Here is a 56,441-nt window from a genome sequence, read left to right as displayed (position 1 = left end):
AACTTGCGCGGATTGACCACGCGCCCGTCCTCCCAGACCTCGAAATGCACGTGGGCCCCGGTGGAACGCCCCGTGGAACCGGCCTTGGCCACCATCTGCCCGGCGCGGACCAGGTCGCCGGCCTTCACCACCAGGCGGGAGTTGTGCGCGTAGCGGGTGACATAGCCGTTGCCGTGGTCGACCTCGACCACGTTGCCATAGCCGCTGCGGACCCCGGCGTAGCTCACCACGCCGTCGGCCACGGCCAGGACCGGGTCGCCCACATTGGCCTTGAAGTCGATGCCCTTGTGGTACTGGCCACCGCCGCCGAACGGATCGGCACGCCCCCCGAAGGGCGAGGTGATGTAGGTATGCGCCAGTGGCATCCGCGAGGGCGTCGCGTTGCGGTCCAGCTGGCGATTGAACAGCAGCGACTCCAGCACCGAGAGCTGCTGGCCGGAGGTGTCGAACTTGTTCTTCAGCGCATCCAGTCCCTGGGACAGTTCACGCGGGGGCATGTCGCTGGAGGCCTCGGCGCCGCCAACGCCGACCGGCTCATCGAAGTTGAACTCGCCGTCGGCGAGCTTGCCCATCTGGGTCAGTCGCTCGCCCAGCGCGTTGAGCCGGTTGGCCTGGGCCTGCAGTTCGCCCAATCGGGCGGACATGGCGTTGATTTCCTGCTGCGCGCCGCGCTTGACCTGGTCCAATTCGGCGGCCTGGCGCTGCGCCTTGGCCTCCAGGTACGACACGCGGGCCATGCCGAAGGCGCTGTGACCGACCACACCGACCAACAGCCCACTGGCCAGCAGGAGGCCCGCGCTCAGCAGCGGACGGGTGTGACTGAAACGACGCGCCTGGACGGTACGGATGGCCAGCTGATGGCGGGCCCAGGAGCGCGTATTGTGGAGAACGTTGTTCAAGCTCATGGATCTGTGATGTCTCGTTCTAAGTCCCAGTCGCGTCAACCGGCGGCTCCGCGTCCGGCCCTGGAGGCCGCGATGGCGTCACCTGCCGCTGACCCGCTGCGTCGTGCCATGCAGCTGGACGCGCTGGAACAGCAACTACACCCCTATCTTCCGCCTGGACTGGCCGACCATTGCCGGTTGGCCAATGTCGCGGGCGGACGCTTGGTTTTTGTGGTCGATGCGCCCGTCTGGCAGGCCAGGCTGCGCCTAGCCTCCAACGAACTCATCGAAGCTGCCCGATCCATCGGGCTGACAGTCACCGCAGTCACTGCCAGAACGACCCTGCAACCGCTGTTCCCAAATGCGGCGGACGAGCCGCCGAAACCAGGCTTGACCCCGACGGCGCGCGCGGCGCTTCGGGAAGCCCTGTCGATGCTCGAAGACTCCCCAGACTCCGAGGCATCCGATTCGCGAACCGGCCGACACCCCATTCAGCAACGTTAAGGCGAAGTGCAGGACCGGCAGGCATCGTACCGGCCCGTGGCGGACCAGTCGTTAGGCAGAAATTAAAAAATAGTTAAATTCGCCGCGTGCGGGCGACGCGGTTCACGCTTTGGCAGTCGGCCGCGCCCTGGGGCCGAGCGGCACCGCTAGTAAGCGGGGACAGGCGTGCCGTAGAGACGGGGAGCCGTCGCCGTGGTCTCCGGACCAAAGAAGACTTCTTCCCAGGCATCGGTCTGGGCCATCAGGGCCCTGACCAGGGTGTTGTTCAACGCATGGCCGGACTTGTAGCCCTCGTAGGCGCCGAGGATCGGGCCGCCAGCCAGATACAGGTCGCCGATGGCGTCCAGGATCTTGTGACGGACGAACTCATCGGCATAGCGCAGGCCGTCGTCGTTGAGCACACGGAACTCGTCGAGCACGATGGCGTTGTCCATCGATCCGCCCAGGCCCAGGTTGCGCTCGCGCATGTACTCCAGGTCGCGCATGAAGCCGAAGGTGCGCGCGCGCGCGACTTCCTTCACATAGCCACCGGTGGAGAAATCGACCTCAGCGCGCGATTGCGAAGCCGGGATCATGGGGTGGTCGAACTTGACCGTGAAGCCGAGCTTGAAGCCTTCGTACGGTTCGAAGCGGGCGATCTTGTCGCCGTCACGCACCTCGACAGTCTTCATCACCCGGATGAAGCGCTTGGGCACGTTCTGCTCGACGATGCCCGCGGACTGGAGCAGGAACACGAACGGACTGGCAGAGCCATCCATGATCGGCAGTTCGGCCGAGGACAGCTCGACATAGACATTGTCCACGCCCAGGCCCGCCAGCGCCGACATCAGGTGCTCGACGGTCTGCACCTTGGCCGGCCCGCAGCTCAGCCCGGTGCACAGCGTGGTTTCGGTGACCAGGGCGGCATCGGCGGGAATTTCCACGACCGGGTCCAGATCGACCCGGCGGAAGACCACGCCGGTGTTCGGCGCAGCTGGGCGCAGGGTCATGAAGACCTTTTCGCCGCTATGCAGGCCGACGCCGGTGGCGCGGATCACGTTCTTGAGGGTGCGCTGGGGGATCATGGATCGCGATGCTTGGGGAGGACGACGCGCGTCAAAGCTGCGTGAGAATATCACGCGTCCATCTGAATCTGTACGGAAGAGGACAGTAACTCAGCCCGTCCTCCGCGGTCACGTGAGCGCTGCCTGCCGGAAAAATCCGCCGGGCCAGATGAAGTGGCCCGGCGGAAAGGCATGGACATGTCACGGTGTTGCGATGGGAGGCGGCGACCGTGAGGGGACGGCCGGCCACGCTCCCCGGTTCGATCAGCCAGTCTGGCGGCCAGCGGCGAGCGGCCCGCCCGCGAGGTGATGCCTCGCAGGCCGACGAGCGGCCGGCCGCGGAAGCCCCGGTCGCGTCGTCTTGGCGTCCACCTGTTCCGCCATGGACGGCATCAGTCTGCCTGGCGGCGCAGGAACGCCGGGATGTCCAGGTAGTTGTCCGGCAGCTCGGCCACCGCGGCACCGCCATTGCCACTGGCCGGGGCCGAGGATTCGCTGGCGTTGCGGCGCAGCCCCAGACCCTGGGTGGCACCGGCCACCGGATCGGCCTTGGCCTGGGTGGTGTTGGGCATGGCGACCGCATCGACCGGCAGGCCGGTGGTGGCATCGCGCACCAGCTTGATCGGCGCACGCACCGGCTCGCGCTGGTAGCTGCCGCCCAGGTCGGCACCGCCACGCACCGGCTGGCGCACGGTCGCACGGTTCAGGCCGGTGGCCACCACGGTCACGCGCACTTCGTCCTGCATGTTCGGATCGAGCACGGTCCCGACCACCACGGTGGCGTCTTCGGAAGCGAAGCCTTCCACGGTGCGGCCGACCTCGTCGAACTCGGCCATGGTGAAGTCCGGGCCAGCGGTGATGTTGACCAGGATGCCGTTGGCACCGGCCAGGTTCACGTCGTCCAGCAGCGGGTTCTGGATGGCGGCCTCGGCGGCGGCCTGGGCGCGATCGTCGCCGCGGGCGGCGCCAGTGCCCATCATGGCCAGGCCCATTTCGCTCATCACGGTGCGCACGTCGGCGAAGTCGACGTTGATCAGGCCCGGACGCACGATCAGGTCGGCAATGCCCTGCACCGCGCCCAGCAGCACGTCGTTGGCCGCACGGAACGCCTGGATCATGGTGGCGTTACGGCCCAGCACGGTGATCAGCTTCTCGTTGGGGATGGTGATCAGCGAGTCGCAGTGGGCGGAGAGCTCCTCGATGCCCTTCAGCGCGACCTGCATGCGGCGACGCCCCTCGAACGGGAACGGCTTGGTGACCACGGCCACGGTCAGGATGCCCATCTCCTTGGCCAGCTGTGCCACCACCGGGGCTGCGCCCGTACCGGTGCCACCGCCCATGCCGGCGGTGATGAACACCATGTCGGCGCCCTCGAGCACCTCGATGATGCGATCGCGGTCTTCCAGGGCGGCCTGACGACCGACCTCCGGGTTGGCGCCGGCGCCCAGCCCCTTGGTGACGTTGCCGCCCAGCTGCAGCTGCTGCTTGGCGCCGCAGTTCTTGATCGCCTGCGAGTCGGTGTTGGCGGTGATGAATTCCACGCCATCCACGCTGGAGCTGACCATGTGCGCCACGGCGTTGCCGCCGCCGCCGCCCACGCCGATGACCTTGATCACCGCGTTGGGAGCCATCGTTTCAACCAGTTCGAAATGTGCCATGTCCGTTGTCCTCATTCTTATGTGGGTAAGTCTTGGTGGTGTTGCTGGGTGACGCTCAAATCCCGTGGTTTCTCTCCTGCCTCACGCACAGCGCGCCCTCACGCTGGCGTCGTGCCTCATGACCGCGCTAGAACTCGCCGCGGTACCAGTTCTTCAACTTCTTGAAGAGGCTGCCGGCCTTGCCCGTGGGCAGGCTCGGACGCCTCGGATGTTCGATCTGGCTGCCCATCAGCAGCAGGCCCACGCCGGTGGCGTGGACCGGATTACCGACCACCTCGCCCAGCCCGGTGACGTGCTGGGGGATGCCGATGCGCACCGGCATCTGCAGCATTTCCTCGGCCAGCTCGACCACGCCTTCCATCTTGGAAGCGCCGCCGGTCAGGACCATGCCCGCGCGCACCAGCTCTTCGAAACCTGAGCGGCGCAGCTCGGCCTGGACCATCTCGAAGATCTCCTCGTACCGCCCCTGCACGGCCTGGGCCAGCGAGTGGCGCGGCATGCGACGCGGCGGACGATCGCCGACCGATGGCACCTGGATGCTTTCCTCGGCGGTGGCCAACTGGGCCAGCGCGCAGGCGTAGCGGACCTTGATCTGCTCGGCTTCGGGTGTCGGGGTGCGCAGCATGTGCGCGATGTCATTGGTGACGTGATCACCGGCGATCGGCAGCGAGGCGGTGTGGCAGATCGCGCCCTGCACGAACACCGCCAGGTCGGTCGTGCCCGCGCCCATGTCGACCAGGACCACGCCCAGTTCGCGCTCGTCGGCGGTCAGCACCGCCACCGAGGAACCCAGCGAGGACAGGATCAGGTCGTCGATCTGCAGCCCGCAGCGCTGCACACACTTGGAGATGTTGGCCGCGGCCGACTGCGCGCACACCACCAGGTGCGCGTGCACCTCCAGGCGCACGCCGGTCATGCCGACGGGATTGCGGATACCTTCCTGCGAATCATCCAGCACGTACTCGCGCGGGATGGCGTGCAGGATCCTCTGGTCGGCCGGGATGGCCACGGCCTTGGCCGCCTCCAGCACGCGGTCCAGGTCGTTCCAGGTCACCTCGCCATCGCGGATCGGGACGATGCCGGGCGAGTTCTTGCATTGCACATGCGCGCCGGAGATCGACGCGTAAACGCTGCGGATCTCGCAGCCGGCCATCAGCTCGGCCTCTTCCACCGCGCGCTGGATCGACTGCACGGTGGACTCGATGTCCACCACCACGCCGCGCTTGAGGCCGCGCGATTCATGGCTGCCGATGCCGATCACCTCGATCGGGTTGCCTGGCGAATATTCGCCGACCAGCGCGGTCACCTTGGAGGTGCCGATGTCCAGTCCGACGATCAGGGATTTGTCGCCCTTGCGATTCATGCGTGGATTGCCTGCTGTGATGCGCGCCGGGCCGTGGCGAGCTGACGGCGCGGCGCGGCGATGCTGTAAGAAATGGGGGTACTGGCCGCATCGGCGGCCGGCTTGGCATCGCCCCAGGTCAGGGCGAAGCCATTGGTGTAGCGCAGGTCCGCACGCTGCAGGACGCGGGGGTCGCCCAGCAGGCGCGGCAGCAGGCGGGCAAAGCGTTCCAGGCGCGGGCGCGCGTCGGTGCGACCGATCACCACGTCCAGCCCGTTATCGAAGCGCAGCGACCAGCTCCCGCGCGCGTCCATCACCAGCGCCTCGACCTTCAGGCCCATGGGCGCGAACAGCTGCCCGGATTCGTTGTAGAGCGAGACGACCTCGGTGACCTGCCCGTCCGGCCCGCCCAGCTGCGGCAGCGCGCTGGCATCGACGTTGCGCGGAACCAAGAACAGCGCGCCGTCGGTGGACAGCAGCCGATCGCTGTCCCAGCGGGCGAAGGGGGTGTGCTCGACCACGCTGACTTCCAGCACATCGGGCCAGCGCTTGCGCACCTGCGCGCTCTCCACCCACGGCAGGCGCTCGACCGCATCCTGCGCGCTGCGCAGGTTCACCGCGAAGAAGCCCTCGTGCGCATAGGGCAGCAGCACGGTACGCAGCAACTTCGGATCCACGCGATGCAGCTCACCGGTCACCCGCAGGCGCTTGAGCGGCCAGCGGTCGGCACCGATCCAGCCGTTGAACACGGCCACGACCGGCAACGCCACCAGGGCCAGCGCCAGGATCCAGGTCAGCATGCGCAGCGCGTTGCTCATGCGGCGTCGCGCTCCAGGGTCGATTCCAGGATGCGCCAGCACAGGTCTTCGAAGCCGATGCCGGCCTGGCGCGCGGCCTTGGGCACCAGCGAATGACTGGTCATGCCCGGCGCGGTGTTGACTTCCAGCAGGAAGAAGGCACCGCTGGTGGCGTCGCGCATCACATCCACGCGCCCCCAACCGCGGCAGCCCGCCGCATCGAAGGCAGCCAACGCGATGCGGCGGATCTCGTCCTCGGCAGCGCCCTCCAGCCCCGGGCACAGGTACTGGGTGTCCTCGGCGATGTACTTGGCGTCGTAGTCGTACCACGCGCCCTTGGGCACGATGCGGATGGAGGGCAGCGCCACACCATCGAGGATGCCGACGGTGAGCTCGTCGCCCACCACCAGCTGCTCCATGAGCAGCTCGCCGTCATAGCGCGCGGCAAGCGCCACGGCCTGGTCCAGCTGCGCGTCTTCGAACACACGGGTCACCCCGACGCTGGAGCCTTCGTTGGCCGGCTTGACGATCACCGGCAGACCCAGCTGCGCGGCGGCGGCATGCACATCGGCCGCGCGCGCGGTCGAGGCCAGGCGCACATAGCGCGGGGTCGGCAGGCCCAGCGACAGCCAGACCTGCTTGGTGCGGACCTTGTCCATGCTCAGCGCCGAGCCCAGCACGTCCGAGCCGGTGTAAGGCACGCCGAAGGCGGCCATCAGGCCCTGCACGATGCCGTCCTCGCCCCCGCCGTTGTGGCCGTGGAGGATGTTGAACACGCGGTCGCAACCGCCACCGGCCAGCAACTGCGCCAGCGCTGGGATGCCATCCACGGGAAAGGCGTCCACGCCGCGCGAACGCAGGGCTTCGAGCACATTCGCGCCCGAATTCAGCGACACCTCGCGCTCGCTGGAGGTGCCCCCCATCAGCACGGCCACGCGGCCGAAGGTGGCCGGATCGGTGCAGCGCGACGGCGGAAAGGCCGGCTGCGTCATGCGCCCTCACCTTCGGCGGCAAAGCCCTGCGCGGCGATCTGCTGGGCCATGTGGCCGATATCGCCCGCGCCCATCATCAGCAGCAGGTCACCATCCTGCAGCACGTCGGGCAGCACGCGCGGCAGGTCGGCCACCTGGCCGACCACGACCGGCTCATTGCGGCCGCGCGCACGGATGGCGCGGGCCAGCGACTTGGCATCGGCACCGGCGATCGGCGCCTCGCCGGCCGGATAGACCTCGCTCAACACCAGCGCGTCGACTTCGCTCAGGACCGCGGCGAAGGCATCGAACTGATCGCGCGTGCGGCTGTAGCGGTGCGGTTGGAAGGCCACGACCAGGCGCTTGTCCGGCCAGCCGCCACGCGCGGCGGCAAAGACGGCGGCCAGCTCCTTGGGATGGTGGCCGTAGTCGTCGATCAGCTGCACGGTCGCGCCCTTGCCGGTCTCGATCGCGCCCAGGTCGTTGAAGCGGCGGCCGATGCCGGAGAAATTGCGCAGCGCCGTGGCGATCGTGCCCGGCTGCACGCCAAGCTGCCAGCCCACCGCCGCGGCGGCCAGCGCATTGAGCACGTTGTGGTGGCCGGGCAACGCCAGGGTCACGCCGACCGACACGTCCTCGGGCAGGCACAGGGTGAAGCGCATGCGCCCGCCCTCCTGGGCCACGTTCTCGGCGCGGATATCGGCGTTGTCCGACAGGCCGTAGGTCATGACATGGCGCGGCGTCTCGGCGGCCAGCGCGGCCACTTCCGGGTCATCGATGCACAGCACGGCCAGACCGTAGAACGGCAGGCGCTGCAGGAACTCGGCGAACGCCGCCTGCACCCGGGCAAAGTCGTTGCCGTAGTTCTCCAGGTGGTCGGCATCGATGTTGGTGATGACCGCGATCAGCGGATTCAGACGCAGGAAGCTGCCATCGCTCTCGTCGGCCTCGGCCACCAGCCACTGACCATCGCCCAGCTTGGCATTGGCACCGGCCGAGAGCAGCTGGCCGCCGATCACGTAGGTCGGATCCAGGCCGCCTTCGCTCAGGATCGCGGCGGTCAGGCTGGTGGTGGTGGTCTTGCCATGGGTGCCGGCCACGGCGATGCCGCGGCGGAAGCGCATCAGCTCGGCCAGCATCATCGCGCGCGGCACGATCGGGATGCGCTGGCTGCGCGCTTCCATCAGCTCGGGGTTGTCGGCCTTGATCGCGCTGGAGACCACCACGCAGTCGGTGCCCAGCACGTTGGAGGCGTTGTGGCCGCGCATCACGCGCGCGCCCAGTGAGGCCAGGCGCTTGGTGGCGGCATTCTCCGAGGCGTCCGAGCCGGAGACCTCATAGCCCAGCGTGCACAGCACTTCGGCGATACCGCTCATGCCCGAGCCGCCGATGCCGACGAAGTGCACGCGGCGGAAGGCCTGTGCCAAGTTGCCGGTGTTCTGCAACCGGCGTTCACGCGCCGCGGAAATCATGCGGCTTCCTCCAGGATGATGTCTGCGATGCGTTCGGCCGCATCGATGCGGGCCAGGCCGCGTGCGGCGATGGCCATGTCCATGCAACGCTGCGGATCGGCCGAAAGCTGGGCCAGCACGCGCTGCAGGTGGACGTTCAAGGTGTCGTCCTGCTTGAGCAGGACGGCGGCGCCATGCTCGACCAGGTACTGGGCGTTCTTGGTCTGGTGGTCGTCCACCGCCGCGGCGAAGGGCACCAGCACGCTGCCCACGCCCACGGCGCACAGCTCGGCCAGGGTCGAGGCGCCGGCGCGGCACACCACCAGGTCGGCCCAGGCATAGGCCTGGGCCATGTCGGCGATGAAGCTTTCCACGCTCGCCGGCACGCCGGCCTGCGCGTAGGCGGCGTCGGCCTCGGCGCGCAGCTTCTCGCCGCACTGGTGGCGCACCTCGGCCGGCAGCTTGAGCGCGGCCAGGGCCTGGGGCACGGCGATGTTCAGCGCACGCGCGCCCTGGCTGCCGCCCAGCACCAGCAGGCGCAGCGGCCCTTCGCGTCCGGCCAGGCGCTCGGCCGGCGGCGCGATGGCGGCGATCTCCGCGCGCACCGGGTTGCCGACGGCTTCCTCGCGCGTGGCGAAGCTGCCCGGAAAACCTGTCAGCACCCGACGGGCGAACCTCGACAGGGCCTTGTTGGTCATGCCCGGCGCGCGGTTCTGTTCGTGCACCAGCAGCGGCCGGCCCTGCAGCCTGGCGGCCAGCCCCCCCGGACCGGCGGCATAGCCACCAAAGCTGATCACCGCGCGTGGGGCGCGCTGGCGCAGGACGCGGGCGGCGGCGTTCACCGCCGACAGGATGCGCAGCGGTGCGCCCAGCAGGGCGGCCGCGCCCTTCCCGCGCAGGCCCTTGACCGCAATGGTGTCCAGCGGGATGTCGTACTGCGGCACCAGGCGCGTTTCCATCTGCCCGTCGGCGCCCAGCCAGGTGACCGCCACGCCGCGCGCGCGCAGCACCTTGGCCACCGCCAGTGCGGGGAAGATATGGCCGCCGGTGCCGCCGGCCAGGATCATCACGGGATGCTCCTGTTGAGTCCCCGCACAGGGATGTGCGGGCTCTTGCGCGGGATTCGCATGAACGTTCACCCGATCCTCTCGAAGGTGGGTTCGATCCGCGAGTTCAGACGGCTGGTGCCGCGCGAGGTCGGCTTCACCGTGGCCGCGGACGGCGTGGGCTCGCTGGCGGTCTGCGCCGGAGCACTCTCATCGCGCTGTTCGCGCGGCTCCATGCCACGGACCAGTGCGACCTGTTTCTCGGCACGACTCAGTTCATAGGACACGCGCAGCAGCAGGCCCATGGCCGCACAGGTCATCAGCACCGACGAGCCGCCGGAAGAAATCAGTGGCAGGGTCAGGCCCTTGGTCGGCAGCATGCCCAGGTTGACGCCCACCGACACGAAGGCCTGCATGCCGATCCACAGCGCGATGCCGAAGGCGATGTAGCCGGCGAAATGGCGGCGCATCTCCACGCAGCGATAGCCGATGTACAGGGCGCGACCGACCAGCAGCGCGTACAGCCCGATGATGGCGCACACGCCGACGAAGCCCAGTTCCTCGCCGATCACCGAAAAGATGAAGTCGGTATGGGCCTCGGGCAGATAGTTGAGCTTCTGCACCGAGCTGCCCAGGCCCACGCCGGTCCACTGGCCACGGCCGATCGCCATCAGCGCGTTGGACAGCTGGTAGCCGGAGCCCAGCTGGTCCTTCCAGGGGTCCAGGAACGAAGTCACCCGGCGCATGCGATAGGGCTCGAACACCACCAGCGCCACCAGCGCCGGCAGCAGCGCCAACACCGGCATGGTCATGCGCGGCAGGTTGGCGCCGCCCAGGATCAGCATGCCGGCGGTGATGCCCAGCAGCAGCGTGGACGAACCGAAATCCGGCTGCAGCAGCAGCAGCGTGATCAGCACCAGCACCACGCCGATCGCCTTGATCAGCGCCGCCCAGGTCGCATTGACCTCGTCACGGAAGCGCACCAAGTAGCTCGCCAGCCACACGATGTAGAGCACTTTGACCGCCTCGACAGTCTGGAAGCGGGTCACCACCAGGTTGACCCAGCGCCGCGCGCCATTGACCGTGCTGCCCAGGCCGGGAACGAACACCACCACCAGCAGCGCGAAGCAGCCGAGCAGCAGCAGGCGGTTGTATTTCTCGATGGTCTTGAGCTCCATCCGCATCGCCGCGTACGCCAGCCCCAGCCCCAGTCCGAGGAACAGCACGTGGCGGCTCAGGTAGTAATAGGGCGTGCTGGCCATGGCGATGGACGCCGAGGCCACCATCACCACGCCGACCGCCGCCAGCGCCGCCGCGGCGGTCGCCAACCAGAAGTCGTACTGCCCATCGATCGATTCCAGGCGCATGGCCTGTTTGCGGAAGTCGTTCATCAGCGCACCTTCAACGTGGCCAAACCGACAAGGACCAGGATCACGGAGATGATCCAGAACCGCACGATCACGCGCGGCTCGGGCCATCCCTTGAGTTCGAAGTGGTGGTGGATCGGCGCCATGCGGAACACGCGCTTGCCGGTCAGCTTGAAGCTGGCCACCTGGATCATCACCGAGAGCGTCTCGATCACGAACACGCCACCCATGATCACCAGCACCAGCTCCTGGCGCACGATCACCGCGATCGTGCCCAGCACCGCACCGAGCGCCAGCGCGCCGATGTCGCCCATGAACACCATGGCCGGATAGGTGTTGAACCACAGAAAGCCCAGCCCGGCGCCGGCGATGGCCGCGCAGATGATCACTAGTTCACCGGCGCCCGGCACCTGCGGAATCTGCAGATAGTTGGAGAACACCGCGTTGCCCGAGGCATAGGCGAACACCGCTAGCGCGCAGGCCACCAGCACGGTGGGCATGATCGCCAGCCCATCCAGGCCGTCGGTCAGGTTGACCGCATTGGAGAAGCCGACGATCCAGAAATAGGCGATGGCGATGAAGCCGAAACCGGCCAGCGGCAGCGCCACGGCCTTGAACAGCGGGATGTAGAACGTGGTCGCCGCGGCCACATCGGCGGTGTGCCACAGGAAGATGCCCGCAGCCAGGCCGAAGATCGACTGCAGCAGGTACTTCCAGCGTGACTTGAGCCCGTTGGGATCGCGCTTGACGATCTTGATCCAGTCGTCGTACCAGCCGATCACCCCGAAGGCCACCATCACCGCCAGCACCAGCCACACGTAGCGGTTGCGCAGGTCGCCCCACAGCAACGTGGCCATCAGCACCGTCATCAGGATCAGCGCCCCGCCCATGGTCGGCGTGCCGGCCTTGGAGAAGTGGCTCTGCGGGCCATCGGTGCGGATCGGCTGGCCGCCCTTGAACTGCGCCAGCTTGCGGATCACCGCCGGACCCAGCCACAGCGACAGGAACAGCGCGGTCAGCGCCGCCAGGATCGCGCGCAGGGTCAGGTAGTTGAAGACCGCAAAGACCGAGTCCAGTTGCCGCAGCCAGCGGGCCAGTTCAAGCAGCATGCGCGGTGCCTCCCGTGGATTGCGCGGGCGCGGCGGGCAGCAGCGCGGAAACGATGCGGTCCATGGCACTGCCACGGGATCCCTTGACCAGCACGCGCACCTGCGCGGCCGGATCGATGGACGCCAGATCCCTGGCCAGTGCCTGGGCCAGCGCGGCGTGGGTGTCGAACGTTCGCGCGCCTTCGCCGTAAGCCTGCGCGGCGTGCGCACTCAGTTCGCCCAACGCGTATAGGCGGGCGATGCCGGCCTGCCTGGCACGCAGGCCGGCGGCGGCGTGCAGCGCGGGGCCTTCAGGTCCCAGCTCGCGCATGTCGCCCAGCACTAGCCAGCCCTGCCGCGTGGTGGCCGCCAGGGTGTCGATGGCCGCGGCCAGCGAGCCGGGATTGGCGTTGTAGCTGTCATCCACCAGCACCGCACCGGACGGCAGCGTCTGCGCCACCTGACGGCCGGCGACCGGACGCGCGGCGGCCAGCCCCTCGACGATGGTGGCCAGCGCCACGCCGCAGCCCAGCGCCAGGCCCGTCGCGGCCAGCGCGTTGCGCACGTTATGGCGGCCAGGCAGAGCCAGGGTGACTTCGGCCTCGCCCTCCGGCGTGACCAGCACGAAGCGCGAGCCCTCTGCGCCGGTGACGACGTTGCGCGCGCGGATGTCGGCGCTGCACTCCAGGCCGAAGCGCAGCACGCGACGCCCCGGCACCAGCCCGGCGAACACTTCAACGAAGGCGTCATCGGCATTGATCACCGCCACACCGTCGGCGGGCAGCGCGCTGTAGATGGCGCCTTTGGTCCGGGCCACGCCCAGCAGGCTGCCCATGCGCTCCAGGTGCGCGGCGGCGATGTTGTTGACCAGCGCCACGTCCGGGCGCGCGACGTCGGTGAGGTAGGCGATATCGCCCGGCTTGCCGGCGCCCATCTCGTAGACGGCGTATTCGGCCGTGTCCGGCGCCTCGATCACCGCCAGCGGCAGGCCGATCTCATTGTTGCGATTACCTGGCGTGGAATAGGTTTCGCCGGCGCGCTGCAGGATGGACAGCACTAGGGACTTGACGCTGGTCTTGCCATTGCTGCCAGTGATCGCCACGACCTTGCCGGTGCGATCGCGCTGCAAGCCGGCAGCCAGGCGGGCGAGCGCCAGCTGGGGATCGGACACGAGGATCTGCGGAAGGTCGCTGTCCACGGCGCGCTCGACCAGCAGCGCGCTTGCCCCCTGCCTGGCGGCTGCGGCGACGAAGTCGTGCCCATCGAAACGCTCCCCGCGCAGCGCCACGTACAGGCTGCCGGCGCGCAGCGCGCGGGTGTCGTTGGACACCGCATCGACGGTGGTGTCCTCCCCATGCAGATCACCGCCTGCCAGGTGGGCGATCAGCGACAGCGGGAGTCGGTTCATCCGTGCTCCTCCGCATCCTGCGGACGCAGGACTTGCACATCCGTGTGCGGCATGCGCGCCTCCAGCGCGGCGCGCGCCTGCACGGTGTCGTCGAAGGGATGTCTGATGCCGTGGATCTCCTGGTAGGGCTCATGGCCCTTGCCCGCGATGAGCACGATATCGCCGGCCTGTGCTTGGCCGACGGCCTCGGCGATGGCCCGGGCGCGATCGCGCTGGACCTCGAAGGTCGCCTGGCGTGGTGCTCCTTCGCATCCTGCGATCGCACCACTTGTGCATCCCTGCACGGCGAACCCCGCCACGATGTCGGCCACGATCGCGTCACCATCTTCGGTGCGGGGGTTGTCGTCGGTGACGATGACCACGTCGGCGTGGGTCTGCGCGATCCGCGCCATCTCCGGCCGCTTGCCGCGATCGCGATCGCCACCGCAACCGAACACGCACACCAGGCGCCCGGTCAGGTGGCCGCGCAGGCTGGTCAGCGCCTGCTCCAGCGCGTCAGGCGTGTGTGCGTAGTCGATCACCACCAGCGGCTGGCCGGCGTGGCCGCCGAGGCGGTTCATCCGGCCATGGATGGGTTGCAGCTGGGCGAGGACCTGGGCAATCCGCGCGGTCTCCACGCCGGTGGCATGCAGCACACCGGCCACCGCCAGCAGGTTGTCGGCGTTGAAACGCCCCAGCAGCGGCGAGCGCACTGGATGCGCCTGGCCATCGATCACCAGCTCGAAGGCGATCCCCGCCGCGTCCAGCGCCAGATCGCATGCCTGCACGGTCGCGCCAGCCGCAGCACGCGTGCTGACCCCGACCAGGCGCGCTCCAGGCGCCAGCTTGCCCGGCAGGGTCGCGCCAAAGGCATCGTCCAGGTTGACCACCGCCGCCTTGAGCCCGGCGCGCTGGAACAGGCGCGCCTTGGCCGCACCGTAGCCGTCCATGTCGCCGTGGTAGTCCAGGTGATCGCGGGTGAGGTTGGTGAACACCGCCACGTCGAAATCCACCGCGTCCACCCGGGTCTGCACCAGGGCGTGCGAGCTGACTTCCATCGCCACCGCCTGCGCGCCGGCGTCATGCAGTTGGGCCAGCAGCGCATGGGTCTGCAGCACCAGCGGCGTGGTGAACCCGGTCGGCTGCACCTGCCCATACAGGCCGGCGCCGAGGGTGCCGATGCTACCGCCGGAGGTGCCCAGCAGGTGCCACGCCTGGCCGAGCAGCTGCACAAAGGAGGTCTTGCCGTTGGTGCCGGTGACGCCGACCACGGTCATCTGCCGCGAGGGATGGCCGTAGAACGCATCGGCCATCGCACCCAGGCGACCACGCAGGCCGGGTACGGCGATCGCGTCGGCCGGAGCCGGCAGGGTCGCTGGGGCTGGCGGCTCAAACAGGATCGCCGCCGCACCCGCCGCACGCGCCTGGTCGACGAAGCCCAAGCCGTGCCAGGTCGAGGCGCTGTTGTCGACCGGCCCGATCGCCACGAACGCATCGCCGGCATGCACGCTGCGGCTGTCCTGGGTCAGCCCATGCACGACCAGGCCCGCCGGGATGGCGGGCACGTCGGGCAACAGCGCGGACAGGGCCACGGCGCGACTCATTCCAGGCTCCTGGGCAGCGCCGGTTCTGCCGCGGCCTGGATCGGCGCCGGCAGTGGCTTGGGCAACGGCTCGGGCTTGCGCGTCGATCGCTGGGCCTGCGCCGGGCGCTTGGCTTCGTCCTTGGCCTGCTTGGCCAACCAGGCGTCGATGTCGTCCGGCGGCACGTCCATCAGGCGCAGCGCGCCCTGCATCACGTTGTGGAAGACCGGTGCGGAGACCAGGCCACCGTAGTACTTGCCGGCCTGCGGGTCGCGGATCACCGTGACCATGGCAAAGCGCGGATGGGTCGCCGGCACCAGACCGGCAAACAGCGCGGTGTACTGGCCAGCGCGATAACCGCCGCCCCCTGCAATGCGCGCGGTGCCGGTCTTGCCGGCCACGTGGTAGCCCAGGATGGCCGCATCCTTCGCACCACCCTTGGTCACCACCGTCTCCATCATGGCGATGACTTCCTTGGCCACCTTGGCCGGGATGACCTGCTCGCCCTCGGCTCGCATGCCCTTGACGAAGGTCGGCGTGACCAGGCGACCGCCGTTGCCCATGGTCGCGTAGGCGCGGGCGATCTGCAGCGGCGACACGTTCAAACCGTACCCGTAGGCCATGGTGGTCTTGGTGGTGCCATACCAACCCGGCGTTCCCGGCTGCGGCACCGTGCCGGACGCCTCGCCCGGGAATCCGCTGTGCGGCTTGCTGCCATAACCAAAGGCACGGATCGTCTTGTAGAAGGTCTCGTCGGGGATCTTGGCCACGATCTTGGCCGCACCGATGTTGGAGCTGTGGGTGATCACCCCCGTCACGTCCAGCACGCCGTTGTTGCGGGGGGTGTCGTGGATGGTGAAGCCGCCCGGCAGCGCCATGTAGCCCGGATTGGTGTCGATCAGCGTGGCCGGCGTGACCACGCCCGCGGCCAGCGCGGTGGAGACGGTCAGCGGCTTCATGGTCGAGCCCGGCTCGACCAGGTCGGTCACCGCGCGATTGCGGTGCGCGTCGGGCTTGCCCAGATCCTGCGCGTTGGGGTTGAAGGTGGGCAGGTTGGCCATGGCCAGCACTTCACCGGTGGCCACGTCCAGGATCACCACCGAGCCGCCGGCCGCCTCGTTCTCGTCCACCGCGCGCCGCAGCTCGCGATAGGCCAGGTACTGGATGCGACGGTCGATGCTCAGGGTCAGGTCGTTGCCCGGCTGGGCCGGCGTGACCAGGTCCAGGTTCTCCACGATGTGCCCGGCGCGGTCGCGGATGACCCGCTTGCGCCCCGGCTTGCCGCGCAGCCAGTCGTCGAAGGCCAGTTCCAGGCCTTCCTGACCCCGGTCATCGATGTTGGTGAAGCCCAGGATGTGGGCCATCGCCTCACCCTGCGGGTAGAAGCGCTTGTACTCGCGCTGCGAATACACGCCCGGCAGCTCGTGGGCCAGGATGGCCTTGGCCGCATCCGGGTTGATGCGGCGCTTGAGATACATGAACTCGCGATCGGCACGCTGGCTGATGCGGCGGGTCAGGTCGTCGACCGGCTCGCCCAGGGCCTTGGCCAGCTCCGGCAGGCGATCCGGGCTCTTCATGACCTCCTTGGGATCGCACCACACCGATTCGACCGGCGAGGACACCGCCACCGGCTCGCCGTTGCGGTCGGTGATCATGCCGCGCGAGGTCGGGATGGCGATCTCGCGCATGAAGCGCGCATCGCCCTCCTTCTGATAGAAGTCGCTATTGATCAGCTGCACGTAGGCCGCGCGGCCGATCAGGCTGAACGAGCACAGCGCCATCGCGCTGGTCACCAGGACCAGGCGATTGCGCAGGTTGAAACGCGCCCGGTTGCGGTTGCGCGGCAGCGGACCGCGGCGCTCGCCGTCGCGGTTCAGGATGCGCTGGAGGGCCTGGCGCAGGTTCATGGCCGGATCACCACCACGTCCTCGGTCTCGGGCGACTTCATGCCCAGCCGGTCGTGCGCGATCTGCTCCACGCGGGTGCTTTCGGCCACGGTGGCCTGCTCCAGCTGCAGGCGGCCGAACTCGATGTTGAGTTCATCGCGGGTCTTGTCCAGCGCGTTGAGCTGCACGAACAGCACCCGGTGCTGATGGCGCGCGTAGACCACCGCGATGGCGGTGGCGACATTGGCCAGGATCACGATGATCAGCAGGGTGCGGATCATGCCGCGGCCCCTAGCTTTTCAGCCACGCGCAGCACCGCACTGCGGGCGCGCGGATTGGCAGCGGTCTCTTCCGGCGTGGCGCGCAGGGCGTCGCCGACGATCGCCAGGGTCGGGGTGAAGTCCTGCGCCACCGGCAGCCGGCGGTTGCCGGCCGGCGCCTTGGCGTGTCCGGCGATGAAGCGCTTGACGATGCGGTCTTCCAGCGAATGGAAGCTGATCACGGCCAGGCGGCCGCCGACCTTCAGGCGTGCCATCGCGGCGTCGAGGCCAGCCTCGAGGTCGGCCAGCTCGCGATTGATGTGGATGCGGATGCCCTGGAAGCTGCGCGTGGCCGGATGGATCTTGTCTTTGCCGCGCGGCATGACGCTGGCGATCAGCTCGGCCAGTTGTGCGGTGCGGGTGATCGGCGCCTCGCCGCGGCGCGCGACGATCGCCCGGGCGATGCGCCGGCTCATGCGCTCTTCGCCGTACTGGAACAGCACGTCGGCGATCTCGGCCTCATCGGCCCGGGCCAGCCACTGCGCGGCGCTCTCGCCTGCTTCCGGGTCCATGCGCATATCCAGCGGGCCGTCCTTGCCGAAGGAGAACCCACGCTCGGCCACGTCCAGCTGCGGCGAGGACACACCCAGATCCAGCAGCACGCCATCCAGCCCATCGGCCGTGGCGTCCCACTGCGCCAGCTCGGCAAAGCTGCCGCGATACACCGACACGCGCGCATCGCCGTCGAAGACGGCATGGGCGTGCGCGATCGCGTCGGGATCCTTGTCCATCAGCAGCAGCCGGCCTCCCGGGCCGAGATATTGCAGCACGCCGCGCGCATGGCCGCCGCGGCCCAGCGTGCCGTCCAGATACGTTCCGTCCGCCTTCACCTGCAGCCCGTCCATGACCTGCGCAAACATCACCGGAAGGTGGCCGGGCTGCGCCTCGGGGCGCATCCGGGCCCCCATCGTCACAGCCTGAGGTCGAGCAGCTCCTCGCCCAGATCCTCGTCAGACAACGTCTGCTGGATCTGCGCGCGATGCGCCTGCTCGCTCCACAATTCGAATTTCTCGCCCATGCCAAGCAGCACGGCCTTCTTGTCGATCCCAACCGCGTTGCGATGGCTGGGCGGGATCGTCACCCGGGCGTTGCCGTCCGGCTCCAGGAACGCGGCCGAGCCCACCAGCTTCTGCTGCAGCAGGCGCACGTTGGCCTTGACGTTGGCCTTGCCCATCACGCTGTCGCGCACCCGCTCCCACACCGTGTGCGGATAGATCCACAAGCAACCGGCATCGAACGGGCTATAGGTCAACACCAGGCGATTGCCGCACTCACGCGCGACGAGGTCGCGGTAGACGGTGGGAACCGCCAACCTGCCCTTGTCGTCCACTGTGATGGCGGTTTCGCCCTGGAACACGTCCCTTCTGCCTTGAAATGCACTGCCGACTGACATTGAACCACGAAAAACCACTTAAACCCCGGTTTTCCCGCTGGTGCCCACATTAGCACCGGGCAATGGGTTGTCAACAACTCGTGCACCCGGAAATCACTTGACGGATCAAGGGCTTGCGACAAACTTCAGAGACTTGTTCAAACCTTATCCACAAGTTGCTGTTTCGTCTCAAATTTTGAGATTGAACCGAAATTCAGGCGCGTGGAGGGGATGTGAAGTGACCCCGGTCACGGGACGCTGCGGGCCAGTGCCGCGTACCGCGATTGCGCAGAACCACGGGACAATACCGGCATGTGCCTGGTCGCCATTGCCTGGAAAACCCACCCGCGCTGGCGCCTGGTGATGGCTGGCAACCGCGATGAATTCCATGCACGCCCGACCGCGGCACTGGCCCCCTGGGACGACCGTGCCGGCGTGGTGGCGGGCCGTGACCTGCAGTCCAGCGGCACCTGGGCCGGGATCGGCAGCGGCGGTCGCCTGGCGGTCGTCACCAACGTCCGCGATCCAGCCACCCCGGCTCCGCCTGGCGCGCCCTCACGCGGGGCGCTGGTCGCGGACCATCTAGGCAGCGCCGTGCCGGCCGCCCAGGCCGCCGGCGCGCTGGAAGCCCGCGCCGCAGCCTTCGCCCCGTTCAACATGCTGCTGGCCGACGCCGAGCACTGTCAGTACGTCGGCAACTGGCCGCAACCAACGAGTCGCGCCGTGCCGCCGGGCGTCCACGGCATGTCCAACGGCCCCTTCGACGATCCATGGCCCAAGACCCGGGCGCTGACCATCCGGCTCCGCACATGGCTGCAAGGCCGCGCCGAGGATCCGCTGCCGCTCTGGGACGCCCTGCACGACCCCGCCGAAGCGATCGACAGCGCTCTGCCTGAGACGGGCGTGCCCCTGGACCTGGAACGCCGCCTCTCGGCGGCCTTCATTGCCGACGCCCGCTACGGCACCCGCGCCAGCACCGTGGCCGCCATCGACCATGCCGGCCACGGCTGGATCGCCGAGCGCCGCTTCGGCCCCGATGGCGTATTCCTAGGCGAAACCCGCCTGGAGTTCTGAGCAGCACGGAACTAGGACCGTTGAACGCCGGACCAAGCATTCGCAGCACTCAAAAGATACGGACCTCAGCGCCCCCGCTGGAGCAAAGCCCCCTGAGTCAGGGGGCGCGCCGACAGGCGCGGGGTGTGGAGGACAAAGCGCCGGGGCCCGGAACGTCGCGCCGCCGAGCGCGGCACGACGTTTTGGGGGCTCCACCTCGCGAGGCGAGGTGGAGGTGGCGGAGCCGGCCTGTAAGCCGGGTTCTGTCGTGGACAGTCATTCCTCTAGGCGCATCGTCACCGATACGCTCAAGCAACCTACCCGGACCCGACGCGGGCAGCGCCATGAGGTCCCTATTCGGTCTTGCTCCCGGTGGGGTTTACCGTGCCGGTCTGTTGCCAGACTCGCGGTGCGCTCTTACCGCACCATTTCACCCTTACCTGATCCCTTGCGGGCCATCGGCGGTTTGCTTTCTGTTGCACTGGCCGTCGGCTCGCGCCGCCCAGGCGTTACCTGGCACCGTGCCCTGTGGAGCCCGGACTTTCCTCGGCATTCTTACGAATGACGCGACTGTCCGGCCGGCTCCGCCGAGTGACATTCTACGGCGACGCCGTCGAATCTCCCAAAATTTGCTGCGTAAATTTCGGGCCCCGCACCGTGCGCCACCTATTCCCCGACGATTCGCGCCCGCCCCCCCCTTAACAAAAGGAGGCTTTCCTGCCGGGGAGATCATTGGCCGTACAAGGCCTTGCGCGGCGCGCCGGTGATCTCTGCCGCCAGCTTGGCAGCGGTGGATGGCGGCAGGTGGTCCTTGAGCAGCGCGTGCACGCGGCGTCCTTCGGCCAGTTGCGCGTCGGCATCGTCGCCGGCGCCCTGGACCATCACCACGAATTCGCCCTTGCGCTGGTTGTCGTCGTCCTCCACCTGCCGCAGGAGGGTGCCCAGGGTGCCATCCAGCACGGTCTCGAACAGCTTGGTCAGCTCGCGCGCCATCGCCGCCGGCCGCTCCGACCCGAAGGCCTGCGTCAGGTCGGCCAGCGATTCGGCGATGCGATGGGAGGACTCGTAGAACACGAGCGTGCGCGGCTCGGCCGCCAGGCCACGCAAGTGCTCGCGGCGCGCCGACGCCTTGGCCGGCAGGAACCCCTCGAACACGAAGCGGTCGCTGGGCAGCCCGGCCACGCTCAGCGCGGCGATGGCCGCGCAGGCACCGGGAACCGGGCTGACCCGAATGCCGGCTACGCGGACCGCGCGCACCAGGCGGTAGCCTGGGTCGGAGACCAGCGGGGTGCCGGCATCGGAGACCAGTGCCAGCGACTGGCCCTCTTGCAGGCGCGTCACAATGCGCGAGGCGAGCGCCTCCTCGTTGTGCTCATGCAGTGCCACCAGGGTGGCGGAAATGCCGAAATGCGACAGTAGCTGCCCCGTGCGGCGGGTGTCCTCGGCGCAGATGGCATCGACCGTGCGCAGCACCTCCAGCGCGCGCGGGCTCAGATCGGAGAGGTTGCCGATCGGCGTGGCGACGACATGCAGGGTGGGCTCGGCCATAAAAGGGCGCTCATCTGGCAAAGGGTAGAATCCTAGCCCGTTCCTCCAGACTGGCTCAGATCCGCCCATGGAAAAGCGCTTCGTCCCGCTGCTCGCCACCGCGCTGCTGGCCCTGTTCCTCGCCGGCTGCGCAACCACTCAGGTCGATGGCGGCGGCACGACCTCGCATGCACAGCGCGACGCCGCCTTCGCCCAGGCCCAGCAGTTGGCCACCCAGCGCACCGGCCTGACCGGCCAGGCCCTCAGCGACAACACCCGCCAGATCCAGCAGTTGCTGGGCGGCCTGGACAACGCCACCCTGACCCGCGAAACCACCGCCTTGCCCGTCGGCGACCCGCTCTACCCGCTGGCCGGCAACGCCATGCTGGAGCGCAATCTGCCGCTGCCGCGCCCATTCGACCGGGGCAGCCGCTGGAACTTCGACGCCAATGGCCGTCCGCCGGCCGATCGCGACGGCTACCGCCCGCCGCAGAAACTCGCCGTGCTGCTGCCGCTGAGCGGCCCGCTGGCAATGGCCGCCGCACCGGTGCGCGATGGCCTGCTGGCCGGCTACTACGGCGAGACCCGCCGCCGCCCGGAAATCCGGTTCTACGACACCGCCAGCAGCCCGGCCGATGCGACCAGGGCCTATGCCCGCGCGGTGGCCGACGGTGCCGAGATGGTGGTCGGTCCGCTGGGCCGCGACCAGGTCGATGCGCTGTTCCGACAGGGCAACCTGAGCGTGCCGGTGCTGGCACTCAACCGTGGCGAGTTGGACCCGCCCGACGGCGCGGCCAGCTTCTCGCTGGCCCCGGAAGCCGAGGGCGTCAGCGTGGCCGACTATCTGCTCAAGCTCGAACGCAAGCGCGTGCTGATCATCGGCGGCAACGACGACAACGGGCGCCGCGCGGCCGAGGCCTTCCGCAAGCGCTTCACCGAAGGCGGCGGCGCGGTCGCCGATGCCCTGGTGGTCAGCGACCCGCCGGGCGACATGTCCGCACAACTGATCGCCGCGGCCGCCAAGGGCGTGGATGCGATCTTCCTGGCAGTGCGCGGCTCGTCCGCGCGCGTGCTGACCCCGCAGTTGGCCCTGGCCGGGCTGGGCGGCAAGACCCGCGTGGGGACTTCGCTGCTGGTGCAGGGCACCGGCAAGCCGGAAGAAGACAATGTGCTGGACGGCGTGATCTACCCCACAGAGGCGTGGTCGGCCAGCGGCGTCACCGGCTTGCCTGCGCAGTCCACGGTGGCCGCGACCCTGCCCACCGCACGCGGGGGCGCCGCGCGTCTGTTTGCCTTCGGCTTCGACGCCTGGAAGCTCAGCGGCTACATGCAGAAGCTCACTGACGGCGACAATGCCCAACTGCGCGGCGCCACCGGCACGCTGACCCTCGATGGGTTCGGCACGGTGCTGCGTGCACCGGCCTGGGCGACCTTCAGCGGTGGAACCCCGGTGCCGATCGCCGGCGGTGGCTGAGCGCCAGAGCCGGGGCCGGGCAGCCGAGGCCGCCGCCCGGGCCGCGCTGGAGCGCGGCGGCCTGCAGTTCATCGCCGCCAACGTGCGGTTCCGGGGTGGCGAACTGGACCTGGTGATGCGCGACCCAGGCGCCCGCGGCGGCGCCTGCCTGGTCTTCGTGGAGGTGCGCTACCGCGCCGGCGGCGCCTTCGGCGGCGGTGCGACCTCGGTGGACGCGGCCAAGCGCCGCAAGCTGGTGATCGCCGCCCAGTTGTTCCTGGCCCAGCATCCGCGCTGGGCCAATACACCGTGTCGCTTCGACGTGGTGCAGGCCCAAGGCGAACCGGCCAGGCCGGAGATCACCTGGCTGCGGGATGCGTTCCGGGCAGACGATGCCTAGTGCAGCGGCACGCTCAGGCGCGAAGGCGCCGAAGCCGGCGAACCGAACACCACCCTGCCACCGACATCGGTGGCGTCGGTATAGCGCGGGTCGAGCGTGTCCACCACCAGGACCAGGCGGCTGCCGGCCGGGACTTCGGCGGCGGCGGCTTCCAGGGCGATGTCCAGCGTGCGCGCCTGACCCGGCACCGCGTCGCGCAGGCTGTAGGGCTTGTAGCTGAGCAGGGTCCCGGTGCCCAGGGCGTCCATGCTGTACAGGTAGGTCACCAGGGTCACGTGCGACTGGCTGGGCGTGACCGTCACCCGCAGGCTCGGCGCACCGGCCAGCACGCGGCTGCGCTCCAGCACCGGCCCGGACCACACCGCGCCGCCGGTGCGGCTGACCAGCGGGATCGAGGTCTTGGCCGGTTGGCCGAACGCCTGCAGCAAGCCGCTGAGCATCACCACGCCCGAGTCGGCCAGGGTCGGGATGCCGGTCAGGATGGAAGCATTCCAGCCGGTCGCATCGCCGCTGGACAGCGTGCCGGTCGGCCGCAGCAGGCCGGTGGGCCGACCCAGGCCGTACACCACCGGATCGGCCTGCACCTGTGCCCAATTACCGTAGTCCAGGTCACGCCCGCCCACGCTGGTCAGCCGCACCGAGCCGCTCCCGTCCACCCCGTTGGACTGGCCCTTGAGAAAATGGTCGAACCAGTCCACCGCCTCGTCGTAGACCGCGTTGGGCAGGCCCAACGCGCCCGGCAGTTCGGCCGTGGCATGGTCGCCCTGGCTGAAAAGCAACCGACGCGGCCCGGTCAGCTGGTTGTAGAAGGCCACGTACTGGTTGGGTGGGAATAGCCCGTCGTTGAGCGCATTGGCCAGCAGCACCGCGGTGCCGTTGCGGTTGAGCTGGGCCACCTCATGCACCACGCCGCGGCTGGCGGCCTGTGGCAGGAAGCCCCCCACCGCGCCGTCGAAGTCCCCCACGGCCACCTTCGCGGTGATGGCCTGCAGGTCCGGACCAGGCCGGCCGGTCAGGCTGCCGGTGGCGGCCAACATCAGCACCGCCTGCTGGCTGACGGTCTGATTGGCGTACAGCGATGCCTCCAGGTCGACCCAGCCACTGAGCGCGGCCACCGCCTTGATCCGCGGGTCGCGCGCGGCGGCCAGCAGGCTGGTGCCGGCGCCGTAGGAAATGCCCGAGACGCCAATGCGCGCCGGGTCGGCGGGTGTGTGCGCCAGCGCCCAGTCGATCACCGCGCTCACATCCTCCACGGTGGCGGCCCCAGCGATATCGATCTGCCCGGCCGAATCCCAGAACCCGCGCGAGGTGTAGCTCACCACCACGTAGCCCTGGCCCGCCATCTGGGTGGCGCGGCCGACGTACTCCAGGTTGGGCAGCGACCAACTGGCCGGCATCACCACCAGCGGGAACGGCCCACTGCCCTGCCCGGTCGGCACCAGCACCATCGCACCCAGCTCGGTGTCATCGAAACTGGAAATCCGTTCATAGGTCTTGTTGAAGCTGCCCGCCCAGGCCGTCGTCGAACACAGACACAGCACCAGCACCAGCAACACCCCATATCGCCGCGCGAACCCATGCATGCAACGCCCTCCCAGGCTAGTGGCCGGGCGCCGCGATCGCGGGCCGGCCGTAATGTATCGATGCCGCAAGCCGCGGGCGGCCAGGGCACCGTACTCGCACGTATGGAGGCGACCAAGCTGCAACGCAGCACGCCGCGGCACCTTGGGCGTCGTCAGGGCCCAATCACACGGTCCCGGTAGGCCCTGTCGCTGCCATGTCAGCTTCCATCAGGCCCGCGCCGCGGCCGGCCAGGGCACTTCAGCCGAAGTGATCGTAGCCGGCGCGCGGCGCCAGCCAGGACGCGCCGGAGGGATCGAGGGCGCGCACGCCTTGTCCGGCGACGATGTGGCCAATGCAGGCCCCGGGCACGCCAGCGAAGTCCAGCGCCGCGCGCACCTCGTCGGCACGCTGGGGCGCCGCGGTGAAGCACAGTTCGTAGTCGTCCCCGCCGCCGGCCTGCCAGGCCCAGCGCACTTGCGGTTTAAACCGCGACAGCGCGCGCGAGACCAGCAACTGGTCGAGCTGGACCTGCGCCCCCACGCCGCTGCGCGCGCACAGATGGCCGAGGTCAGCAAGCAGGCCATCGGAGACATCCACGCAGGCCGTCGCCAGGCCGAGCAGCCCGCGTCCGGCCTCCACGCGCGGGGTCGGCCGATCCAGGCGTGCGCGCAGGGCGCGTTCGACCGCCGCGCCGTACAGCAGCGACTGCAGCGCCGCGCCGGCATCACCCGGCGTGCCAGTCACCCAGACCTCGTCACCGACCCGGGCACCGTCGCGACGCAGGGCATGGCCCGCTTCGACATGGCCCATCGCGGTGATCGAGACCGACAGCGGACCGCGCGTGGTATCACCGCCCACCAGGGCGATGCCGTGTTGGGCGGCCAGTTCCAGAAACCCATCCAGGAAACCGTCGATCCAGCCCGCTTCGGCCTGCGGCAGGGACAGCGACAGGGTGCACCAGGCCGGCCGCGCGCCCATCGCGGCCAGGTCTGACAGGTTGACCGCCAGCGCCTTCCAGCCCAGGTCGGCCGGGGCGACATCGTCGAAGAAATGCACGCCGACATTGAGCGTGTCGGCGGTGACCACCAGTTGCATGCCCGGTGGCACTGCCAGCAGAGCGGCGTCGTCGCCGATGCCCAGCACGACGTCTGCCCGCGTGGCCGCGCGCGCGCGGATGCGGGCGATCAGGTCGAACTCACCGCTGGCCGACGAGGCGGCCACGTGTGCGAACCCGCGCGCCGCTCAGCGACCGCGCGCGCTGGCCTCTGCCGCGCGCCAGTCCAGCGCCGCGCGGTCCAGCACCCCGTTGACGTAGGTATGGCCGTGTTCGGCGCCAAAGCGCTTGGCCGTCTCGATGGCCTCGTTGATGACCACCCGGTACGGCACGTCGACGCGGTGGCGAAGCTCATAGGCGGCGATGCGCAGCACCGCGCGCTCGATCTGGTCGACCTCGCCCACCGAGCGGTCCAGGTGCGGCAGCAGGGCCTCATCCAGTTCCCTAGCGTGCGCCATGACGCCACGCACCAGGTCCTCGAAGTACTCCAGGTCGGCGATTTCGTGCGCCTGCTCGTGGGCGAACTGGGCGATCACGCCCTGGGTGGTGCCGCCGGCCATCTGCCAGGCGTAGACGGCCTGCATGGCCCGGCGACGGGCGCGGGTGCGCAGGACGGGATCGACGCCATCACCGCGACGCGGTCCGGGACGGTTCATGGCAGTTTCTCCAGCAGGTTGACCAGCTCGACCGCGGCCAGGGCCACTTCCTCGCCCTTGTTGCCGTGGCTGCCGCCGGCGCGCGCCTCGGCATCCTCGGCCACTTCGACCGCCAGCACGCCGTTGAGCACCGGGATGCGGTAATCCAGCTGCACGCGCATCAGGCCATCGGAACAGCCATCGGCCACGTGTTCGTAATGCCGGGTATCCCCACGGATCACGCAACCCAGGGCCAGGATGGCGGCGTGCCGCCCGGCGGCACCCAGGCGCGCGGCGACCAGCGGGATTTCCCACGCACCCGGCACGCGGATCACGTCCACCTGAGCCTCGGGGATGCCGTTGCCGGCCAGTTCCTTGCGCGCGCCGGCCACCAGCGCATCGGTGATGCGGGCATTCCAGCGACTGGCGATGATCGCGAACCGTGCGCTGTCCGACACGCGCAGGTCGCCTTCGTAATGGGTCATGGGGAGCGGGGCTCTCGAGGGTCGAACAGTTTATCAGGCGGGGCGCGGCGGCCGGAGCGGGGCCTCAGGCGCCCTGCGGCTCCAGGGTCTCGACGACTTCCAACCCATAGCCGGACAGGCCGACCTGGCGGCGCGGGGTGCCCAGCACACGCAGCTTGCCCAGGCCCAGATCGGCCAGGATCTGCGCGCCGGCACCGTTGCGGCGCCACTGGCCCACGTCCTTGTCCTTGCCTGGGGCGCGCACCGGCGCCTGCTGGCGCAGGCGGGCCAGCAGCGCGTCCGAATCGCGCGGCGCCGACAGCACCACCATCACGCCCTGCCCTTCGGCGGCGATGGAACGCAGGGCATCGCTGGCAGCCACGCCGAAATCGTCGCGCCGCCAGTGCAGCAGGTCGGCCAGCGGGTTTTCCACCTGCACACGCACCAGGGTCGGCGTGGCCGCGTCGGGCGTGCCCTTGACCAGGGCGAAGTGCAGCTCGTGGGCGATGCGGTCGCGATAGGTCACCAGCCTGAAGGGGCCGAACTCGGTCTCGATCTCGCGCTCGTCCACGCGTTCGACGGTGTGCTCGGTGGCCAGACGGTAGGCGATCAGATCGGCGATGGAGCCCATCTTCAGCCCGTGCGTGCGGGCGAATACTTCCAGCTCCGGGCGGCGGGCCATGGAGCCATCGGGGTTAAGGATTTCCACCAGCACGCCGGCCGGCTCCAGTCCGGCCAGCATCGCCAGGTCCACGCCGGCCTCGGTGTGTCCGGCGCGGGTGAGCACGCCGCCGGGCTGGGCGATGAGCGGAAAGATGTGGCCGGGCTGGTGCAGGTCCTCGGCACGCGCATTCGGCCGCACCGCGGTGCGAATGGTGTGGGCGCGGTCGTGGGCCGAGATGCCGGTGGTCACGCCCTCGGCCGCCTCGATGCTGACGGTGAAGTTGGTCTGGAACTGGGCGGTATTGGCGCGGACCATCGGCGCCAGCCCCAGCTGCGCGGCGCGGCTGGCGGTCAGCGGCAGGCACACCAGGCCGCGGCCGTGGGTGACCATGAAGTTGATGTCCGCCGGCTTGACCAGTTCGGCGGCCATGATCAGGTCGCCTTCGTTCTCTCGGTCCTCGTCGTCGACGATGACGACCATGCGGCCGGCGCGGATGTCTTCGAGCAGTTCGGGAACCGGAGCGAAGTTCACAGCGCACCTCCGCGCTCACCGAGCAGGCGTTCGACGTAGCGCGCCACCAGGTCGATCTCCAGGTTCACCGCATCGCCGACCGCGGTCTGCGCAAAGCGCGTCTGCGCCACAGTGTGGGGAATCAGCGCGACCTCGAAACCTTCATCGTCGACCGAGTTGACGGTCAGGCTGACGCCATCGACGCAGATCGAGCCTTTCTTGGCGATGTACTTCAGCAGCGCGGCCGGTGCAGCGAAACGCCAGCGCTGCGCGCGGGCATCGTCCTGCACGGACAGCACCCGGCCGAGCCCATCGACATGGCCGCTGACCAGATGTCCGCCGAGGCGGTCGGTCGGGCGCATGGCGCGCTCCAGGTTCAACGCCGCGCCTACCGTCAGCCCACCAAGCGTGGTCAGCGACAAGGTCTCGGTGGAGGCATCGGCCTGGAAGCTGGTGGCGTCGAAGGCGATGACGGTCAGGCACACGCCGTTGACCGCGATGCTCTCGCCGAGTTGCACCGCGTCGAACGGCAGCGTGCCAACCTCGAAAGTGAAGCGGGTATCGCCGCCCAACGGCTGCGCGGCGGCCAGGCGGCCGACGCCCTCGATGATGCCGGTGAACATCAGCGCACCTCCGCACGGGAGGGGCGAAGCGCCGCGCGTGGCGCGGACGGGGACAACGCGAACAACTGGGACATGGCTACGTTTCTCGCAAGGATGCAGAGCGAAAAACGCCACAAGGCAATGGCACGCCCACGACGCTGCCGTCGTGGCGCGGGCCGTCTTCTTTCATCCGGACTTTCTGGCACTGCCAAAGAGCAGCACCAACCGTCGGCTCCGGCATTGGACCGGATCTGCTGACCCCTTGGCCGGCTGGCCAGGGCGCTCGCGGGCTCGTGCGCATTGCGCACCTACCGCCGGTGGGGAATCACACCCCGCCCTGAAGACGTTTACGAATGCCGGCGAACCGGCCCGCGCATTCTAGCAGCGCCCCGCGCGGACACCGGCAGGCCGGAGCGTTGCGCCGCTGGCACATCGCGTCGAACTCGTTAAAATGTCGTTCGCGGCGAGGAACCGTCGCGTCAACACCGGGCCTGCAATGGGCCCGGCAACATGGACTCAGGGGAAACAACACCAATGCGCAAGACCCTTTTGGCTGCCGTCCTGGCGGTCGCACCCTTTGCCGCGTCCGCGGCCGACCTGCCGATGCGCTACACCTACGTCGAAGCGGGCTACACCAACGTCGACATCAACAGCGATGATCTCGACGATCCTTCCCTCGATGGTGGCTACATCCGGGGTTCGATCGCCATCGCCGAATCGGCCTACGTCTATGGCGGCTGGTCGCAGGCCAGCAAGACCTATCACGAAGGCGAGCTGAGCGTGAAAGTCACGCTCGATCAGCCGGAAGCAGGCATCGGCTACCACATGCCGTTCACCGATCGCCTGGACTTCGTGACCGACCTGGCCTACGTCCGGATGGGCGTTGAAGCCAAGGCCCGCTACCTCGGTGCCAGCGCCTCGGACAAGGACCACGTCAACGTTGGCCGTGTCAGCGCCGGCGTGCGCGGCAAGCCCTCGGCGCGGACCGAGCTGTGGCTGAAGGCCGGCTACTTCGATGGCAGCGACCTGGACGAAGGCAAGTTCATCGGCACGTTCGGCGGCCAGGTCAGCTTCAACAAGACCTGGGGCCTGGTGGGCGAGGTGCAGGCCTACGAGGACGTCACCCAGGCGTCGCTCGGCGTGCGCGCCAGCTTCTGATCGAGATCTCGATCCGATGAAGGAACGGGCCCTGATGGGCCCGTTCTTGTTTAACCCGTCGGCCGCAGCAACAGGCGCAGATCCGCGCCCACCCGGCGTTCGTCGATCACCTTCAGACGGTGCTGGTCGGCCAGCGCAGCCAGTCCCAGCTGTGCGAACAGCGGGTGGGTGCCATCGCCGAGCACGGTCGGCGCCTGGTAGAGCAGCACCTCGTCGACCAGCCCGGCGGCGAGCAAGGCGCCGGACAGGGTGGCGCCGGCCTCGACCTGGACTTCATTGATCCGATGCTGGGCCAGGGCGACCAGCACCGCGCGCAGATCCAGGCGCCCCTCGCGCAGTGGCACCTCCTGGTAATGGACGTGGCCATGGTTGGGGACCGGTGCCGCCTGCGGGCCATGCAAATAGAGGGTGGGCGCATCGCCTTCCTGCACGCGGGTCTGGGCCAGGGTGGACAGCGTGGCGTCCAGCACCACGCGCAGCGGCGGCCTGAACGGGCGATCCTCCTCCGGCCGCGCGGTGAGCGCGGGGTCGTCGGCGATCACCGTGCGCGCGCCGGTCAGAATGGCCCCGGCGCGGGCGCGCCAGCGCTGCACATCGGCACGGGCGGCCGGCCCGGTGATCCACTTGGATTCACCGCTGGCCATGGCCGTGCGCCCGTCCAGGCTCGCGCCCAATTTGACCCGCACCCACGGCCGACCGCGCACCACGCGCGAGATGAAGCCACGGTTGAGTTCGCGCACCTGGTCCTCCAGCAGACCGACCTGGACGATGATCCCGGCCTGCTGCAGCCTTTCGAACCCCGCCCCGTCCACCTGCGGGAAAGGATCGCGCATGGCGGCCACCACGCGCTCCACGCCCGCGGCCACCAGGGCATCGGCGCATGGCGCGGTGCGGCCGGTATGCGCGCACGGCTCCAGGGTCACATACGCGGTGGCGCCGCGCGCCCGCGCGCCAGCGGCGCGCAGCGCAAAGACCTCGGCATGCGGCTGCCCGGCAATCTGGTGCCAGCCCTCGCCCACCACCTGGTCGCCATGGGCGATGACGCAGCCGACCATCGGATTGGGACGGGTGGTCCACGCCCCGCGTTCGGCCAGCCGCAGCGCGCGGGCCATGTGGGCGTGGTCGAGGGCGGAAAATTCAGACATCGGCGGTTCCCGTTTCAATGGCCATCACCACGACCTGCAGCGGGCCCAGCGGCAGGCGATCGAGCGGCGCCCAGCCCAGCCGTGCGTAGTAAGGCACCAGGGCATCCTGGCAGTACAGGTGCAGGCGCGGCACGCCGAGTGCGGCGGCCTGGGCCACGCAATGCCGCACCAAAGCCGCTCCCACGCCGCGGGCGCGGCCGTCAGGCCGCACATACAGGGAGGCCAGCCAGGGCGAAACCTGGTCCAGGCGCGGATCGTCATTGACCAGCAGGCTGACCGAACCGATCCAGTCGCTTGCGTCCAGCGCCAGCCAGGTCGCCGGCATGGCGGTGGCGCCCTGCGCGGCCAGTTCGTCTTGTGCCTGTTCGACCGTCCAGTCCGGCAGCAGCCCGCCGAACGCGGCGACATGGGCCTGGGCCAAGGCGCCCAGATACTGCCGATGAGCGCGCAGAGGCTCGATCCGCACCGCTTCGCTCAGCGCTTCTTGGACTTGTCGCCCGGCTTGCCGAACGGCACCACTTCGCCGGAGAGCAGCGAGAGCTGGCCCTCGCCCGGCAGGTCGCGCTCCAGGCGGTCCAGTTCCTCGCGGAAGTCGGCCACGTCTTCGAAGCTGCGGTACACCGAGGCATAGCGCACGAAGGCCACGTGGTCGAGCTTGCGCAGTTCGGCCATGACGAACTCACCGACCCGGCGCGAGGGCAGCTCGCGCTCGGTGGTGCGTCGCAGCTGCTGGATCACCGCGCGCACCGATGCCTCGACCTGGTCCTCGGACACCGCGCGCTTGTGCAGCGCCCGGTCGAAGCTCTGGCGCAGCTTGCGCGCGTCGAACGGGTCACGCCGGCCGTCGGACTTGATCACCGCCGGCAGCTTGAGCTCGATGGTTTCCAGCGTGCTGAAGCGTTCGCCGCAGGCTTCGCACTCACGGCGCCGGCGGATCGTCGCCCCGTCTTCGGACACGCGCGAGTCGATCACGCGGGTGTCGCTGTTCTGGCAGAAGGGGCAATGCACGGTGCGCTGGGCTCAGCCGTAGACCGGGAACTGCTTGCACTGGGCGGTGACCGCCTCGCGCACCCGGGCGATGACCGCCTCGTCGTTGGGGGCATCGAGCACATCGGCAATCCAGTTGGCCAGGGCGATGGTCTCGGCCTCCTTGTAGCCGCGCGTGGTGATCGCCGGCGTGCCCAGGCGCAGCCCCGAGGTGACGAACGGCGAGCGCGGGTCGCCCGGCACCGAGTTCTTGTTGGTGGTGATGTGGGCCTTGCCCAGCGCGGCCTCCGCGTCCTTGCCGGACACCTCGCGGCCGATCATGTCCACCAGCATCAGGTGGTTCTGGGTGCCCCCGGAGACGATCTTGTAGCCGCGCGCGATCAGCGTTTCGGCCATCGCCTGCGCGTTGGCGACCACCTGCTCCTGGTAGGCCTTGAAGCCCGGCTCCAGCGCTTCCTTGAAGGCCACGGCCTTGGCCGCGATCACGTGCATCAGCGGGCCACCCTGGATGCCGGGAAACACGATGGACTGCAGCTTCTTCTGCAGGTCCTCGTCGGCGCCCTTGGCGATGATGATGCCGCCGCGCGGGCCGCGCAGGGTCTTGTGGGTGGTCGAGGTGACCACGTGGGCGTGGTCCAGCGGGCTCGGGTAGACGCCGGCGGCGACCAGGCCGGCCACGTGCGCCATGTCCACGAACAGGTAGGCCCCGACCTTGTCGGCGATGGCGCGGAAGCGCGCCCAGTCGACCTGCTGGGAATAGGCCGAGAAGCCCGCCACGACCATCTTGGGCTTGTGCTCCAGGGCCAGACGCTCGACTTCGTCGTAGTCGATCAGGCCCTGCTCGTTCACCCCGTACTGGACGGCATTGAACAGCTTGCCCGAGGCGTTGACCTTGGCGCCGTGGGTCAGGTGACCGCCATGGGCCAGCGACATGCCCAGGATGGTGTCGCCCGGCTGCAGCAGGGCGAAGTACACCGCCTGGTTGGCCTGCGAGCCGCTGTGCGGCTGCACGTTGGCGTAGTCGGCGCCGAACAGGGCCTTGAGACGCTCGATCGCCAGCTTTTCGGCGATGTCGACGAACTCGCAGCCACCGTAATAGCGCTTGCCCGGGTAACCCTCGGCGTACTTGTTGGTCAGCTGGCTGCCCTGGGCTTCCATGACCGCCGGGCTGGTGTAGTTCTCGCTGGCGATCAGCTCGACGTGATCCTCCTGGCGACGGACCTCGTTGGCGATGGCCTTGGCCAGTTCGGGATCGTAGCTTTCGATGCGGACGTCACGCGGGAACATCGGGTCTCCGGGAGGGCAGTCGGGGCAGAAGGGTCCACCAGCGGCCGTCGCGCGGCCCGTGGGGGTGCGGATTGTAAGCCCTCAGGGCCAGCCCCCACCAATCGCAGGGCCGGAATGCGGCTTCCGATCCCTGGCACACGGTGCGGTATGCACAAAAAAGGCGCCCCCTTTGCAGGGAGCGCCTGGCAGGCCTCAGGCCCCGCCCGCCATCAATGATTGATCAGCAGGTCGGTGATGATGCCGGTGGCAATGGCGACCATCAGCAGGTTGCCGCGATCGTCGCGCACCCAGTGATAACCGCGGGGCGGACGACGCACGTGATAGCGGTCGTAGTCACGCACCACCACGGTCGGGCCGCCGTAGTAATGGCTGTAGCGGTAGCCGCGGCGGTAGTCGTAGGGGCGGTAGACCACGCGCGGCGGCGGGCGATAGTAATTGCGCTCCACCACTACCCGGCCGCGGTCGCGGCCATCGCGGTAGCCGTCTCGATAGGCTTCTCGCCGCTCGTGGCGATCATGGCGGTCATCCCAATGCCCGCGTCCGCGGTCGCCTCGGTTGTCGTGGCCATGACGCCCATGGTCGTGGCCCCAGTCGTCGGCCATGGCCGGCGCGGCGGCCAAGGACATGGCAAGGACGGGAATACTCATCAAACTCAAGATCTGGCGCTTCATGGCTTGCTCCGTAACAAGTTGTCACAGGTTCGATGATGAGCCGCGCCGGTGAACGCAAACTGGCTGGAAACGTTTCAGAACGTTGCCGTTAATCATGCCCAATACCGCCTGTTCAGGTTGGCGTCCGCCGCGGTGCGGGATGCATGAGCGGCTATAATGCGCGGTCCCTTTCCATCGCCCCACCTCGCCTGCCTGACATGGCGCGGGTGGCTGGCTGCGTCCTACGCCGGAGATCGCATGTCGCAATACATCTACACCATGAACCGCGTCAGCAAGGTGGTCCCGCCCAAGCGGCAGATCATCAAGGACATCTCGCTGAGCTTCTATCCGGGCGCCAAGATCGGCCTGCTGGGCCTGAACGGCGCGGGCAAGTCGACGGTGCTGAAGATCATGGCCGGCGTGGACACCGACTTCGAGGGCGAGGCCCGCCCGCAGCCGGGCATCAAGGTCGGCTATCTGGCCCAGGAGCCCGAACTCAACCCCGAGCACACCGTGCGCGAGGCCGTGGAAGAAGGCGTCGGCGAGGTCCTGCAGGCCCAGGCCGCCCTGGACAAGGTCTACGCCGCCTACGCCGAGGAAGGCGCCGATTTCGATGCGCTGGCCAAGGAGCAGGAGCGCCTGGAGGCGATCCTGGCCGCGGGCGACGCCGCGACGCTGGAGCAGCAGCTGGACATCGCCGCCGACGCGCTGCGCCTGCCGCCGTGGGAGGCCATCGTCGGCAAGCTCTCCGGCGGTGAGAAGCGCCGCGTCGCCCTGTGCCGCCTGCTGCTGCAGAAGCCGGACATGCTGCTGCTCGACGAACCGACCAACCACCTGGATGCCGAGTCGGTGGAGTGGCTGGAGCAGTTCCTGGCCCGCTACACCGGCACCGTGGTGGCGGTCACCCATGACCGCTACTTCCTGGACAACGCCGCCGAGTGGATCCTGGAACTGGACCGTGGCCGCGGCATCCCGTGGAAGGGCAACTACACCGAGTGGCTGACCCAGAAGGACGAGCGCCTCAAGCAGGAAGACAACCAGGAAAAGGCCCGTCAGAAGGCGATCCAGAAAGAGCTGGAGTGGTCGCGCCAGAACGCCAAGGGCGGCCGCACCAAGGGCAAGGCCCGCCTGGCCCGCCTGGAAGAGCTGCAGTCGGTCGACTACCAGAAGCGCAACGAGACCAATGAAATCTTCATCCCGCCCGGCGAGCGCCTGGGCAACGCGGTGATGGAGTTCAAGAACGTCACCAAGAGCTTCGGCGACCGGGTGCTGTTCGAGGACCTGAACTTCCTGGTCCCCGGTGGCGCCATCGTCGGCATCATCGGCCCCAACGGCGCCGGTAAGTCGACGCTGTTCAAGATGATCACCGGACAGGAGAAGCCGGACTCGGGCGAGATCGTGGTCGGCCCGACCGTGCAGCTGTCCTACGTGGACCAGAGCCGCGACAAACTGGAAGGCAATCACAACGTCTTCCAGGAGATTTCAGGCGGGCTGGACATCCTCAACATCAACGGCATCGAGATCCAGTCGCGCGCCTACATCGGCCGCTTCAACTTCAAGGGCCAGGACCAGCAGAAGATGGTCGGCTCGCTGTCTGGTGGTGAACGCGGCCGCCTGCACATGGCCAAGACCCTGCTGCAGGGCGGCAACGTGCTGCTGCTCGACGAGCCGTCCAACGACCTGGACATCGAGACCCTGCGCGCGCTGGAAGACGCGCTGCTGGAGTTCCCGGGCAACACCTTCGTGATCAGCCATGACCGCTGGTTCCTGGACCGCATCGCCACCCACATCCTCGCCTTCGAGGGCGACTCGCACGTGGAGTTCTTCCAGGGCAACTACCGAGAGTACGAGGAAGACAAGAAGCGTCGCCTCGGCGATGACGCCGGTCCCAAGCGTCTGCGCTACAAGGCGTTGAAGTAAGGCGCGCATCGCGCGCCTTGGCTCCGGCCTGAGGCCACTTCACAGCCTCGACCTTGCCGGATCCGACGGAGGCATGCCTCCGTCATCCCCGCGCAAGCGGGGATCCAGTGAACTTCTTCGACGTTTGAAAAACAAAAAGCCCCGCATTCGCGGGGCTTTTTCATTCCACTGACCGCGCCAGATCAAACCAGCTTGGTCGCGTTGTCCAGCACGTAGTCGCAGGCCTTGTCCTTGAGCTTGCCGGACACCGAGTCCAGGTTGAAGGACTTGCCGCCGTCGCCTTTGAGCAGGCCCATCACCCCGCTGTTGTAGTCGCTCGACTGCTCGGCCTGCTGTGGCGTGCCCAGCCCGTACTTGGACATCAGCTTGTCCTTGACCGAACTGACCGCATCGGCGCTGAGGTATTTGCGCTGCACGCAATACTGCAAGACACCAGCCGCATTGCCGGCCGTGTTGCGGCTGATCGCCGGCATCGACAGGCCACCGAGCGCGCCCAGCCCGCCCGTGCTCTGGCTGCTCATCTGGGTCGAACTGCTGTCCTTCTGCTTCAGCAGATCCTTGAAGCTCTGCGCCGAGGCACTCGAACACAGCACCAGGGACGCCGCCATCAGCAGGGCCCGCATCGGCCTCCTCAACGTCTTCATGTCATCCACCTCGATGCCTTCGGGGAACACCAGCCTAGCAAGGTTCGTCAAAGCAGCTCCCGGCGCGTCCGACATCCAGACTCAGGGGGCAGTAAGCGGCATCACCGGCGCCTCACGACGCAGGACGACAAGGCCGTCGAGCGCCTGAGACCAGTCTCGCCGCTCGAACGCTTCATAATCCAGCGCGCGGGCCGGCCTAGGCCCGGCCAGTTGCAGCGCCGCTCGATCCAGAAACCAGAGGTCATCGGATGACTGCGCGGCGGCGTGCGCCTCCAGTGAGTCAGGCGCCGCGTTGACCAGCGTCTTGGTGTCCTTTCCGGGCTGGCGGCCATACTCGCCTTCCAGCGCCGAAAACCCCACCGAGGCCATGCGATCGCCAAGCTCACGATGGACATACACGCCTGTCGGGATACGCCGCCCAAGAAGGGTCTTGGCCGCATGGACAGTGGCGCACCAGACGATCGCCTTGTGGTGGCCACGCCTGCGATGCCACGACAGCAATTGGTACATGCCTTCGTCACGAATGTTGGTCTGTTGCACCGGATCCTGCTGCGCCTGCTGAAGGGCGACCCGTGACCAGGCGCGCCCCATTTCCGTCACCTCGTCGTCCCGGTCGCTTCGCTGCGCAAGCGTCTTGCGGATCTGTTCGGTGCAGGCATCAAGCCGCGCCTGCTCGGCATCATCCAAAGGATGTGCATCGTCATAGGTCCACCGCGCATTGCGGTCGATCGACGCCTTGCAGGCCTCACGCTGCTGCGGCGGCACGAAATCGGCAAGCGTGTTGCCAAGCACCGCCTGGGTCCAGTAGCCACTCGCGCTTGCAGATTGCGGGTCAATTCCGGAGACCTCAAGCTTTCTGCTTCGCGCCGCGTCGAATGCCCAATCCAGCATCGGCTGCATCTGCGCGAAATCCGACCAAATCCCGCCGACAGCATCGGCAAGCTGTTGCCGCGTCGCCCGACCAGCAGCCAGCGCCTGGTTGAACCCGACGAATTCATCGAAGCTGCTCTCGAACAGCAATTCATCGAACCCGCAGCGTTCGACGAGCGCCTGCACCAAGGCAGCTTTTACTTGCATGGTTCGCCCACTTCCGTGATGTCCATCCTCGCCCAGCAGGATCACATCACGCGCGCACAAGTCATCCGCGATACGGCTGACCTGTGCCATGTCCGCCTCAGAGAGCTCCATGACCATCTTCTGCGCCGCCACGGCCTGGGACAGGCCGCTCATTGCAAGCATCAACGCCAAGATCCATCTGCAACCTGATCGCCGTCCTGGCATGTACATGCGTCAATCCTCTCTTTGCAGTGTCGGAAACAGCACGTCGGTGAAGCCGAACGTGCTGAAGTCCTTGATTCGAGACGGATACAGGATGCCGTCCAGGTGATCGACCTCGTGCTGGACCACGCGCGCGTGGAAGCCTTCGGCGACCTGGTCCACGCGCTGGCCTTCGGCATTCCAGCCGGTGTAGCGGATGCGCCGGTAACGTGGGATCACCGCGCGCAGGCCGGGGATGGACAGGCAGCCTTCCCAGCCGTCCTCCAGTTCCTCGGACAGCGGTTCGATCACCGGGTTGAACAGCGCCGTGCGCGGCACGGCCGGCGCATCTGGGTAGCGCGCGCTGCGGTCGAAGCCGAACACGATCACCCGCTTGCTCACCGCCACCTGCGGTGCGGCCAGGCCGACGCCAGCGGCGCCTTCCATGGTCTGGAACATATCCTCGACCAAGTCGCGCAGCTCGCCGGTGGCGAAGTGTTCGACCGGCTCGGCCTGGGCCAGCAGCACCGGCTCTCCCATGCGAACGATGGTGCGGATCATGCGGTCTCCTTCTCGGGCGGCAGCCCGAACACCTGGCGCAGATAGCGCACGTAGCCCGGATCGTCGCACATGCTCTTGCCCGGCGAGTCGGACAGCTTGGCCACCGGCTGGCCGTTGCAGCGGGTCATCTTGATGACAATGTTCAGCGCCTTGGGGCCCAGGTCATTGGTCAGGTTGGTGCCGATGCCGAAGGCCAGCCGGCAGCGCCCGTTGAAGTGCGCATACAGCTGGGCGACCCGCTCCACATCCAGCCCGTCGCTGAAGACCAGGATCTTGGCGCGCGGGTCGGTGCGATTGGCCTGCAGGTGCGCCAGCATGCGCTCGCCCCAGGCGAACGGATCGCCCGAGTCATGGCGCATGCCGTCGAAGAGCTTGCAGAAATACAGATCGTAATCGCGCAGGAAGGCATCGGTGCCGACCACATCGCTGAGCGCGATGCCCAGGTCGCCGCGGTATTCGCGCGCCCAGGCTTCCAGCGCCGCGCCCTGCGAATCGCGCAGGCGCGGGCCGAGCGCCTGGAATGCCTGCAACCACTCGTGGGCCATCGTGCCCAACGGGGTCATGCCGTACAGCCGCGCCAGGTGCACGTTGCTGGTGCCGACAAACTGCGCGCCCAGCCCATCGCGCAGCTGCGGCAGCATGCGCGCATGCCAGGCGTGGGAGTAGCGGCGCCGGGTCCCGTAATCGGCAATCGCGCAGCCGGTCCCATCGGGGATCGCACGCAGGCGCTCGATCTTGGCGTGCAGGCGACGTTCGCCCTCTTCCAGACTGCCCTGCCCCAAGGCGTCGAAGTAGACCTCGTTGATGATCGCCAGCAGCGGCACCTCGAACAGGATCGTGTGCAGCCACGGCCCCTCGATTTCCAGTTCGATCTCCCCCGGCGCTTCGCTCGAGGCTTTCAGCGAGACGTACTTGCGGTCGAAGTGGAACAACCCCAGGAAGTCGACGAAATCCGGCTTGATGAAGCGCAAGGTGCGCAGGTAATCCAGTTCCTCGGCGGTGAAGCGCAGCGTGCACAGCGCATCGATCTCCTCGGAAATGCGCGGCAGGTGCGCGGCCAGGTCGATCCCCGGCGTGCGGCACTTGAAGCGGTACTGCACCTGTGCGGCCGGGTAGTGATGCAGCACCGCCTGCATCATCGTGAACTTGTACAGGTCGGTGTCGAGCAGCGAGGGAATGATCATGCGCGCATTATGCGCGCCCGCATTCAGCCAGCCAGCCGACGCCCGGCCGCCAGCGCGAAGTGCGTCCAGATCGCCATCCACACCCCGGCCTGCATCAGCGCGCCCCGGCGTGGGGCCTCGAAACGCTGGAAATACCGCCACAGCCCGCGATGCTTGTGCCACTCCACGAACAGCGGCCGCGAACGGCTGGACACCCCGCGGATATGCAGCACGCACACATCGTTGGCGATCGCCACGCGTGCGCGGGCAATGCGGATACGACGGCACAGGTCCAGGTCCTCGGCATGCAGCCGATAGCCCGGATCGAATCCACCCACGTGCTCGAACAGCGCGCGCGAGACGAACATCAGCGCACCGGACACCGCGTCGACATCCTGCACGACCGCGCCTGCCTGGGCATCCACCGCAAGTTGCCCACCGCTTCCCGGCGCAAGCAGCATGGCGCCGAAGTCCGGATCGCGACGGCGCGCGGCCGGATCGTGTGCGCCCTGTTCGTCGACCAGGTCAACGCCCAGCAACACCGGGGCGTGCGCCTGTGCATGGGCGCGCAGACGGACCAGGGTGTCGGCCTCGACCATCAGGTCGGGGTTGACGAAGGCCAGCCAGGGCGCGGTGGAATCGCCCGCGCCCTGGTTGCAGCCCACCGAGAAGCCGGGGTTGTCCGGATTGCCGATGAAGCGCACGCGTGCATCGCGCGCGGCGTGGCGCTGGACCAGTTCCAGGGTGCCGTCCTCGGAGGCGTTGTCCACCACCCGGATCTGGGTCACCCCCTCGGCCGTACGCAGACGCGACAGGCACGCATCGATGGTCGATGCGCTCTGGTAGGTCACCACGATGGCGGCGATGCCGCCGGCTTCAGCCGAAGAGCTCACGTTGCGGTTCCGGCCCGAGCTGGGCATGGCTGTCGGCCAGGCGTTCGCGGGCGTCGTGCAGGGGGTCATTCATCAGGAACTGGGCCAGGCGCGCGTTCCAGGCAGGCCAGCGCGCGGCCAGCGCATCCAGGTCGCCTTCGCCCGGACCGCCCTCGCCGCCCCGGGCCACGAACGCGGTCTCGCACAGCACGTTGCGCCAGCCCAGCCCGGACAGGCGCAGGGACAGGTCGATCAGGGCCGCGTACCAGGTGCGATAGCTGTGCAGGTCCAGCCCTCCGGCCTTAGCGCGGGCACGGCCGCGCAGCGCCACGGCGTGGCTGACCGCGGCGGGCAGTTCGGGATAGGTTGCGGCCATGGCGGCGCAGGCCTGCGCCATGCGCTGCGGATCGCCCGGCGGCGCGGAGACCTCGCCCAGTCGGGGCCAGGCCGCCGCTTCGCCGGCGTTGCACCACGGGGTGACACTGGCGATGGCGGCATCGTTGGCCAGGCAGGCGGACAGCTGGTTGAGCCAGCCCGGCACGGGCTGCGCATCGGGCGCCAGCACCGCCACGTCCAGGCCCTGACAGGCGGCCAGCATCTCGTCCAAGTGCGCCACCTCGCCCAGCGGCTGCGGGCGCCGGGTGTAGTCGGCCTTGAGCCGGGTGCGGGTCAGCCAACGCTGGATGAGCGCCACGCCGCGCGGACCGGCCTGTGCGTCGTCGGCCAGCCAGACCTGGGTGCCGGCCGGCGTCCCCGCCTCCAGCGCCCCCAGGCAGGCATCGAGCGCATCGTCATCCACCCCGACGGGCAGCAGCACGACCGGCAGCGGGGGGCCAGCCGGGCTCACTTGTCCTTCGGCGCGTGCAGCGGTTCCATGGCGCGGAACCGCTGGCTGTATTCGTCGGTGAGGTCGCGTGATTCCTGCGGGTTGCGCACGATGGTCGGGGTCAGCAACACGATGACTTCGTTGCGCGTGGTGTCCTGGGTCTTCTGGCCAAACAGCGCGCCAACCACCGGCAGGCGGCTCAGGAACGGTATGCCGGAGCTGCCATCGTTGACTTGGTCGTTGATCAAGCCAGCCAGGACGATGGTGTCCCCGCTCTGGATGGCCGCCTCGGTCTTGACGAAGCGCGTGTTGATCGGCGGATTGCAGTTGCTGGTTGTCGGATCGCAGCCCGCGGGCGTGGCGCCCGGCGTACTGACTTCCTGCGCGATCTCCATGAACACCGTGCCGTCCTTGGTCACGCGTGGGCGCACGTTGAGGATCACGCCGGTGTCCATGTACTGGACCGAGCTGTAGGTGTTGTCGGTGCCAAGCCCGGTATTGACCGAGTACGTATTGATCGGGATCTGCTGACCGACCTTGAGCTGGGCCAGGGCGTTGTTGCGCACGAACACCGAGGGGCTCTGCAGGATGCGCACGTTGGTGACCTTGTCCAGGGCGCTGATCACCGCGGCGGCGTTCTTGCCCAGGAAGGTCCAGCCCAGGCCGGTGCTGCCGGTGATGCTGCCGCTGAGGTCGCCCCAGATGTTGCGCCCGGCGGCGCTGGGCAAGTTTGCGCCGTTGCCGATCGCGCTAGTGGCGCCGGTCAGCGGCGCATTGACCGCCTGCTCGAAATACCAGTTGACGCCGTAGCTGAGCTGGCCGGTGAGATTGACCTCCGCGACCTGGGCCTCGATGTGCACCTGCATGGGCATGACATCGAGCTTCTCGATCACGTCCTTGATCGAACGCCACGCCGTGCCGCTGGCGCGCACCAGCAGGGAGTTGGTCTCCTCCACCGCCGCTACGCCGACCTTGGCACCTTCCACCTCCAGGGTGACGCTGCCGTTGCCTTCCTGGCGTTGACCCAGATCCAGGCTGGCGCCACCACTCCCCATTGCGCCATTGCTGCTGGAATCACTGCTGCCCGAGGACAGGCTGCTGCTGGAATTGAATGAACTGCTGCTGGAACCATTCCCCCTGACCAGGCCGGTGCTGTCGGCGCCGAAGGGACTGGAGCTCAGTGCGCCGCCCACGCTGCCCGGCACCAGCGAGGTATCGGAAGTGCGTGATCCATTGCCGCCACCGGCACCGAAGACCTCGGCCAGGCGCTGGGCCAGGTCGCGCGCCTTGATGTATTTGAGGTCGTAGGAGAACAGCCGCGGCTGGTCGCCGGCGCTATCGATGCGGTCCAGCCAGTCATGGATCTGGTCGAGGTAGGCCGCCTGCGGGGTGATGACCATCACCGCGTTGGCCCCTTCCAGCGGCATGAAGCGGAACATGCCAGCGCTAGGCGACTTGCTGTCGGCGCCGAAGACTTTCTCCAGGTCGGACACGACCTTGCTGGCCTGTCCGGTTTCCAGCGGGAACACGCCCACCGACATGCCCGACAGCCAGTCCACGTCGAAGATCTGGATGGTGCGCAGGTAGTTCTCCAGCTCGCTGCGGGTGCCGGAGATGGTGATGATGTTGCGGGTCGGGTCGGTGGCCACGACCGCATCGGGCCGGGCGTAGGGCTCGAGGATCTTCTTCATCTCCTCCGCGCCCACGTAGCGCAGCGGCACCACGCGCACCTCGTAGCCGCGCGCGTTGGTGGCCCCGCCCGAGCGCGGCGCCACGGTGCCGCCCAGGGCCTGGTCGGCCGGCACGATGTTGTAGCGCCCGTCGGCATAGACCATGCGCGCGTTGTTCCAGCTCAGCACCTGCTCCAGCAGCGACAGCGCCTGGGCCGGCGAGACCGCGCGCGGGGTGGCCAGGGTCACCGTGCCCTGCACGCCCGGGGCGATGACGTAGTTCTGCCCCAGCATGTCGCCCAAGATGGCCTTGACCACCGCCTGCAGCGACTCGCCCTCGAAGTTGAACGTCGCGCTGCCGCTGGTCGCCCCCGACAGCGCAGGTGGCGGCGCCGCGGCGGCGCTGCGGTTGATGACCTGGCCGTTGCCGCGATGGATCTGCGCTTGCGGCCCGGTCTCGGGCGGCTCGGCCGATGCCAATGGCTGGGTCTGCGCGCCTTGCGCGGAGGTTCCGGCCGCGGCCTCGGGATTGGCGGCATTGCCCTGCCGCTGGACCGTGGGCACGGGCGCGGTCGCGCAGCCGGCCAGCAGGCCGAGCAGAAGGCTGAGGAAAACGGAACGTGACGTCATGTCATCTCTCTACTTGTTCGTTCCCGGCGCACCGGAATTCTGTTGTTCGCGCATCTGCCGGCGCCGCGCTTCGATGCGCTCGCGGATGGCCTGCATCTGCTGTTCGGTGGTCAGGGGCGACTGCGCCGGTTCGGCAGGCTCGGCGGCGTCCGCCGATGCCGGTGCACCGCGTCCCTGGGTGTCCGAAGGCGATGGACGATCCGGTGGTGGCTTCTTGTCGTCTTGATCGACCGGACGTCCCTGTGCGATCACCTGCGCAGGCGGGGTGCCCGGACGCCGCGCACCAGCCCCAGAAGACAACGCCGTCGGCGGCTGCCCGCCCTTGCCGTCGAAGACCCGCAGCTCCAGCGTGCGCGGACCGTCCGGGCCATCGAACACGGCCTGCCGTGGCGACAGCTCGGACAGGTGCCAGCCCGGGGTGGCCGGCGGCGCATCGCCCAGCTTGACCCGCACGGACGCGGCCTGACCGTTGTCGCCGGGCGACTGCAGGATGGCCATGCGCAGCTGCGGGGTGATCAGCACGCTGGTCAGCACGTAGTCGAAGCCCTGCTCGGTCGCCTCGGCGCCCTGCCCGTCCAGGTAGAACGGATGCGGCTGGCGATCGGCGGCAAACACTGGCCGCTCGCTGATCTGCGCGTACTGGTCCAGCGGCCCCAGGCGCTCGGGGACCGGCGCGGGAACGCTGGGCAGGGCCTGCACCAGTCCGGGATCGTCAGGCAGGGGCACGATACGGCTGCCCATGCCGGCCAGCGCCAACCCCCAGGCCAGCAGGGCCCAGGCAGCCACCGCCATCAGCAGCCAGGTGCGCGCGCCCAGGGCCTCAGCGCGCACGGGCACCTCCCGCTGTCGGGAGCGCTGGGGTGGGCCGCAGGTAACCGGACAGGTCGAAACTTACGTTCAATCCGTTGCCCTGGTCCTGGTCGCGGTTGGCCGCGCGGAAATTGAAGCTCTGCGCCAGGATGTTGAGGTTGTCCACGAACAGACGTGGGCTGCCGGACTCCAGCGCGTGCAGCACCGCGGCGGTCTCCGGCACGCCGCAGCGCAGGGTGACCTGCACGGTGACCCGGGCGAAGCGCTGCTTGCCGGACTGTGGCAGTGGCGAGCGGTTGGTGATGGCACAGCTGCGATTGCCCGGGCTGGCCTGCGAGACCACGGTCTCCAGACGCTGGGTGAGTGCGGCGGTGGCCAGTTCGGCCGAAGCCTCCGGCAGGAAGCCCGGGCGATTGCCCAGCGCCGCGCGCGCGGCGGCGAGCTGGCGCTCGATCTGCGGCTGCTGCTGCAGCTGGGTGCGCACGCGCAGCTCGCGCAGGCGTGATTCCTGGATGCGCGTATCGGCCTGGCGCATCGGCACGGTCCACCACGGGTGCACCAGCAACAGATAGGCCAGGGCCAGCGCGGCCAGCAACAGGCCCAGCGCCAGCCAGCGGTCCTGCTGCGCCGACCTAGCGGCCATCGGCGGCACCTCGCGGGGCTGCGGACGGTGCGGGCGCGCCGACCAGCTGGGCGGTCAGGCTGAAGCGGTCCAGGCGCGTGCGGCGATCCATCTGCAGTGCACCGGTCAGCGCCGGCGACTTCCACAACCGGGAAGCCTCCAGCTGTTTGACCAGCCCAGGCGCCTCGGGGCTGAGCCCGATCAGCAGCAGGCGGTCGCCTTCGATGGAGACCTTCTCCAGGTAGGTGTTGTCCGGCAGCAGGCGTGTGAGTTCGTCGAGCACCTCGACCGTGGTCGGGCGCGCGGCGCGCTGCTGCTGCAGGAAGCGGGCCCCTTCCACCAGGTCGACCAACTGCTGGCGCTCGGTGGCCACGCCGCGCGCCTGCGCGGCGCTACGCTCGACCTGGGCGGCGAAGGCATCGGCCGCCGCGCGCCGGTTGGCCAGGACCTGCCAGCCGGCAAAGCACAGGGCCAGCACCGCGACCGTAGCGGCCAGCAGGTTCCAGCTGCGGGCGGGACTGACGCGGCGGGTGCGCTGCGCCGGCGGCAACAGGTTCACACCCAGCGGCTGGCCGCCGGCGTCGGCCACGTCCAGCCCGGCCAGGCCGGTGGCCACCGGACCGAGTTCCTGCAGTGCACGGTCCACGCCCTGACGGCGCACGACGACCAGTTCGGCTTCGATCTGACCATCGCCGCGGCGCCCGGTGACGCGCGCGTCGTAATACACCGCCTCGGCGGTGAACGGGGTCTGCCGATCGATCTCGAAGCCGACCACCTCACGCAGACGCTCGGAGGCGGCCGCCGGCAGCAGCAGCGGGCGCCGCAGCACCTGCACCGACGGCAGCAGGCCCCAGCGCGGCAACCCGACCAGGCGGGCATCGAGCACGGCATCAAGCGCGGCGGCCTCCAACGGCAGCGGCAACTCGGCCAGCGTTCCCAGCCCGTCCGGACCGGCGCGCAGCAGCTGTACCTGGCCCTCGCCCGGCACCAGCAGCAGGCGTTCGCGATCCAGTCCCAGCAGGGCGCGCCAGCGCGGGGTGAGCCAACTGGCCAACGCGTCGCGCCACCAGGCGAGGAAGCGGCCCGCGGCGCCCACGGAACGTCCAAGGCCCGGCCGCATCGCCGTGCCCGCGCGTGTCGTCATCGGGGTTCCCAACCTTCCTCCCAGTGCAGCGTCGTATACATGGCGCCCGGTGTCGGGCCGCCCCCCGCGCGCACCACGGCCCGCAACACCGCCTGGCGGCCATCGGGGAGCGTGGCGCGACTCTCGATACTATACGTTCCGGTGCCCTGACCCACGTCCGCCTGCGCCGGAACCGTGCCATCGCGCTGGGCCTGCATCAAATTGGGATCGATGCCCAAAGCCACCAGCACCGGTCCCTGCGCATAGGTCGCGTCGGGCCGGTTGCGGCCGCTGTACAGGGTGAGATACGGCGCCACCTTGGCGTACAGCGCCGGGCTCCAGCCCAGCACCTGCTCGACCTCGGCCACTGACTCGAACGGCGCATCCTTGGCCCCGTACGGTCGCCCGGCCGCAGCGTAGTCCGCGTCCTCGGCGCCCCCGCCGGGCTGGGTCAAGGCGTCACTGTCGCGCCAGTCCAGCACGGCCGCCGCCAGCTGCCCGGCCTGCGCGTCGTCCACGCCTACCGCGCGCAGCAGACCGGCCAGGGTCTGCGCATCTGCCTGGTTGAGGTCGACCTTGCCAGTCTCGTCCACCAGCCGGATCTGCAGCTGGCTGTTGCCGTAGCGCCAGGCATAGGCGCGTCCGTCCGGCAGCCAGCGGGTGCGCGGATCGGGGTCGGCCACCCGCAGCAGTGCGTATTCCAGCCCGGCGCGCGCGACCTGCTGGGCCACGCTGCCTTCGGCCTGGACCCGGCCCTGCAACGACTCTACCCGCGCGGTCAGGGCGAAGGCGCCGATCAGCGCCGTGAGCAGGGCGATCAACCAGACCACCAAGAGCAACGCGACGCCCCGCTGCCGGCGCGCAAGCCGGGGTTCACGCCGCCGGGTCATGGCGTGGCCTCGTGGCTGGCGCCGCTGCCCTGGGCCAGGGTGACCACCATGTCCGGCCAGTGCAGGCCGTCGTCGGCTTCGATCTGGATGGCGACCTGTACGGGCAGCGATTCGACCTGGGTCCAGGCGTCCTGCCACGGGCCCAGCCCGCCCCCCTCGGCCAGGCCGCGATAGCGGAAGCGCACTTGCCTCAGGTGGTCGGCCAACAGCTCCGGCGGCCGCGGCGGGCCGGGTTCCTCGATCACCTGGCCAGCCTGCACCATCGCCAGCCCCACCTGCAGGCGGGTGCCGTCGTCAACCACCTGCACATCGTGCAGGTAAGGGCCGCCCCGCCCCAGGTAATCGGGAATGTCCGAGACGAATCGCATCCGGTCCGGCGCACCTTCGAACCGGCTGGCGGTGCCTTGCTGCGGATCCAGCGCGAAGGCGATCACCTGGGCCGAGGCCAGGCGGGCACGCAGGAAGCCTTCGACGGCGCGGATGCGCTCGTTGCGCGCCGCGGTCGCTTCGCCGCGATGGACCAGCGCGGTGGCCGAGCGCAGGGTCGCAAAGCCCACTGCCAACCCCAGCGCCAGCAGCAGCGTGGCCAGCAGGATCTCCATCAGGGTGAAGCCCGCCGCGCGGCGGCCACCGATGCGTCTCATGGCGCCACCCCGCCTGCGCCTTCCGGCGGCGCCAGACGCAGGCTGCGCCAGTCCATGCGCTCGCCCGGGCCATCGCCCCAGATCAGCACCAGGTGCAGCTCCAGCAGCCGGTTGGCGCCTGGATTGACCAGCCCGGTGGCCGGCAGCTGTGGATCGGTCCACGGCGCGATGTCCAGCTGCCAGTGATAGCGCCCCCCGTCCAGCTCGCCCTGGTCCTGGCCTGGCTGCAGCGGCCCGCCGACACCGACCTGGGCCAGCAGGGTCTGCGCATGCAGGGCCGCCCGCCCGGCGCGATCGGCGCGGTGGATCTGCCGCGCCGCGCCCGACAACGCCCCCAACAGCAACGTGAGCGCCAAGGCCAGCAGGCCGAAGGCCACGACCACCTCGATCAAGGTGAACCCGGACTGCGCACGCACAGCGTGCGCGGACATCCCACGCCTGCGCCAGGCCCGCCGCGCCATCACGGCGCGCTCCCCGGGGTGGTCACGCGCACCTCGCCGGTCAGCCAGGACACGGTGATCTTGCGAGTGACCTGCGCGGCGCGCAGCTCGACGCTGCCGCCGGTGGAGGCACCATCGGGATAGAACATGATCCCGCCTTCACCGGCCTGGGCACTGGCCTGGCGGGCCCCGTAGAAGCGGATGCCCAGCTGCTCGGGGATGCGTCCATTGCGTCGCCCCGGCCCGCTGTAGACGTGACCGCTGGGGTTGATCGCAAAGCGCTGCGGCCGGCCGCTGGCGATGGCCTGGGCGCGGGTATAGCGCAGCTGCGAGGCCACCTCCTTGGACGCCGCGCGCAGGCGGATGCCCTGCAGGCCGCCGGTCATCGCCACCGCGGTGAAGGTCCCGATCAGCGCGATCAAGGCGATGACCACCAGCACCTCGATCAGGGTGAAGCCCCGCGCGGGGCGGCGGCCGGACACGGGCCCGCGGCCGCGCATGGCTTAGTGCTGGTAGGCGATGTCGCCGTTGACGCTATCTCCGCCGGGCTGGCCATCCTTGCCCAGGCTGACCAGGTCGAACGGCGCGGCCTGCCCGGGCACGGTGTACTGGTAGGGATGGTTCCACGGATCCTTCAGCTCGCTTTCCTTGGCATACGGACCCAGCCAGCCGCCGGCGTCCCCGGGCGCGGTGACCAGATCGTTCAGCGATCCGGGTAGATGACCGGTGTCCATCTCGAACTGCTGGATCTTCTCGGCCACCGTCTGCACCTGCGCACGGGCGAGGTTGACCTTGGCGCGGTCGGCGTTGCCCAGGATGCGGCTGGCGGCGAAGGCGACGATGCCGCCGATCAGTATCACCACCACGATGATCTCCATCAGGGTGAAACCGCCCTGGGCGGCGCGCGAGGGCAAGCGGGTCAGCGAACGACGGTTGTGCATGTGCAGTCTTCCATTGCGTGGAGCGAATCGGGGGATGGTGGGCAGCACGCCCTAATTGATGGCACCGGCCAGATCGTACAGCGGCACCAGCACGGCGATGATGACCGCGCCCACCACCGCCGCCAGGACCAGGGTCACCGCCGGCACCAGCGCGGCGAGCATGCGGTCCATGGCCTGTGCGGTCTGCGCCTCGAAGGTATCGGCGGTCTTGAGCAACATCGTGTCCAGCGCGCCGGACTCCTCGCCCACCTGCATCATCTGCAGCGCCAGGCGCGGAAAGCGCTTGCCGACGCCCAGCGAGGTCGACAGCGCGCGACCGTTCTTGACCGCGTCGGCGGCGTTTTCCACGTCGCCGGCCAGGGCACGGTTGTTCATCACGTTGCGCGCGATGCCCAGCGCGCCCAGCAGCGGCACGCCGTTGCGCAGCAGCGTGCCCAGGGTGCGCGCCAAGCGGGCGGTTTCCAGCCGCGCGATCAGTGGCCCGACCAGCTTGCGCTGCAGGATCCACACATCGAAGCGTTCGCGAAAGGCCGCATCGCGGCGCTTGCGGTCGGCCCACAGCGCCAACACCGCCGGCACGGCCAACAGCAACAGCCACCAGCCGGCCACGAACTGGCCCAGCGCGAGCACCAGCTGGGTGAACCACGGCAGCTGCACGTCCAGGCTGTCGTACATCTGCGAAAACTGCGGCACCACGTAGCCCAGCAGGAACAGCATCGCCAGCCCGACCACCACCATCAGGATGGCCGGATAGATCAGCGCGTTGATGACCCGGCCCTTGAGCGCACGACTGCGCTCCAGGTAGTCGGCCAGCCGCTGCAGGGTGTCATGCAGGCTGCCGCCGGCCTCGCCGGCCCGGACCATGTTGATGTACAGCCGCGAGAAGGTGCCGTGCTGGCGCTCCAGCGCGGTGGACAGCGGCGCGCCGCCGCGCACCGCCTCGCGGATGTCGGCCACGGTGTTGCGCGCCTTGTCCTCGTCGGGCAGCTCCAGCAGGATCGTCAGCGCACGGTCCAACGGCTGGCCGGCGCCCAGCAACGTGGCCAGCTGCTGGGTGAACAGCACCAGGCGCTCGCCGCCGAAGGGATTGGGCTGGACCAGCAGCTTGAACGCGCCGAACCCACCGCCTTCCGAAGCCAGCCGGGCTTCGACGGGCAGATGGCCCTGCTCCTGCAGGCGCGCGACGACCTCGCCCTCGCTGGCGGCCTCCATCTGCGCTTCGAGGACTTCCCCGCGCGCGTTGAGCGCCTTGTAGCGGTAAAGCGGCATCAGTCTGAACTCGGGAAAGCGCAGCCGTCAGTCGTCATTCCCGCGCACACGGGGATGACGACTCCGGGCCTCACGCGCGTGCTGGCACCGAAACCAACGCGCACGCCAGCCGCGACACCGTTGGCGCGCTCATGCATCCTCGGTCACCCGCAGCACTTCCTCGATGGTGGTCATGCCGGCCAATGCCTTGGCGATGCCGTCTTCGTACATGGTGCGCATGCCGGCCTGGCGGGCCAGTGACTCGATCTCGCCCATGCCGGCGTGGCGCATCACCGCCGAGCGCAGCGCGTCGTCCATCACCAGGAACTCGGTGATGGTGGTGCGGCCCAGGTAGCCGGTGGGCGCGATGGCCGAGCCGCGCGGGCGATACAGGAAGATCTCGCCTTCGGGCTGGTGGCGACGCAGGTCGAAGCGCGCGATCTCCTCGGGCGTTGCCGGGTAGCGTTCGGCGTGCTGCGGCTCCAGCCGGCGCACCAGGCGCTGGGCCAGGATGCCATTGACCGTGGAGGTCAGCAGGTAGTCCTCCACGCCCATGTCCAACATGCGGGTGATGCCGCCGGCGGCGTTGTTGGTGTGCAGGGTGGAGAGCACCAGGTGGCCGGTGAGCGCGGACTGGATGGCGATGCGCGCGGTTTCCAGGTCGCGCATTTCGCCGATCATGATGATGTCCGGGTCCTGGCGCACGATGCTGCGCAGGGCGCTGGCGAAGTCCAGGCCGATCTGCGGCTTGGCCTGGATCTGGTTGATGCCCTCGATCTGGTATTCGATCGGGTCCTCGACCGTGATGATCTTGACGTCTTCGGTATTGAGTTGGCTCAGCGCGGTGTACAGCGTGGTGGTCTTGCCCGAGCCGGTCGGCCCGGTCACCAGCAGGATGCCGTGCGGCTGCTCGAGCACCTTGAGGAACTGCGGCAGGAACGCGTCGGTGAAACCCAGCCGCTGGAAGTCGAACACCACCGTCTCACGGTCCAGCAGGCGCATCACCACGCTCTCGCCATGCGCGGTGGGCACCGTGGACACGCGCAGGTCCAGCTCCTTGCCCTGCACGCGCAGCTGGATGCGCCCATCCTGCGGCAGGCGGCGCTCGGCGATGTTGAGCCGGGCCATGATCTTGACGCGGCTGATCACCGCGGCGGTGAGGTTGGCCGGGGGGCTCTCGCCCTCCTCCAGCACGCCATCGACGCGGTAGCGCACCTTGAGCCGGTTCTCGAACGGCTCGATGTGGATGTCCGAGGCGCGCAGCTCCACCGCACGCTGGATCACCAGGTTGACCAGGCGGATGACCGGCGCCTCGGAGGCCAGGTCGCGCAGATGCTCGACATCGTCCAGGTCGCCACCGGCCTCGCCATCGGCGTTCTCGACGATGGCGCCCATCGCGCTGCGGCCCTGGCCGTGCCAGCGTTCGATGACGTCGTCGATCTCCGAACGCAGGCCGACCCGCACCCGCACGGCACCGCCGATGGCCATGCGCACCGCGTCTGCGGCATAGGCATCGCAGGGATCGGCCACCCACAGATCGAGCACGCCGTCGCGCTCGGCCAGCGGACAGACATGGAACTGTTTGAGGAAGCGCAGCGAGAGGGTCACATCCTCCGGCAGTTCCGGCGGGACGTCGGGCAGCTGCTTGGTCGAGAGCAGTTCCAGTCCCAGCACATCGGCGCTGGTCTCGGCGTGGTCGCGCTCGGACACCAGGCCCAGGCGCAGCAGCAGGGCCAGCACGCTGCCACCGGTCTCTTCCTGCAGGCGCCGCGCACGGGCCAGATCGACATCCTTCAGCCGGCCCTTGGCCAGCAGCGCCGCAACCACGCGCTCATCGGCCGGAACCGACACGTCCATGTCTGGAATCAGGGCAGGCACCGCACTCACACGCGCCTCCGGCGACGAGAGAAGAGCCTCACTTTAGCAGGCCCCACAACAGCCCTGTGCCGAAAAAAAGCCCCGGCCGCACGGCCGGGGCTTCGTGTCACAAAAGCAGCAACGCGTTTACTGGCGCGCGGTGAAGGTCGCGCCGGAGTAGGACGACTCGCCCACGAGCTTGATGTAGTAGGTCCCGGCCTGCGGATTGCTGATGCGGACCGACTCGTTGTTGCCCGAGCGGGTGGACTTGGCGTCGTAGCTGCTGGAGGTCGGTTCCTTGCCGTAGCTCACGTACATCGACAGATTGCCCTTGCCACCGGCGGTGACGAAGGAGATGGTCGTGCCGGCGCTGGCCTGGAAGCTGTACAGGGTTTCCGAGCCGGCCGCACCGGACACCTTGACCTTGTCGCGGTTCTCGATCGGCGTGGCCACTGGACCACACTGCTCGGTGGCCGGGTCGCAGGGTTCGACGATGGCGGCCTCGACCGCCGCTGCGGCATCGACGATGCCTGCGCCAATCTGACGATTGGCGGCCGGGTCCACTGCCGGGGTATGGGCAGTGGCCTGCAGCATCGCGGTGACCTCGGTCGGCGTCAGCAGCGGCAGGCCGGCATCCAGCCGCGCCCCCTGCATCAGCGCGACCACGCCGGCCAGGTGGGGCGCCGCCTGCGAGGTGCCGGCGTAACCGCCGTAGTTGCTGTCATTGGGCACCGGGGTGGTGGCCCCGGAATTGAGCGCCTGCCAGACGAAGCCGTCATTGACCGGGGTACCCGAGCTGCCGTCGTTGGCGTACACCCCGCCACCTGGCGCGGCGATCTCCACCGTCGTGCCGTAGTTGGAATAGTAGGCGCGCTTGCTGGTGATGCCGGTGGACGCCACGGTGATCACGCCCGGGCAGCTGGCCGGCGAGAAGTTGGCCGCATCGGCGTTGCTGTTGCCCGCCGAGACCACCACCGAGGCGCCCAGCGCATTGGCCTGCGCCACGGCCTGGCCGGTGACGCTAGAGGCCGAACAGACGCCCGAGCCGCCCAGGCTGAGGTTGATGACCTGCGCTGGGTGGGTGTTGGCCGGCACGCCGCTCACGGTGCCGCCGGCGGCCCAGATGATCGCGTCGGCGATGTCGCTGTCATAGCCGCCACAGTGACCCAGCACGCGCACCGGCAGGATCTTGGCGTTGTAGGCGACGCCGGCCATGCCGCGCGCATTGTTGGTCAGTTCCGCACCGGCGGTGCTGGCCACGTGGGTACCGTGCCAGGAGCTGTCTTCCGGCGGATTGCTGGCGTCGGTACAGGCACTGAGCCAGGGCTCCTCGGTGGTCCAGTCACCGGTATCCCAGCCGCCGGGCGCGCGCCCGTCGGTGTCGCGGCCGGACACCAGGCTGTCGGTGATGAAGTCGTAGCCGGCATCGCCCAGCGAGGTGTCCACGTCGACATGGGTGGTGATGCCGGTGTCCAGCACCGCGATCACGATGCCATTGCCATCGGCCAGGTCCCAGGCGTTGTTGACGTTGGCACCGCCTTCGTTGGCATTGCCGGAGGCCGTGACGGTGCCGTCCGGGGTCTTCAGGTGCCACTGGTAGTTGGCGTAGTAGGTGTCGCTGGGGGTGAAGGTGGCCGGCTGCAGCGCCGCCGGTGCCTGGATGTCGCGCACCGGACGGCGCAGCACGTCGGCCTGCACGCTGACCACGTTGGGGTCCGCCGCGAGCTGGCGCATGAAGGCCGCAGCCTCCACCCGGTCCAGCTTGCGCGAAGTCCGCACCAGCTCGCCGCCGGTGGCCAGCTTGCGCATGTACCGGGCCGAGGGCGTCTTGCCGGCGGCATTCAGGCCCGCACGCGACAAGGCCTGGGTCGCGTTGCCGGCCACGGTTGCACTGGACCTGGCCGTGGCGCCATCGCGATAGGTGATGATGAAGCGGCCGATTTTCTGGTCCGCATCCGCGCCGGTCGGCAGCGGCATGATCTTCAGCCCTGGCGCGGGCTGGGCGGCCGCCGCAGCCCCTGCGGACATGACCATGACGATGCCCGACAGGGCGACCGAGAGGAGTTTGGTTTTCATTGCGGTGCGTTCCTTGTGCGAAATGAAGTTGCTGGCCGTTCGTTGCGGCATGGTGTGGCCCCCTGAGCCCCGGCTGGCCTGGGCCGGGTTGTCGACATGCGCGTCCTGCGTGCCGGGCGACCCGCGGGCCGCCCGGCCTGTGTCCTGCTGACTACCAGCCGAAGCCGGCGCCCACGCCCACCGAGCGTTCGTCCCCACTGAAGGCACCGCCGACGGTGACCGTGGCACGCTCGCTGATGGCGCGCTGATAGCCGACCGACAGCGCGTTCTCGCCGCCCTGGAAGCCCACGCCGACGCCCACCCGGTTGTCGGTGCGGATGCCCGCTGCGCTGGTGGCCATGTTGAGCATGGCGGCGTTCATCGCGCCCTGGCGGTCGATGCGGCGGTCCTGTTCGCTGAAACGGCGGTCGGTGTCGCGCTTGTAGCCTTCGAAATCCTGGTTCCAGGCCTCAAAGCGCGCGTCGGTGTAGGCATTGGCCGCGGTCAAGGTCTCGGTCGCGGTGGTGTCGGCGTAGGCCCGCACGTCGGCCGGGACCGCCGGCACGCTGGCGGTGCGGATCTGGCCACTGCCGGTCGTGCTGGTCTGGCTTTCGTCCGTTGCCTCGGAGGCCACCCGCGTATCCGCGGCGGCGACCGGCTCGCCCTCGGCCGCCGGGGTGGCCGCACCTTCGGTCGACGCGGTGGAAGCGACGCGGCTGGCCGTGCGCGAGGCGGACGCAGAGGTTTTAGCGCTGTCACCCCCAGCCAGCTCGGTGACCCGATTGTCCAGCGCGCTGATCGCATCACCCACCGAGTGGTAGGCGTCGCCCTGGACGACGAAGGTCGGTGCGGTCATGCCGCCCAGCGGTCCGACCGCCGCGCCGCCGCCCAGGTAGTTCGCGTAGGCCTGCATGGTCTGGAACAGCTGCCCGCCGTTGATCGCATCGGTGCTGCCTGCGGCAAGCGAGCCGGCGCTGAGGTTGACGATGCGACGCGTGGCAGGACCGCCGCGTCCATTGCCGCTGCCCAGCGAGACCGTATCGGCCTCGTAGGTCCGCGAGCCGGCGCCGAGGGCGACGGAGTTGGCGCCGGTCGCACCGGCGTTGGCGCCAAGGGCCACGCCGTTGGACGCACTCTGGCGCACGAAGGCGTTGTAGCCGACGGTCACTGCATTCTCGCCGTAGGTCGTCGCCTGACGGCCGATCGCGGTGCTGTTGACGCCGCTGGCCAGGCTCTTGACACCGACCGCCACCGCACCGGTCGCGGCGGCTTCGCTGTTGGCGCCCAGCGACACGGTCCGCAGGCCGCTCGCGGTCGCATTGGCGCCCACCGCCGTGGCGTTGTCGGCCAGTGCCGTGGCGCCGGCGCCATAGGCCGATGCCCCATTGCCGATCGCATTGGCCGCTTCGCCGGCCGCGACCGCGTTGTCGCCATCCACATACGCCCCGGCATCGCTGTCGGCACTGCCGCTGGCCTGGAAGTACTTGTTGGTGGTCTCCGCCGTGGACGCCACCGCGTCGAGCTGGGCCTTGTTCACCGCATCGGTGTCCTCGGTGCCCGCCGCGACGTTGGTGATCTGACGTTCTGCGCCTTCGGCGCCCACCGAGATCGTATGGTCGCGGTCGGCCTCGGCATTGGCGCCCAGGGCCACGGCATCGTCGGCCGATGCATAGGCATTCACCCCGATCGCCGTGCTGTCGTCACCGGAAGCGTAGGTGTTGTGGCCCAGCGCCGTGCTGTATTCGCCCGTCGCCCACGCCCCGTTGCCGAACGCCGAACCGCCCGTGCCGGTGGCGCGGGTGTTGATCAGGCCAAACAAGGTGCTGCCGCCGACGGCGGTGGATTCGGCGCCCGATGCCTGGCTGAATTCACCCAGTGCCGTGGCGCTCTCGCCATCGGCCGAGGCCGCCAGGCCCAGCGCGGTGGCGTAGTCGCCCGCGGCGAGGGACTCGGCGCCGATCGAGGTGGCGCCCAGGCCGCTGGCGCCCGCCAGGAAGCCGGCAGCGGTGGATTCCACGCCGCTGGCGATGCTCTCGGCGCCGAACGCCGAAGCCCCATCCCCGGACGCGCTGCTGTAGTAGCCCGAGGCGGTCGACTCGATCCCGGAGGCCTCGCTCAGCGCACCGTTGGCCACGCTGCCATCGCCCGAGGCCAGGCTGGCCGCGCCGGTCGCCGTCGACTGCTCGCCGCTGGCCTCGGCTTCCGCGCCGGTCGCCGTGGCGTACTCGCCCAGCGCCTGCGCACCGGCACCCTGGGCGGTCGCATTGTCGGCCAGCGCACTGGCGCCGGCACCGGTGGCCGTGGCGTTGTCGGCAAAGGCCGTGGCGCCGGCGCCATAGGCCGACGCCCCATTGCCGATGGCATTGGACGCCTCGCCGGCGGCCGTGGCGTTGTCGCCATCGACGTAGGCGCCGGCA

The 56,441-nt window shown here is 69.0% G+C and carries 51 protein-coding genes, 1 other RNA gene, 2 pseudogenes and 1 riboswitch (2 of these 55 only partly in view); of the genes and pseudogenes, 6 read left to right on the top strand and 48 right to left on the bottom strand.

The genetic code is table 11. The annotated features are described in order from the left end of the window. Positions 1 to 905: the 5' portion of a M23 family metallopeptidase gene (locus tag ACORQU_RS11370; protein ID WP_491641289.1), read on the bottom strand. It extends 46 nt beyond the left edge of the window; the window shows 905 of its 951 coding nt (coding positions 1–905); it begins with the start codon at positions 903 to 905; the stop codon falls past the left edge of the window. Between the two features lie 9 nt (positions 906 to 914). Here ACORQU_RS11370 and ACORQU_RS11365 point away from each other — a divergent pair, with 9 nt between their 5' ends. Continuing rightward, complete coding sequence (locus ACORQU_RS11365) at positions 915 to 1,388, top strand: DciA family protein (protein WP_491641288.1); 474 nt, start codon at positions 915 to 917, stop codon at positions 1,386 to 1,388. Between the two features lie 146 nt (positions 1,389 to 1,534). Here ACORQU_RS11365 and lpxC read toward each other — a convergent pair whose 3' ends face one another. The 15 genes from lpxC to ACORQU_RS11290 all read right to left on the bottom strand — a co-directional run bounded on the left by lpxC (position 1,535) and on the right by ACORQU_RS11290 (position 18,720). Beyond that, the gene (gene lpxC / locus ACORQU_RS11360) at positions 1,535 to 2,452 is read right to left on the bottom strand and encodes a UDP-3-O-acyl-N-acetylglucosamine deacetylase (protein WP_491641286.1); all 918 of its coding nucleotides are present in this window, start codon (positions 2,450 to 2,452) and stop codon (positions 1,535 to 1,537) included. A 371-nt stretch (positions 2,453 to 2,823) separates the two neighbouring features. Further along, positions 2,824 to 4,089 carry a cell division protein FtsZ gene (gene ftsZ / locus ACORQU_RS11355; RefSeq protein WP_491641285.1) on the bottom strand — a complete coding sequence of 422 codons (1,266 nt, stop codon included), beginning with the start codon at positions 4,087 to 4,089 and terminating at the stop codon, positions 2,824 to 2,826. Positions 4,090 to 4,216: 127 nt separating this feature from the next. Next, positions 4,217 to 5,452: a cell division protein FtsA gene (gene ftsA / locus ACORQU_RS11350; RefSeq protein ID WP_271647212.1), complete on the bottom strand. Its 1,236-nt coding sequence runs from the start codon at positions 5,450 to 5,452 to the stop codon at positions 4,217 to 4,219. Beyond that, positions 5,449 to 6,249 (bottom strand): cell division protein FtsQ/DivIB, encoded by an 801-nt coding sequence (locus ACORQU_RS11345; protein ID WP_271647213.1) that lies wholly within the window; start codon positions 6,247 to 6,249, stop codon positions 5,449 to 5,451. Before ACORQU_RS11345 ends, ftsA begins: the two co-directional genes overlap by 4 nt. Beyond that, positions 6,246 to 7,220 carry a D-alanine--D-alanine ligase gene (locus tag ACORQU_RS11340; RefSeq protein WP_491641284.1) on the bottom strand — a complete coding sequence of 325 codons (975 nt, stop codon included), beginning with the start codon at positions 7,218 to 7,220 and terminating at the stop codon, positions 6,246 to 6,248. Before ACORQU_RS11340 ends, ACORQU_RS11345 begins: the two co-directional genes overlap by 4 nt. After that, positions 7,217 to 8,671, bottom strand: a complete 1,455-nt coding sequence (gene murC / locus ACORQU_RS11335; RefSeq protein WP_491641283.1) for a UDP-N-acetylmuramate--L-alanine ligase — start codon at positions 8,669 to 8,671, stop codon at positions 7,217 to 7,219. Before murC ends, ACORQU_RS11340 begins: the two co-directional genes overlap by 4 nt. Beyond that, positions 8,668 to 9,717 carry an undecaprenyldiphospho-muramoylpentapeptide beta-N-acetylglucosaminyltransferase gene (murG, locus tag ACORQU_RS11330; protein ID WP_491645078.1) on the bottom strand — a complete coding sequence of 350 codons (1,050 nt, stop codon included), beginning with the start codon at positions 9,715 to 9,717 and terminating at the stop codon, positions 8,668 to 8,670. Before murG ends, murC begins: the two co-directional genes overlap by 4 nt. Positions 9,718 to 9,785: 68 nt before the next feature. Further along, positions 9,786 to 11,087, bottom strand: coding sequence for a putative lipid II flippase FtsW (ftsW, locus tag ACORQU_RS11325; RefSeq protein WP_491641282.1), 1,302 nt, complete (start codon positions 11,085 to 11,087; stop codon positions 9,786 to 9,788). Continuing rightward, positions 11,087 to 12,172: a phospho-N-acetylmuramoyl-pentapeptide-transferase gene (mraY, locus tag ACORQU_RS11320; RefSeq protein WP_271647217.1), complete on the bottom strand. Its 1,086-nt coding sequence runs from the start codon at positions 12,170 to 12,172 to the stop codon at positions 11,087 to 11,089. The genes ftsW and mraY overlap by 1 nt, the downstream gene beginning before the upstream one ends. Continuing rightward, entirely contained in the window at positions 12,162 to 13,559 is a 1,398-nt protein-coding gene (locus tag ACORQU_RS11315; protein ID WP_491641281.1) for a UDP-N-acetylmuramoyl-tripeptide--D-alanyl-D-alanine ligase, read from the bottom strand. The genes mraY and ACORQU_RS11315 overlap by 11 nt, the downstream gene beginning before the upstream one ends. Next, the gene (locus tag ACORQU_RS11310; RefSeq protein WP_491641280.1) at positions 13,556 to 15,142 is read right to left on the bottom strand and encodes a UDP-N-acetylmuramoyl-L-alanyl-D-glutamate--2,6-diaminopimelate ligase; all 1,587 of its coding nucleotides are present in this window, start codon (positions 15,140 to 15,142) and stop codon (positions 13,556 to 13,558) included. The genes ACORQU_RS11315 and ACORQU_RS11310 overlap by 4 nt, the downstream gene beginning before the upstream one ends. Continuing rightward, entirely contained in the window at positions 15,139 to 17,028 is a 1,890-nt protein-coding gene (locus ACORQU_RS11305; protein ID WP_491641279.1) for a peptidoglycan D,D-transpeptidase FtsI family protein, read from the bottom strand. Before ACORQU_RS11305 ends, ACORQU_RS11310 begins: the two co-directional genes overlap by 4 nt. Then, the gene (gene ftsL / locus ACORQU_RS11300; protein WP_271647221.1) at positions 17,025 to 17,288 is read right to left on the bottom strand and encodes a cell division protein FtsL; all 264 of its coding nucleotides are present in this window, start codon (positions 17,286 to 17,288) and stop codon (positions 17,025 to 17,027) included. Before ftsL ends, ACORQU_RS11305 begins: the two co-directional genes overlap by 4 nt. After that, positions 17,285 to 18,223, bottom strand: coding sequence for a 16S rRNA (cytosine(1402)-N(4))-methyltransferase RsmH (rsmH, locus tag ACORQU_RS11295; protein ID WP_491645076.1), 939 nt, complete (start codon positions 18,221 to 18,223; stop codon positions 17,285 to 17,287). Before rsmH ends, ftsL begins: the two co-directional genes overlap by 4 nt. 14 nt (positions 18,224 to 18,237) lie before the next feature. After that, a complete protein-coding gene (locus tag ACORQU_RS11290) occupies positions 18,238 to 18,720 on the bottom strand; it encodes a division/cell wall cluster transcriptional repressor MraZ (RefSeq protein WP_491645074.1) in 483 nt (160 codons plus the stop codon). A 291-nt stretch (positions 18,721 to 19,011) separates the two neighbouring features. Here ACORQU_RS11290 and ACORQU_RS11285 point away from each other — a divergent pair, with 291 nt between their 5' ends. After that, on the top strand, positions 19,012 to 19,773 hold the full coding sequence (locus tag ACORQU_RS11285) for an NRDE family protein (protein ID WP_491641278.1): 762 nt from the start codon (positions 19,012 to 19,014) through the stop codon (positions 19,771 to 19,773). A gap of 215 nt (positions 19,774 to 19,988) precedes the next feature. Here ACORQU_RS11285 and rnpB read toward each other — a convergent pair. Together rnpB and rsmI are read right to left on the bottom strand one after the other, a co-directional pair. Then, positions 19,989 to 20,338, bottom strand: an RNA gene (rnpB, locus tag ACORQU_RS11280) — RNase P RNA component class A. Positions 20,339 to 20,481: 143 nt separating this feature from the next. Next, the gene (rsmI, locus tag ACORQU_RS11275; protein ID WP_491641276.1) at positions 20,482 to 21,300 is read right to left on the bottom strand and encodes a 16S rRNA (cytidine(1402)-2'-O)-methyltransferase; all 819 of its coding nucleotides are present in this window, start codon (positions 21,298 to 21,300) and stop codon (positions 20,482 to 20,484) included. A gap of 187 nt (positions 21,301 to 21,487) precedes the next feature. Here rsmI and ACORQU_RS11270 point away from each other — a divergent pair. Together ACORQU_RS11270 and ACORQU_RS11265 are read left to right on the top strand one after the other, a co-directional pair. Further along, positions 21,488 to 22,753: pseudogene (locus tag ACORQU_RS11270) on the top strand (penicillin-binding protein activator); the annotation flags it as partial. Then, a complete protein-coding gene (locus ACORQU_RS11265; protein WP_491641275.1) occupies positions 22,746 to 23,132 on the top strand; it encodes a YraN family protein in 387 nt (128 codons plus the stop codon). The pseudogene ACORQU_RS11270 and the gene ACORQU_RS11265, both read left to right, overlap by 8 nt. On the opposite strand, the gene ACORQU_RS11260 is transcribed toward ACORQU_RS11265, so the two are convergent. From ACORQU_RS11260 to ACORQU_RS11235, 6 genes are all read right to left on the bottom strand, one after another. Then, entirely contained in the window at positions 23,129 to 24,715 is a 1,587-nt protein-coding gene (locus tag ACORQU_RS11260; protein ID WP_491641274.1) for a CocE/NonD family hydrolase, read from the bottom strand. The genes ACORQU_RS11265 and ACORQU_RS11260 overlap by 4 nt on opposite strands. Before the next feature lie 238 nt (positions 24,716 to 24,953). Then, on the bottom strand, positions 24,954 to 25,916 hold the full coding sequence (thiL, locus tag ACORQU_RS11255; protein WP_491641272.1) for a thiamine-phosphate kinase: 963 nt from the start codon (positions 25,914 to 25,916) through the stop codon (positions 24,954 to 24,956). Between the two features lie 21 nt (positions 25,917 to 25,937). Continuing rightward, complete coding sequence (gene nusB, locus ACORQU_RS11250) at positions 25,938 to 26,405, bottom strand: transcription antitermination factor NusB (RefSeq protein ID WP_271647230.1); 468 nt, start codon at positions 26,403 to 26,405, stop codon at positions 25,938 to 25,940. Further along, entirely contained in the window at positions 26,402 to 26,869 is a 468-nt protein-coding gene (ribH, locus tag ACORQU_RS11245) for a 6,7-dimethyl-8-ribityllumazine synthase (protein WP_491641270.1), read from the bottom strand. Before ribH ends, nusB begins: the two co-directional genes overlap by 4 nt. Before the next feature lie 64 nt (positions 26,870 to 26,933). Next, on the bottom strand, positions 26,934 to 28,043 hold the full coding sequence (gene ribB, locus ACORQU_RS11240; protein ID WP_491641268.1) for a 3,4-dihydroxy-2-butanone-4-phosphate synthase: 1,110 nt from the start codon (positions 28,041 to 28,043) through the stop codon (positions 26,934 to 26,936). After that, positions 28,040 to 28,645: a riboflavin synthase gene (locus ACORQU_RS11235; protein ID WP_491641266.1), complete on the bottom strand. Its 606-nt coding sequence runs from the start codon at positions 28,643 to 28,645 to the stop codon at positions 28,040 to 28,042. The genes ribB and ACORQU_RS11235 overlap by 4 nt, the downstream gene beginning before the upstream one ends. A 153-nt stretch (positions 28,646 to 28,798) precedes the next feature. Continuing rightward, a riboswitch (FMN riboswitch) is annotated at positions 28,799 to 28,973 on the bottom strand. 185 nt (positions 28,974 to 29,158) lie between these two features. Between ACORQU_RS11235 and ACORQU_RS11230 the strand changes: the two genes are divergently transcribed. Beyond that, complete coding sequence (locus tag ACORQU_RS11230; protein WP_491641264.1) at positions 29,159 to 29,782, top strand: hypothetical protein; 624 nt, start codon at positions 29,159 to 29,161, stop codon at positions 29,780 to 29,782. A 50-nt stretch (positions 29,783 to 29,832) separates the two neighbouring features. On the opposite strand, the gene ribD is transcribed toward ACORQU_RS11230, so the two are convergent. The 5 genes from ribD to ACORQU_RS11205 all read right to left on the bottom strand — a co-directional run bounded on the left by ribD (position 29,833) and on the right by ACORQU_RS11205 (position 33,872). Beyond that, entirely contained in the window at positions 29,833 to 30,927 is a 1,095-nt protein-coding gene (ribD, locus tag ACORQU_RS11225) for a bifunctional diaminohydroxyphosphoribosylaminopyrimidine deaminase/5-amino-6-(5-phosphoribosylamino)uracil reductase RibD (RefSeq protein WP_491641262.1), read from the bottom strand. Then, the gene (locus ACORQU_RS11220) at positions 30,920 to 31,393 is read right to left on the bottom strand and encodes a GNAT family N-acetyltransferase (RefSeq protein WP_491641260.1); all 474 of its coding nucleotides are present in this window, start codon (positions 31,391 to 31,393) and stop codon (positions 30,920 to 30,922) included. Before ACORQU_RS11220 ends, ribD begins: the two co-directional genes overlap by 8 nt. A gap of 8 nt (positions 31,394 to 31,401) precedes the next feature. Continuing rightward, entirely contained in the window at positions 31,402 to 31,935 is a 534-nt protein-coding gene (nrdR, locus tag ACORQU_RS11215) for a transcriptional regulator NrdR (protein WP_271647237.1), read from the bottom strand. Between the two features lie 12 nt (positions 31,936 to 31,947). Continuing rightward, positions 31,948 to 33,201 (bottom strand): serine hydroxymethyltransferase, encoded by a 1,254-nt coding sequence (gene glyA, locus ACORQU_RS11210; protein WP_491641258.1) that lies wholly within the window; start codon positions 33,199 to 33,201, stop codon positions 31,948 to 31,950. A 209-nt stretch (positions 33,202 to 33,410) separates the two neighbouring features. Then, positions 33,411 to 33,872: an RcnB family protein gene (locus ACORQU_RS11205; RefSeq protein ID WP_491641256.1), complete on the bottom strand. Its 462-nt coding sequence runs from the start codon at positions 33,870 to 33,872 to the stop codon at positions 33,411 to 33,413. A 237-nt stretch (positions 33,873 to 34,109) separates the two neighbouring features. On the opposite strand from ACORQU_RS11205, the gene ettA reads away from it, so the two are divergent. Continuing rightward, entirely contained in the window at positions 34,110 to 35,771 is a 1,662-nt protein-coding gene (ettA, locus tag ACORQU_RS11200; RefSeq protein ID WP_491641255.1) for an energy-dependent translational throttle protein EttA, read from the top strand. Positions 35,772 to 35,953: 182 nt separating this feature from the next. Here the strand turns inward: ettA and ACORQU_RS11195 are convergent, their stop codons facing one another. From ACORQU_RS11195 to ACORQU_RS11105, 19 genes and pseudogenes are all read right to left on the bottom strand, one after another. Further along, positions 35,954 to 36,466 carry a DUF2501 domain-containing protein gene (locus ACORQU_RS11195; RefSeq protein ID WP_491641253.1) on the bottom strand — a complete coding sequence of 171 codons (513 nt, stop codon included), beginning with the start codon at positions 36,464 to 36,466 and terminating at the stop codon, positions 35,954 to 35,956. 30 nt (positions 36,467 to 36,496) lie between these two features. Next, positions 36,497 to 37,645 (bottom strand): erythromycin esterase family protein, encoded by a 1,149-nt coding sequence (locus tag ACORQU_RS11190; RefSeq protein WP_491641252.1) that lies wholly within the window; start codon positions 37,643 to 37,645, stop codon positions 36,497 to 36,499. Positions 37,646 to 37,705: 60 nt separating this feature from the next. Next, the gene (def, locus tag ACORQU_RS11185; RefSeq protein ID WP_491641251.1) at positions 37,706 to 38,233 is read right to left on the bottom strand and encodes a peptide deformylase; all 528 of its coding nucleotides are present in this window, start codon (positions 38,231 to 38,233) and stop codon (positions 37,706 to 37,708) included. Continuing rightward, complete coding sequence (gene pncB / locus ACORQU_RS11180; protein ID WP_491641249.1) at positions 38,230 to 39,417, bottom strand: nicotinate phosphoribosyltransferase; 1,188 nt, start codon at positions 39,415 to 39,417, stop codon at positions 38,230 to 38,232. Before pncB ends, def begins: the two co-directional genes overlap by 4 nt. Positions 39,418 to 39,440: 23 nt before the next feature. After that, positions 39,441 to 40,316, bottom strand: coding sequence for a glycosyltransferase (locus ACORQU_RS11175; protein ID WP_491641248.1), 876 nt, complete (start codon positions 40,314 to 40,316; stop codon positions 39,441 to 39,443). Beyond that, on the bottom strand, positions 40,273 to 41,115 hold the full coding sequence (locus ACORQU_RS11170; protein WP_491641247.1) for a glycosyltransferase family 2 protein: 843 nt from the start codon (positions 41,113 to 41,115) through the stop codon (positions 40,273 to 40,275). The genes ACORQU_RS11175 and ACORQU_RS11170 overlap by 44 nt, the downstream gene beginning before the upstream one ends. Beyond that, positions 41,112 to 43,394: a type II secretion system secretin GspD gene (gene gspD / locus ACORQU_RS11165; protein ID WP_491641246.1), complete on the bottom strand. Its 2,283-nt coding sequence runs from the start codon at positions 43,392 to 43,394 to the stop codon at positions 41,112 to 41,114. Before gspD ends, ACORQU_RS11170 begins: the two co-directional genes overlap by 4 nt. Before the next feature lie 9 nt (positions 43,395 to 43,403). Further along, positions 43,404 to 44,225, bottom strand: coding sequence for a type II secretion system protein, XpsN-like (locus ACORQU_RS11160; RefSeq protein WP_491641244.1), 822 nt, complete (start codon positions 44,223 to 44,225; stop codon positions 43,404 to 43,406). After that, positions 44,215 to 44,847: a type II secretion system protein GspM gene (gspM, locus tag ACORQU_RS11155; RefSeq protein WP_491641242.1), complete on the bottom strand. Its 633-nt coding sequence runs from the start codon at positions 44,845 to 44,847 to the stop codon at positions 44,215 to 44,217. The genes ACORQU_RS11160 and gspM overlap by 11 nt, the downstream gene beginning before the upstream one ends. After that, positions 44,837 to 45,970, bottom strand: a complete 1,134-nt coding sequence (locus tag ACORQU_RS11150) for a PilN domain-containing protein (RefSeq protein WP_491641240.1) — start codon at positions 45,968 to 45,970, stop codon at positions 44,837 to 44,839. Before ACORQU_RS11150 ends, gspM begins: the two co-directional genes overlap by 11 nt. Next, positions 45,967 to 46,839, bottom strand: coding sequence for a type II secretion system minor pseudopilin (locus tag ACORQU_RS11145; RefSeq protein WP_491641239.1), 873 nt, complete (start codon positions 46,837 to 46,839; stop codon positions 45,967 to 45,969). Before ACORQU_RS11145 ends, ACORQU_RS11150 begins: the two co-directional genes overlap by 4 nt. Continuing rightward, entirely contained in the window at positions 46,836 to 47,483 is a 648-nt protein-coding gene (locus tag ACORQU_RS11140) for a type II secretion system protein J (protein WP_491641238.1), read from the bottom strand. The genes ACORQU_RS11145 and ACORQU_RS11140 overlap by 4 nt, the downstream gene beginning before the upstream one ends. Then, a complete protein-coding gene (gene xpsI / locus ACORQU_RS11135) occupies positions 47,480 to 47,899 on the bottom strand; it encodes a type II secretion system protein XpsI (RefSeq protein WP_491645072.1) in 420 nt (139 codons plus the stop codon). The genes ACORQU_RS11140 and xpsI overlap by 4 nt, the downstream gene beginning before the upstream one ends. Before the next feature lie 44 nt (positions 47,900 to 47,943). Continuing rightward, positions 47,944 to 48,405 carry a type II secretion system protein XpsH gene (xpsH, locus tag ACORQU_RS11130; protein WP_491641236.1) on the bottom strand — a complete coding sequence of 154 codons (462 nt, stop codon included), beginning with the start codon at positions 48,403 to 48,405 and terminating at the stop codon, positions 47,944 to 47,946. A gap of 21 nt (positions 48,406 to 48,426) precedes the next feature. Beyond that, complete coding sequence (gene gspG / locus ACORQU_RS11125) at positions 48,427 to 48,864, bottom strand: type II secretion system major pseudopilin GspG (protein ID WP_271647252.1); 438 nt, start codon at positions 48,862 to 48,864, stop codon at positions 48,427 to 48,429. A 51-nt stretch (positions 48,865 to 48,915) separates the two neighbouring features. Next, complete coding sequence (gene xpsF, locus ACORQU_RS11120; protein WP_491641235.1) at positions 48,916 to 50,133, bottom strand: type II secretion system protein XpsF; 1,218 nt, start codon at positions 50,131 to 50,133, stop codon at positions 48,916 to 48,918. Positions 50,134 to 50,262: 129 nt separating this feature from the next. Next, a complete protein-coding gene (gspE, locus tag ACORQU_RS11115; RefSeq protein WP_491645070.1) occupies positions 50,263 to 51,969 on the bottom strand; it encodes a type II secretion system ATPase GspE in 1,707 nt (568 codons plus the stop codon). A 147-nt stretch (positions 51,970 to 52,116) separates the two neighbouring features. Beyond that, positions 52,117 to 54,045: a S8 family peptidase gene (locus ACORQU_RS11110; protein ID WP_491641234.1), complete on the bottom strand. Its 1,929-nt coding sequence runs from the start codon at positions 54,043 to 54,045 to the stop codon at positions 52,117 to 52,119. A gap of 151 nt (positions 54,046 to 54,196) precedes the next feature. Continuing rightward, a pseudogene (locus ACORQU_RS11105) lies at positions 54,197 to 56,441 on the bottom strand (beta strand repeat-containing protein) (its annotated part continues 2,918 nt past the right edge of the window); the annotation flags it as partial.

This window comes from Pseudoxanthomonas sp. JC1303 (genome assembly GCF_058448525.1).
Note: the sequence above shows the minus strand (reverse complement) of the source record. Positions and strands in the feature narration are given on the sequence as shown.

Coding starts and splice junctions, on each gene's coding strand:
- ACORQU_RS11140 (WP_491641238.1), bottom strand. CDS start 47,483: ATGAGACGCATCGGTGGCCGCCGCGCGGCGGGCTTCACCCTGATGGAG.
- xpsF (WP_491641235.1), bottom strand. CDS start 50,133: ATGCCGCTTTACCGCTACAAGGCGCTCAACGCGCGCGGGGAAGTCCTC.
- ACORQU_RS11145 (WP_491641239.1), bottom strand. CDS start 46,839: ATGACCCGGCGGCGTGAACCCCGGCTTGCGCGCCGGCAGCGGGGCGTC.
- gspE (WP_491645070.1), bottom strand. CDS start 51,969: ATGGACGTGTCGGTTCCGGCCGATGAGCGCGTGGTTGCGGCGCTGCTG.
- pncB (WP_491641249.1), bottom strand. CDS start 39,417: ATGATCATTCCCTCGCTGCTCGACACCGACCTGTACAAGTTCACGATG.
- ACORQU_RS11110 (WP_491641234.1), bottom strand. CDS start 54,045: ATGAAAACCAAACTCCTCTCGGTCGCCCTGTCGGGCATCGTCATGGTC.
- ACORQU_RS11235 (WP_491641266.1), bottom strand. CDS start 28,645: ATGTTCACCGGCATCATCGAGGGCGTCGGCCGCCTGGCCGCCGCGCAG.
- lpxC (WP_491641286.1), bottom strand. CDS start 2,452: ATGATCCCCCAGCGCACCCTCAAGAACGTGATCCGCGCCACCGGCGTC.
- gspG (WP_271647252.1), bottom strand. CDS start 48,864: ATGCACAACCGTCGTTCGCTGACCCGCTTGCCCTCGCGCGCCGCCCAG.
- ACORQU_RS11315 (WP_491641281.1), bottom strand. CDS start 13,559: ATGAACCGACTCCCGCTGTCGCTGATCGCCCACCTGGCAGGCGGTGAT.
- rsmH (WP_491645076.1), bottom strand. CDS start 18,223: ATGCGCCCCGAGGCGCAGCCCGGCCACCTTCCGGTGATGTTTGCGCAG.
- ACORQU_RS11175 (WP_491641248.1), bottom strand. CDS start 40,316: ATGCCCAGCTCGGGCCGGAACCGCAACGTGAGCTCTTCGGCTGAAGCC.
- gspD (WP_491641246.1), bottom strand. CDS start 43,394: ATGACGTCACGTTCCGTTTTCCTCAGCCTTCTGCTCGGCCTGCTGGCC.
- ACORQU_RS11340 (WP_491641284.1), bottom strand. CDS start 7,220: ATGACGCAGCCGGCCTTTCCGCCGTCGCGCTGCACCGATCCGGCCACC.
- murG (WP_491645078.1), bottom strand. CDS start 9,717: ATGATCCTGGCCGGCGGCACCGGCGGCCATATCTTCCCCGCACTGGCG.
- ACORQU_RS11230 (WP_491641264.1), top strand. CDS start 29,159: ATGCGCAAGACCCTTTTGGCTGCCGTCCTGGCGGTCGCACCCTTTGCC.
- ribD (WP_491641262.1), bottom strand. CDS start 30,927: ATGTCTGAATTTTCCGCCCTCGACCACGCCCACATGGCCCGCGCGCTG.
- ftsZ (WP_491641285.1), bottom strand. CDS start 4,089: ATGGCACATTTCGAACTGGTTGAAACGATGGCTCCCAACGCGGTGATC.
- murC (WP_491641283.1), bottom strand. CDS start 8,671: ATGATTTCCGCGGCGCGTGAACGCCGGTTGCAGAACACCGGCAACTTG.
- ACORQU_RS11305 (WP_491641279.1), bottom strand. CDS start 17,028: ATGAACCTGCGCCAGGCCCTCCAGCGCATCCTGAACCGCGACGGCGAG.
- def (WP_491641251.1), bottom strand. CDS start 38,233: ATGATCCGCACCATCGTTCGCATGGGAGAGCCGGTGCTGCTGGCCCAG.
- ACORQU_RS11290 (WP_491645074.1), bottom strand. CDS start 18,720: ATGTCAGTCGGCAGTGCATTTCAAGGCAGAAGGGACGTGTTCCAGGGC.
- ribH (WP_491641270.1), bottom strand. CDS start 26,869: ATGACCCATTACGAAGGCGACCTGCGCGTGTCGGACAGCGCACGGTTC.
- ACORQU_RS11365 (WP_491641288.1), top strand. CDS start 915: ATGTCTCGTTCTAAGTCCCAGTCGCGTCAACCGGCGGCTCCGCGTCCG.
- ACORQU_RS11285 (WP_491641278.1), top strand. CDS start 19,012: ATGTGCCTGGTCGCCATTGCCTGGAAAACCCACCCGCGCTGGCGCCTG.
- ettA (WP_491641255.1), top strand. CDS start 34,110: ATGTCGCAATACATCTACACCATGAACCGCGTCAGCAAGGTGGTCCCG.
- ACORQU_RS11205 (WP_491641256.1), bottom strand. CDS start 33,872: ATGAAGCGCCAGATCTTGAGTTTGATGAGTATTCCCGTCCTTGCCATG.
- gspM (WP_491641242.1), bottom strand. CDS start 44,847: ATGGCCGCTAGGTCGGCGCAGCAGGACCGCTGGCTGGCGCTGGGCCTG.
- ACORQU_RS11150 (WP_491641240.1), bottom strand. CDS start 45,970: ATGACGACACGCGCGGGCACGGCGATGCGGCCGGGCCTTGGACGTTCC.
- nusB (WP_271647230.1), bottom strand. CDS start 26,405: ATGAACCGTCCCGGACCGCGTCGCGGTGATGGCGTCGATCCCGTCCTG.
- ftsL (WP_271647221.1), bottom strand. CDS start 17,288: ATGATCCGCACCCTGCTGATCATCGTGATCCTGGCCAATGTCGCCACC.
- ftsW (WP_491641282.1), bottom strand. CDS start 11,087: ATGAACGACTTCCGCAAACAGGCCATGCGCCTGGAATCGATCGATGGG.
- glyA (WP_491641258.1), bottom strand. CDS start 33,201: ATGTTCCCGCGTGACGTCCGCATCGAAAGCTACGATCCCGAACTGGCC.
- ACORQU_RS11310 (WP_491641280.1), bottom strand. CDS start 15,142: ATGAGTCGCGCCGTGGCCCTGTCCGCGCTGTTGCCCGACGTGCCCGCC.
- rsmI (WP_491641276.1), bottom strand. CDS start 21,300: ATGGCCGAGCCCACCCTGCATGTCGTCGCCACGCCGATCGGCAACCTC.
- ftsA (WP_271647212.1), bottom strand. CDS start 5,452: ATGAATCGCAAGGGCGACAAATCCCTGATCGTCGGACTGGACATCGGC.
- ACORQU_RS11190 (WP_491641252.1), bottom strand. CDS start 37,645: ATGAGCGGCCTGTCCCAGGCCGTGGCGGCGCAGAAGATGGTCATGGAG.
- mraY (WP_271647217.1), bottom strand. CDS start 12,172: ATGCTGCTTGAACTGGCCCGCTGGCTGCGGCAACTGGACTCGGTCTTT.
- ACORQU_RS11260 (WP_491641274.1), bottom strand. CDS start 24,715: ATGCATGGGTTCGCGCGGCGATATGGGGTGTTGCTGGTGCTGGTGCTG.
- ACORQU_RS11345 (WP_271647213.1), bottom strand. CDS start 6,249: ATGAGCAACGCGCTGCGCATGCTGACCTGGATCCTGGCGCTGGCCCTG.